This is a genomic window from Mesobacillus foraminis, assembly GCF_004340465.1.
GTDB classification, from domain to species: Bacteria; Bacillota; Bacilli; order Bacillales; family Cytobacillaceae; genus Mesobacillus_B; species Mesobacillus_B foraminis.
In genome coordinates, this window is the sequence record NZ_SLVV01000012.1 from 55,172 (window position 1) to 112,842 (window position 57,671).

The following is a 57,671-nucleotide window of genomic DNA, read 5'->3' on the forward strand; positions in this document are numbered from 1 at the left end:
TGATAGTAATGAGGAGGCTCACCGCCCTCCCCGCGGAAAGCGGAACGCCTGGACCGGAAGTCAACAGTTTGTCTACAGTCTGAGTGTTGAAACAAAAATGTTTCAACACTTTTTTTTATTTTGAATACCTTATTGTTGACGCTACAGTTTGCCAGTGTTTAAAATGTTTCCTAAAGGAAACTTTATTAGATTTGAGCATAAGTTAAAACATAGCGAAACAATATTTTTAAATTGACTGTAGGAGGAATGGTGATGAGCTCAGAGGTATTACTGGCCTTCGGGTTAACCCTAATGGCTGGTCTTGCAACCGGGATTGGCAGTATCCTTGCCTTTTTTACATCAAGGACCAATACCAAATTTCTATCGATAGCTCTCGGGTTTTCTGCTGGTGTCATGATTTATGTTTCCATGATTGAAATATTTGTAAAAGCAAAAGTGGCGCTGTCAGGATCCTTGGGAGATGAACTTGGAAGCTGGCTGACCGTGGGTGGCTTTTTTGGCGGCATGCTCTTAATTGCTCTAATAGACAAATTTATCCCAAAGCATGGGAACCCGCATGAGATTAAAACAGTTGAAGATATGAATCCTGCCAATAAGGCTCAGGACCCTGCATTGCTGAAGATGGGCACCTTTACTGCATTAGCGATTGGCATACACAACTTCCCAGAAGGAATTGCCACTTTTACATCGGCGCTGCAGGACCCGGCTCTTGGTGTGGCAATTGCCATTGCGATAGCGATTCATAATATTCCTGAAGGGATTGCGGTGTCCGTCCCTGTCTATTTTGCTACTGGGGACAGGAAAAGGGCTTTTAAATTATCATTCCTTTCCGGGCTGTCAGAGCCGGTCGGTGCGCTGGTGGCCTATCTTTTCTTAATGCCATTCTTGAACGATATCATGTTTGGGATCATCTTTGCAGCAGTTGCAGGAATCATGGTCTTTATTTCTCTGGATGAACTGCTGCCTGCTGCTAAAAAATACGATGAAGCCCATATGTCCATCTATGGACTTATTGGCGGAATGGCTGTCATGGCCCTGAGCCTCTTAATCATCATCTAAAAAAACGCTTGGAGTGTTCTCACCTCCAAGCGTTTTTATTTTATGTATGTTGGGCTACTGCCTGGATGAACACTGTACACATGTCATCACTCGCATTTGCCTGATGCTCCTTGGTAAGGAGGAGATCAATCGGCTCCTTAGGATCTTCCCAGTAGATGGACGCGGCTCTTTTTATCGTTGTTATGCCCTCTTTTCCATTTCTTTCAGCTGCTTCCTCCACGCCATCTGTAAAGAGGATGACTTGTATGGATTGATTGTAAGGAATCACGGATTTCTGAACCTCTATTTTATCGAAAAAACCCACAGCGCATGTCCGATTTGAGAGTTCGAGCAAATCTCCGCCGTCGACAAGGGCATACCCGGGAGGATGTCCGGCGTTTACGTACTCAAGTGTTTTTTTGCTTGTATCCAGTACTAAATAGATGGCCGTAAAATAGTAAGGAATTTGCCGGTTTCGGTGATTTAGGGAATTCATCCAGCGATTTAATTCGCCGATCACATATTCGGGATCAGAACAGCTGCGGATCGAGTCGCGGAGGACAGAGGAAATGAACATGCAAACAAGGGAAGCTGAGATGCCATGCCCCATCATATCAAGGAGAATGGCGGCATAGCGGTGCTCGTCCAGCCTGTACCAATAATACATATCTCCAGCCAGGGTATTGGCAGGCAAATAGGAAGCTTTGATGGTTAAGGATTTATCGCTGATGGGCTCGCTAAGCAGGCTTGATTGCACCTGCATCGAGAGCTCAAGTTCGTTGCGGATTTTTTCCTCCTGCTTTTTATGCCAGTCTTTTTCGTACTTTAACCTCAAGGCCACCCTGATCCGCGCTAGCAGCTCTGTTTTATTAATCGGCTTCATCACATAATCGGTTCCGCCGACATCGAGAGCTTCTGCTACCTTGTTTGAATCTTCCAGCGCCGTCACAAAAATGACTGGAATGTCTTTTAGATGCGGGATGGACTGCAGCACTTTGCAGGCTTCGATTCCGTCAATCTCCGGCATCATAATATCCATCAGGATTAAATCAACTGGTTTCTCCACAGGAGCAGGACTGTCAATTTGAAGGTAGGTAAACAGTTCCTGAGCAGAAGAAAAAGACTCATAATCTTTATAACCAGCTCGCTTTAATATTTTTTCAATGACAAACAGATTAGCCTGGTTGTCATCTACCACTAGAATCCCCATATTAACTTACCCCTTATAACGACAACAATTGGCGTTTATGTACTTATCTTGGTACCTATACCCTATAAATTATAAATAAAACATATTAAAAAGTATTTTATCAATATTATTTAATTAGCAGGGGCTGTTCCAAAAAAAAGTGTAAAATAGGTTCAGCTGTTTGAAAATAACGTAAAACTGTACAATAATAGAGTTACGTAAATGAAGTTTAATTAAGAGCTACAGAGGGAGAATTATGGCAAAAAAACAAGGAAAATCAAGGTACCTGGCCGGCACTTCACTTGCTGTAATGGGAGCAGGCTTTTTGTTGACCATTCCTCTTCAGGATTCTCTTTGGGGAAGACTGCTCCAAGGCGGGTTTGAAGCTGGACTTGTCGGCGGGCTCGCAGACTGGTTTGCAGTAACGGCACTGTTTCGCCATCCGCTTGGGCTTCCGATCCCCCATACTGCATTGCTGCCAAAAAACCGGGATAAAGTCACTAATTCCTTGATCCGCATGCTCGAGCAAGAGTGGCTGACAAAGGATAGTATTCAGGAAAAAATCAACCAGATTCAATTTACCGAAAAACTGCTGGACATGATTACCAGGGAGATGCAGTCCGAACATATAAAAAACGGCCTTCATTCCATCATCAGGGAAAGTGTTCAGAATGCCAAGATTGAAAAGCTTGCACCTTTTCTGGAAAAAGAACTTAAATCATATCTGTCCTCCATTGATTCTGCAAAACCTTTAAAGGCACTGACGGATGGAATCAGGGCTAATCAATACGATGAGGCGCTCTTCGACCATATTCTTGCTGAAACAGGAAAATGGGCTGCAAAGGCCGAGACCAAGCAAACTCTCGGTAAAATGGGGAAGCAGCTGATTGAAACCACAGAAGCTGACGGGTTATTGAAATTTGCCATCCAATCCTTCAGCCAGCTGGTCAATGAGGAAAAAATCGGCCAAATGGTGCAGACATTTATTTTGAATCGAATTATTAATGTCAGCAAACCGGATAATAAGTCCCGTCAAATGATCCTTCAGCGGATCCGTACAGAACTTGAGGAGCTTCACGAACGCGAGCATTTAATGAATGATATTAATGAATGGAAAAACAGACTTGTTAACCAGCTGGAGCTTGAAGGTCAGATACATTCCATTCTATTCCAGACTAAAGGGCGCATTCTTGATCTAGTCAATCAGGATGATTTTATCGACACCCATGTCTATCCTGTCATCTTCCGTTTCATTGCAGGATTGAAAGAGGATGACTCCAAAATGAAGGCAATCGAAAGCTGGATCCACAAACAAGTTGCCGGTGCAATCGAGAGAAATCACTCAAAGATAGGGACTCTTGTGAAAGAGAATCTAGATAAGCTGGATACAGATACGCTCATTGATATGATGGAAAATCATATCGGAAAGGATCTGCAATGGATTCGCGTTAACGGTGCTGTATGCGGTTTTATTATAGGAATCTTTCTGTCATTGTTTAAGCTGATTATTTAAATACAGTTAAGCTGGCGGTACACCGTACTGTCAGCTTTTTATTTACTCTCTCCACTCGACATTTCGTTCTGCCTGGATCTTAGGACCTGCTTTTCGGGAAGAAGGTAGGTATAAATATTTAAAATTCAGAAAAGTAGAGCAATTTACTTGAATTTCATTTGTCCTTTCCATAAGTTTGAAGTGAAACTTTAAAAATGGAGGGGAAGATATGAAACTGCTAACGAAATCAGGGCTGATGGCGTTTCTAAGTCTGATACTGGTCTTCAGTATGATGCCGGCAAACAGCCTGGCAAAGAAACCAGAGTTCAGCTATGACAGCTACAGCCAGGTAGACACTGGGAAAGACGGCATGGTCGCCACTGCCCATCCGCTCGCGTCCGAAATCGGAGCAGATGTTTTGCGCAAAGGAGGAAATGCGATTGATGCAGCGGTTGCCATTCAGTTTGCCTTGAATGTAGTCGAGCCAATGATGTCAGGCATTGGCGGTGGTGGATTTATGATGGTCTACGATGGGAAGACCAAGGAAACGACCATCATAAACAGTCGTGAACGGGCTCCTGACGGGGCTGCCCCTGACATGTTCCTTGATGAAAACGGAAATCCAATCCCTTTTTCGGAAAGGTCTACAGGAGGAAAAGCTGTTGGAGTTCCCGGAACTTTAAAGGGGCTTGAGGAAGCTTTGGATATATGGGGAACCCGTCCTATGGCTCAATTGATCAAACCAGCCATCAAGCTAGCTGATAAAGGGTTTCCTATTGATTCTGTCCTAGCCCAGGCAATCGCTGATAACCAGTTCACTCTTTCCAGGACAGCTGCGAAGAATGTGTTCCTGCCAGGTGGACAACCTTTAAAAGAGGGGGATACTCTCGTACAGGATGATTTGGCACGTACACTAAAATTGATACGTTCTAAAGGTACAGATGTATTTTATAATGGAGAGATTGGAAAAGCACTTGCAGAGGTCGTGCAGGATTTCGGAGGCTCAATGGAAACCGGGGACCTTGCCAAATATGATGTTACCATTGATGAGCCTATCTGGGGCGATTACCAGGGATATAAAATTGCCAGTATGCCTCCACCTAGCTCCGGTGGGGTCTTCCTGTTGCAAATGCTCAAGATCCTGGATGGTTTCAATCTTTCTCAATATGATGTGCGTTCTGCCGATAAATATCATTTGCTTGCGGAAGCGATGCACCTTGCCTATGCCGACAGGGCTGCTTATGCCGGAGATCCGGAGTTTGTTAAGGTTCCTCTAAAGGGTCTATTGCACCCTGATTATATTAAGGAACGCCAGGAGTTAATCAGTATCTCAAATGTCAACCAATCCCCGTCGGCCGGAGACCCTTGGAAATATGAGGAAGCCCAGCCGAATTACAAGGCTGCTGTCCAGCCAAATGACAGGAAGTATGGAGAAACAACCCATTTTACTGTCACCGATAAATGGGGAAATGTTGTCTCATACACTACTACGATTGAACAGCTTTTTGGGACAGGGATCATGGTTCCTGGTTACGGCATTATGCTTAATAATGAACTTACTGACTTTGACGCCGTGCCAGGAGGAGCAAATGAGGTTCAGCCGAATAAACGGCCTTTAAGCAGCATGACTCCTACAATCGTCTTCGAAGGGGATAAACCTGTACTTACTGTAGGCTCACCGGGAGGACCAACCATTATTACTTCCGTTTTGCAGACCATTCTCCATACAATTGAATATGACATGGAGCTGAAGCGTGCTGTTGAAGAGCCGAGGATTTACACAAACAACCTGACCTCTTATCGATACGAAGAAGGAATACCACAAGGTGTGTTAAGCACGCTAAATGGAATGGGACACCGCTTTGGTCCACAGCCCACCACGATTGGCAATGTACAAAGCATCTTAATTGATCATGAAAAGGGATTTTTTAAAGGAGTAGCAGACTCCAGCCGGAATGGTGCAGCCATAGGAGTCGACTTGAAAGGGAAAAAGAAGTAGGTGTTAGCGGGACCTGGATATATGTGGATAAAAAGATTGTGTTAAACATATTGCATAAAGGCTCTTACTCTCTTAAAATAAAGAAGGGACTTGGGAAAAAACGCTCAGGTCTTACATGACTGTTAAAAAAATTACTTTTAAATAAAATTCTTTTATTATAGGGCGGAAATGAGCCGGGCATGGAACCAGCCATAAGCCAGAAGGAAAGAAGTTTCTTTCCTTCTGGCTTTTTTTCATGCCTTTCCATTGGGCACAAAGGGAACTAGCAGGGGGGATCATGTGCAGGGGAAATCCATCGATATCCGTAATGAACAAGATATTAGCGCAGTACGAAACTTTGGGAGAAAAGCAGCGAAAGAAACAGGGTTTGGTCCTGTCGACCAATCCCGGATCATCACCGTGGTTTCTGAATTGGCACGGAACATATACAAGTATGCGGGACAGGGCAGCATTACTCTCCTGCCGCTTATAGATGGGGCAAGGAAGGGACTAAGTATCATTGCAGAAGACAATGGCCAGGGTATAGAAGACATTGATAACGCGATGGAACAAGGATTTTCAACCTCAGGAAGCCTGGGGGCAGGTCTTCCTGCTGTTAAAAGAATGGTGGATGAATTTCAGATTCAATCTGAAAAGGGTCAAGGTACATGTATAAAAGCCACGAAATGGATAAGATAGCAAAACCTCTTCGCAGATAGAGGTTTTTCATTCTTATCGTTGTTATTGGTCCGGTCTTAACGTCAAGGCAAAAACACTCTTATCGCGTGTAAAGTCCCAGTCAACAAATATATCCTCCACTTTTACACCAAGAATTTGTTCAACCTCATTATTGTGTAAATAAGACTTCTCCAATACTCTTTTCGTTGTTTTTAAGATCTTGCTATAGCCTTGTTTTATTAATTCTTTTTCTATTCTCACTAAAATTCCTTCTCTGATGATCAGCAGAACACGGTCGCTGATTCTACAGGAGAAAATTTTCTCCGGCACTTTCTGGACCTCGTGGCTGATCTCAACCACCTTTCGATGCAGCTCTTCTTGATGGGGATAATCTGACATAGCAGCCTGCTGCCCGGACAGGGACCCATTTGTCACAGCCGTAATAGCTCCCGATTTGTTATTCAAATTCCAATCATAATAGAATTCCTCGATCTCCATTCCCGTAATGATTTTCATATAAGCCCTTATCTCGCCAGCTAAAGTCTGCATGAGAATTTCCCTTGTATTCTGTACCGTATTTAATTCATCCTGTTTTAATAATGCCTCTTCAACGGGGGAAATAAAATTTTGTATAGATACAAAAATAAAGGGTGGGGAGATGGTTGTAAAAACAGACTCCGGCCCTTTTCCAAAGTTATCACGCAGAAGTTTTCCGATAAAGCCTGCCAGTTCGATTTGTTTTTTTTTCATGTCCATAAATACAATCACCCACAACATTTAACATTTTCCAACATCAGTCCTTGGTACATACCTTTTCCTGATCCAGAATAAAAACACTGGTATATTTTCTAGTTAAATCTCTACCCTTTGGCAATTTTGTTAAACTTTTCATGTAAAAGAGGGCTAGAATAGCAGCTAAATTTTTGGATATTCCCTTTTTTGTGTTTGAACTTGATGCTGTCAGGTTAAGTGGTAAGAAAAAGGTATCATAAAAAGGAGAACCGATATGGGAGAAGAAAAATATAACAAATTAGTCCGAGACCGTATACCTGAACTGTTGAGACAACAGGGGAAAATATGTGAAACTGTCGTATTATCCGACCGTGAATATATTGAAAAGCTAAAAGAGAAATTAAAGGAAGAGGTTGATGATTTTATCAAGGCTCAGCCCGATAAGCTGGCAAGTGAAATTGCCGATGTTCTAGAGGTGCTCTATGCCCTGGCTGAACATAAAGGAATCTCCGAGGCGGAACTGGACTTTACAAGGCAAATGAAGAAGAGGCAGCGGGGCAGCTTTAGGGGGAAGGTACTGCTTAAATCAGTCAATACCCTGCAATAAAGCTTGTCATAATCGGTAATAAACGGTCTTTTTTAGATTCAACCGGTCAGGTTCATCTGCGGGTATTATGGTCAGTAATCTGGTAAGATGTGTAATATAGATAATGACCGTTAGAGAGTAGGATTTTAATGAATGAACAGTTGATAAAAAAACGGGAGTCCGGTGACAGGGTTGAGAAAATTTGGTCAAGGGATTTTGTCCTCATTTGCTGTGCCAACTTTTTTATTTTCCTGGGTTTTCAAATGACTCTTCCAACGCTGCCGTTATTTGTCAAGCAACTGGGCGGGAACGATCAATTAATAGGATTGGTAGTTGGGATTTTTACCTTTTCAGCTCTGTTGATCCGCCCTTATGCAGGACATGCCCTCGAGTCAAAAGGGAGAGGGCTGGTATATCTGGTCGGTCTTCTGATATTTGTATTGTCGGTTGGATCATTCGGCTGGGCAATGGGAATGGCTTTTTTATTTGCCATGCGCATTATCCAGGGAATAGGCTGGGGACTTTCAACCACTGCATCAGGGACGATTGCCACCGACCTCATTCCTGCATCCAGGCGAGGTGAAGGAATGGGGTATTACGGCTTATCGGGCAATATTGCCCTGGCCCTGGGGCCCTCACTTGGACTTGCCCTTACAGGAGTTCTGTCATTCAAACAGCTGTTTCTATTATGTGCAGTACTTGGATTGGCCGCCTTGCTTATGGGATCCAGGATCCGGTATAAAAAAGTGGACCAGAATCCCAAGCAGGTAACCAATGTCAAATGGGATCTGTATGAAAAAAGCGCTTTGCAGCCCTCTGTCCTGCTGTTTTTCTTGACGGTGACGTTTGGCGGAATTGCTTCATTTCTGCCTTTGTACGCTGCTCAAAAGGGAGTTCCGGGCATTCAATGGTACTTCCTGATTTATGCTATATTCCTTATGCTCTCAAGGACTTTTGCGGGGCAGCTTTATGACAGAAAAGGTCATCAGGCTGTTTTTATTCCGGGGGCTCTCCTGATTTTCCTGGCAATGATCCTGCTTGCCTGGCTTCCAAACAGTGTGGTCCTTTATACGGCAGCTGCTTTGTATGGCCTAGGCTTCGGCTCTGTACAGCCTGCACTTCAGGCTTGGTCTGTCGCCAGGGCCCCACGTAACAGAAAAGGAATGGCCAATGCCACTTTTTTCTCTTTTTTTGATCTCGGGGTAGGTATCGGGGCGATCATCTTTGGCCAAATTGGCCATTTATTTGGCTATGACAGCATATACGAAACGGCAGCGGCTTCCGTGTTCATCTCCATCTTGCTTTATTTATACATACTTAGGAAAAACAAGCAAATGGCCTAGGAGCTGCTGCAGGCAAATCAACCACATCGAAATTGATGTGGTTTTATTTATGTGGAAATGTAGTGAGATGAAACCTTTTAAGCTCTCCAAACGTTTATAATGAAACAATAACAGGGACAGGTGGGGCAATATATGGAATCGAAGGCTCTTTTATTAAACGAATTGAGGGAAATTGAAAAGTGGGAAAAGGACCAAAAAGGCTTGTGGTTTTGGGAGCGCATTACCCGTCTGCCATTTAAAATGCTGGATAAACTGACTCCCAGGTTTATTCAGGAGAAAATTGGAACACTCTTAAATGAACTTGGCAGCTATATCCAGGACGGAGGAAAATATTTAACGAATGAAACGAAGGTTTTCCAGTTCATTCAGAAAAAGACCGGGAGGACCGTCAGTCAGCTTTCGGATATGAATGAGCTTCCTCTCCAGGTGATGAAACAAGCCTCGCTTGAACTGGGAAGCCAACGGAAAAAGGCAGCGACGATCCAGGGCGCTGGAACCGGGGTAGGGGGGATTTTTACCCTTGCAATTGATATTCCTGCCCTGCTGGCCATTTCCTTGAAGACTCTTCAGGAAATTGCGATTATCCATGGCTATAATCCCAATGATAAAAAGGAAAGGGTGTTTATCCTGAAATGCCTGCAATTCAGCTCTGCAGATATTGTTGGAAAGCAGGCAATTCTCGATGAACTCTCAGTTTATGATTCCGAAAGCCAGCAAACACAGCAGGTGATGTCCCAGCTTCAGGGCTGGAGGGAGGTTGCCTACACATACCGTGACCAGTTTGGGTGGAAAAAATTATTGCAGATGGTTCCCGTGGCGGGAATTATTTTCGGGGCTTTCAGCAATCGTTCCATGGTAAGCGACCTGTCCGAGGCCGCCACCATGCTGTACCAAAAGCGGAGAGTACTCCAAAGACTGGATAAGTTTCCGGACCCGGATCCGCCGCTCATTAAATAGAATGGAATCCAAAGCCAAAGGGCCATCTAACTTCCCTTTGGCTTTTATATTTAAACGTTCAAATTATGAACAAACTATTTCCAAACAGAGAAATAACCTGTAAATCTTCTTCTATAAGGTTGATAAATAGGTGAATTCATACTAACTTAAACATAACAATTAGATTGCTCAGGTGGGGATAAGATGAAAATTCTTGTTATAGAAGATAACCAAAGTGTTTGTGAGATGATCGAGATGTTTTTCCTGAAGGAAGGAATTGAGGGAAGGTTTGTCCATGATGGCCAGGAGGGCTTTAATCAATTTAAGGCAGGAACCTGGGATTTAATGATAGTCGACTGGATGCTGCCCGGGATGGATGGTGTCACGCTTTGCAGAAAAATCAGACAGGAAAACAGTGATATCCCGATTATTATGCTGACAGCAAAAGACAGTGAATCAGATCAGGTATTGGGATTGGAAATGGGTGCTGATGATTACGTGACTAAACCCTTCAGTCCGCTGGCCCTGATGGCGAGGATAAAAGCAGTGGCAAGACGCTATCAGAAAAACAGCCAGGAAGGTGAGACAAAAAACCTGCTTCAAACAAAGCATTTGAGCATAAATAAGGAAACCAGGGAAGTCATCCTTGATGGCAAGGCAGTGACAAACCTGACGCCGAAGGAATTCGACCTGCTGTCGTATTTGGCACAGCACCCGCGCCAGGTGTTTACTCGTGAGCAGCTCCTTGAGCGGGTATGGGGGTATCAATTTTATGGTGATGAGCGAACGGTTGATGTCCATGTCAAACGGCTGAGGAAAAAGATCGGATCAACTGCCCGGCCATTCCTTCATACGGTGTGGGGGGTAGGCTACAAGTTCGATGAGTCGGTGGAAAGCAATGAGAATTAAATACCTTTATCAGCAAATTTTCAGCCACATTGGCGTCCTGCTTGTGGCTTTTCTTGTCCTCAGCTTGATTTTTACCAACTTCGTCGAGAATCTTGTCTATGACAATAAGACGGAGGAATTGATCATCTACGGACGAAATATTCTTGATGAGCTTGAAAGAGGAGATGATCCCGCTGATCAGGTGATTAATCAGTATGCCAATGTTTTGTTTGGCCGGGACATCCAGTTCAGCGTTTTTGATGAACGTTTGAACCTGCTTAACCCAATCAGGTGGAGAGGACCGGCCGTTGAATTCACGGAAAAGGAGTGGCGCAAGCTGAAGATTGGGGAACCGGTTGTTTATAACTATGACCTTAAAAGGTTTGACGAGGATGTTACACTTGTCGCTCTCCCCTATCGTGAACACGGAAAATTTGTCGGAGGCATTCTTTTGACTTCCCCAATTAAAGGGACAAGGGAAATGGTAAGCGAAATCAGCCAATACCTGCTATTTACCGTCCTGATTGCCCTCGCTGTCTCTTTTATATTAAGCTGGTTTTTATCCAGGGTTCATGTAAACCGGATCAAAAAGCTTCAGGAGGCCACCTCGCTCGTGTCGTCAGGAAATTATTCAGTTAGTGTCCCTTCCTCCAATTTTGATGAAATCGGGGAACTGGCCAATGATTTTAACCAGATGGTGGATAAAATCAATTCTTCAATGGAGGAAATTGACAGCCTTGAAAACCGCAGGAGGCAATTCATGGCAGATGTTTCCCATGAAATGAGGACGCCCCTTACGACCATCAGCGGGGTGATCGAAGGGTTAAGGAATGATATGATTCCCGAGGCAGAAAAAGAAAAAGGGATCAATCTGGTCAGCAAGGAAACGAAAAGGCTGATCAGGCTGGTGAATGAAAACCTTGATTATGAAAAGATCAGGTCGAATCAGGTCAAGCTTAACATGGAAGAAATCGAGCTGCAGGAAATTCTGGAAATCCTAAAAGACCAGCTGGAATTGCAGGCTCGAGAAAGAGGCAATAAGATTGTCATTGAACCCCAGGAAAATGCCCATGTTTTTGGTGACTATGACCGGCTTTTGCAGATCTTAATCAATATAGCGAAAAACTCGATCCAGTTTACAAGCAATGGCAGCATTATCCTCAGAGGAAGAATGGAAGAAGACTATTCAGTATTGGAAATAGAGGATACAGGAATCGGAATGGATCCAGCTGAAATCGATAAAATATGGAGGCGTTTCTATAAAGCGGATCTATCAAGAACGAGCAATCCATATGGAGCGTTCGGACTCGGCCTGTCGATTGTCAAGCAGCTCGTGCAGCTGCATGATGGCGAGATTACGGTGGAAAGTGAAAAAGATCAAGGAACGAAATTTGTCATTAAAATTCCTATAAAAAAGAGTGAGTAACACTGAAAGCTGCAGACCTATATTCTGCCGCTTTTTTTTGTCAAAATAAGAAAAAAACCGGTTCTAAATACTTCCATGATTTTTAAAATTGCAGCCTCAGTTTGTTAATAATTTGTTCATAACTCCCAGGTAAGATAAAGGCATAGTAAGTGAACAAAAGGAGGAACAAACAATGAGTGATTTATATAAAGCCTTTGAAGAAGAGCCCAAGCCTGTTAAACAGGCCAGAAAAGCAGGTGGGATAAAAAGCTTGCTTTCGACCATTACAGCTGGTGTCATCGGATCGGCCCTTACGCTCGGAGCTGTGACCTATACGGATTACTTTGATTTTATAAAACCGCAAAATGACCAGCAGCAAACCAGCACGGCTGCGGCGACGCAGGTTCCGACAGAAGAAGCTGCTGCCAATATTGTTCAAACCTCAACAGCTGACACTGCATCATCCATTGCTGATATTGCGGAAAATGCCTCAAAGGCAATTGTCGGGATTGTGAACATTCAGGAACAGACCAATCCATTATCGGGAGAGCAGGGAAATCAGGAAAGCGGCTCTGGATCAGGAGTCATTTTCAAAAAAATGGATGGCAGTGCTTATATTGTGACAAACAATCACGTTATTGAGGGGGCGTCCAAGGTTGAAGTTTCCCTTTATGACGGACAGAAGGCGACAGCCGAGGTGGTCGGGGCGGATGCCTTAACCGACCTTGCTGTCATAAAAATAGATGAAAAGTATGCCTCCCATACCATGGAGTTCGGAGATTCTTCCAAGCTGCGGGCTGGAGACCAGGTCATCGCCATTGGGAATCCATTAGGACTTGACTTATCCAGGACAGTAACACAAGGAATTGTCAGCGCAGTCGACCGTGGAATAGAGGTTTCAACATCAGCCGGCGAGTGGGAGCTAAATGTAATCCAGACCGATGCTGCCATTAACCCCGGCAACAGCGGCGGAGCACTGATTGATGGTAATGGGAATGTGGTTGGTATCAACAGCCTGAAAATCACCGAAAGCGGTGTGGAAGGTCTTGGATTTGCCATCCCAAGCAATGATGCGGTGCCGATCATCAATGAATTGATTGAGACAGGGCAGATAACTCGCCCTTACCTTGGAGTTAATCTTGCCGATCTGGAGGAAATTCCTGGTGCCTATCTTCAAAGTCTCCCGGAAGATGTTCAGTCTGGAACGATGGTCACCTATGTGGATCCAAATTCTGCTGCAGCAAAAGCAGGGCTTAAACAGCAGGATGTCATCGTCTCCATTAATGGCGATAATGTGGATCATTCAAGTGACTTGCGGAAATACATGTATTCCAACATGAAGACAGGAGATAAAGCGGAGCTCAAAGTCTATCGTGAAGGCAAGGCAGTCACAATCAATGTGAGTCTAAGCTCCAATTCTGCTTCCAGCTGAAATCAACACCAAAGATAACGGAGCTTTCAAAAAAGAACCCTTGCAGTAGGAGGCATTGACCTGAAAATCACTGCAAATACACCACTCAGGTACATTGTGTGCTTTTAAGGCTCTGTTGATTGGGCGGGACTCCGTGAAGGAACGGACTAAGGGAGTTCTGTGGAGGAGCATCATTCGAAGAAGACCCGGACCGATAACAGAGCAGAAGAAAGCCGGGAAACAGGACAAACAATAACGATAAGGATGTGGCTGGAGATAAACAAACAGGAACCACTGGAATGCGTTTATATGAAAGGAGGTGAAGGAAGATGAAGAGCATGATGAAGTGGAGTTTCATTCTTATACCGGCTGTGCTTCTTGGACTGATTCTTTTCAACATGATTGGAGCGCATATTGGCGGAACTTCCGGGCTTTCTCTCCAGCAAGGCGGGCAGTTTGGCCATTATGGAGGCGGCCACCATTTTGAACGCGGGGCCAGATCGTATGGTTCTATTTATGGACAAGCCTCATTTTTTATCCCTGTGCTTTTACTAGTCGTGTTTAAAGCCGGACTGGCATTGGCGGGGTGGATGATTTGGAGGGTCTCTAAGGGTAAGGGCGGCAAGATTGCTGGTGCCGTATTGTTGAGTGCCGGAGTATTTTCTCTTCTTCCAAAAATCATTGGCGTGCCATTCCTGATTTTAATGGCTTATCTAGGGTATAAATTCTTTCAAAAAATAAACGAAGAAGAACTTGAGTTTGTCCCCGCAGCCGAGCTGGCAGGTAGCTATCAAATCGAAAATCAAATGAAAACAAGGGATTTTCTTGACGAATGGGAAAATTCCATCCGCAGGGAGGATAAATAACAATGAGTATTTTTAAAAGAATCAGAGACATTGCCACAGCCGATTTCCATGAGGCTTTGGACAGGCTTGAAGACCCGGTCAGCATGCTTAAACAGCATATGAGGGAACTGGAACAGCAGCTTCGAAAGGCACATGGTGCTTTGGCGAATCAACTTTACATCGAGAAGAAATATCAGTCAATCATCAATGAAACCAGGAATCTGGTCGAAAAGCGCTCCCGCCAGGCGGAACTGGCTGTTGAAAAAGAGAACGATGACATCGCGATGCTCGCCCTTGAGGACAAGCTTGTAAATGAAGCGAAGCTCAATGCCTGCAGGGAACAATACCAGCAGATTAAAAGCCAGACAGATCTTCTTTGCGGTCAGATTGATAAGTTAAGGGCAGCGTATGAAGAACTGCAGACCCGCAAGCTTGCCCTCATTTCTAGGCTGAATGTCGCCAAGGCTACAGCTGATATTGGCAAGGCGGCCGCTTCCTTCAATCCGGAGTTTACTGTCCAAGGGTTTAATAAGGCGGAAGACCAGGCATTGAGACTTGAAGCAAAAGCAGAGGCAAGCCAGTATGGATTGGTTAAGTCCAACTCTATCGACCATGTCCATTTGAATGACCAAGTGGAAGCAGAGTTATCAAAGATGAAGGAAAGAAAGTCAGTGACTGTATAAATAAGCAGGATAAGCTGTTAATTCCCCCTTTAGCAGCTTTTTCTGTTTTTTTTTATGCCCAGAGTGCCATTTTATGTTGTCGCAGCCATTTGAATTCCTTGTTATTACCCATGTCCCCCTGGGAACAGAAAAGGATTCGTCCAAAGCGGACGAGATCCTTTTACCTACCCCATTTAAGGAACATTGTCAGTGTACAGCATTGGGCGCCCTGTGCATTTCCGTGAATGGTCAGCAATATGCCGGTGGGAGTATATGTTGTGGTGATAGGAGTGCTGACTCCTATCGATTTCATTAAACGGTCTACCTCCTGTTTATTCCCCGCCTGTGCTGCTGACATTAACTTTACGGCAAAGCCTGGTTCGCCAAACTTTTTTAGGACAATGCCTGCTTCAGTCGAGATTTTCTGAAAAGCTGTAACAGAGTGAGTAAAAGTGGTGGGATCAACAACAGGAAATTGAGGCCGTCGATTTAAATACAGAGGAGGGCTGGGATAAAAATATGGGTCATGGAACATGACATAACCTCCCTATTATGATTGAATAATTATGTTTATTCATGTTTCGGTGTATTGGTGTTTTGTCAAAAGTATTCTATTATTAGAGTAGAGTCGTGGAATACAGATAGGGGCGGATGGAATGACTTCTAATAGATTCAATGGCTTGGACATACAGAACGTTAAAGTCAATAAGAGCCATACATTTGATGGACATATAATTAAATTTTCAGTGGGTGGCCAGAATTTTGTGCTTATGACGGGAAATTCAAAATCACCTTTCCCTATGAGCATCAAGCATGAGTTCATGGCTAAGGAAATCTGCAATCAATGCAGCAAACAGATTTATCCAGCTGATATTTCTATTCAGCTTTGTTCTTTTTTTCAGCAAAGACAGCACGATTTGCTTCGGTATATTTTGAGATTTTACCAAAAAGAGTTTCAATACAGCCGTTAAAAAACCAAAGTGCCAAATGGATATAAAACTTTTACAACTTTGGCGTAGACTATGATTAAAACTCGGTCGGCTAAAAAGATGTTGAGAACTTTCATGATGTTTTAGGGGGCGGCCATGTTAAGTGCACGTATGACAGCGATATTAAGGGAGCTTATGAGAGCGAAGACGTTTGTAACAGGTGAATATCTGGCCAATCTCATTCAAGTTTCTTCGCGAACGATCCGAAATGAATTTAAAGAGCTGGAAACCCTTTTAGCCTCGAATGGCGGTGTTTTAAAATCCATCAGGGGGACGGGTTACCAATTAGTCGTAACCGATGAAAACAAATTCAGAAGTTTTTTGCAGGCAAATTTGGATGAAACGGTTCCAGGTGAACAGGCAGCTCCGACCATGCCTGAAGAAAGAGTTCATTTCCTGATTAAACGCTTGCTTTTAGCGGAGGGCTACCTAAAGATTGACGAGTTGGCAGATGAAATGTTTGTCAGTAAATCAACAATCCAGAACGATTTGCGCGATGTAAAGAAGATACTTGAGAAGTATAAGATCATGTTGGATAAGCGTCCGAACTATGGCCAGAAATTAAAGGGGGACGAGCTTAACCTTCGATTCTGCATGTCTGAATATGTTTTTAACAGGATCGGTACCCATCCTGCAATCAACAATATTGGTGTCTCCATCCTGACTGAGGCAGAACTCGGGGACATTAGAGAAATCATACTGGCCCAAATCAATCCGGCAGGAATTGTGCTTTCAGATGTTGGACTGAATAATTTAGTCATTCATATTGCCATTGCCTATAAACGCATCCAAAATGGAAATTATGTCTCATTAAGCCAAAAGGAACTGGATGAAGTCACAAAACAAAAAGAGTATAGAGTAGCTGCCGCAATTATTGGAGAAATTGCTTCAAAACTTGATGTCGTTTTTCCTGTTTCGGAAATTGCCTATATTGCCATACATTTATTGGGAACAAGAATGACAGTCAGCCCGAGTCTGGAAGAGGAGAGTACGGAGAATGTTGTTGAGCCTCAGCTGCAGGATCTTACTCGCAAAATTCTTGATTTAGTAGATAAAAAGCTGAGCCTTGGCATCAGTCAAGACCTGGAATTAATAACGGCGTTGTGTCTGCATTTAAAACCAGCGATTAACCGGTTTAGATACGAGATGAACCTTAGGAACCCGATGCTTGCCGAAATAAAAGAAAACTATCCTATCGCATTTGAGGCCGGCGTTATTGCCGGCACAGTCATAAAGGATGAGTTGGAAATCGAGATCAATGAGCATGAAATAGGCTATATCGCCCTGCATAGTGGTGCTGCAATGGAAAGAAGGAAGATGGCCAACCAACCAAAAAACTGCCTGATTGTATGCGCCTCGGGGATGGGGAGTGCCCGGCTGCTATCATACAAGCTGCAGTCAGAATTTGGTTCGAAGCTCAATATCATAGGAACCAGTGAATATTATAAACTGAGGGAAACTCCGCTGCATAACATCGATTTGATTATCAGTACGATCCCGATCAGGGACAGCCTTCCAATCCCGGTAGTAAAAGTAAATACGTTCCTTGGCGGAAAAGACCTGAAGAAAATTGAGGAAGCCATTAGGGCAGTGAAAGACCAAAGGGCCGATTTTATAAGGGAAGATTTAGTCTTTCTTCAGAAAAACCTTGATACCCAGGAAGAGGTAATTACGTTCCTTGTCGGTAAGATGGAAGAATTGGAGTTGGTCAATGAGTCATTCGTTCACTCGGTGAAAGAGAGAGAGGCTTTGTCTCCGACTTCCTTTGGAAACCTGGTAGCCATTCCTCACCCAATGGCCCCTGTCACCGACTATACATTTTTAGCTATCTGTACACTTCAAAAGCCCGTAAAGTGGGGAGATAAACGAGTCCAGTTTATTTGTTTATTAAGTGTCGAAAAGGACAGTACCGGAGAATTTAAGGAATTGTATGATCTTCTTTGGAATGTGGTGGATGATGTCGACAAGGTTCACAGGCTGTTAAAATGTACAGATTACCTGGAATTTAGAAGTATCTTTTTGAAAGAGAAGATTTGAGCTGCAGGGGGATGTATATGAATATACTATTGTGCTGTTCTGCCGGAATGTCCACGAGCTTAATTGTAAGGAAAATGGAACAAGCAGCTGCAAGCGAAGGGCTGGATATGAATATCTGGGCAGTTCCCGGGGAAGCTGTAAGTCATCATATCGATAAAGCTGATGTTTTGCTGCTGGGGCCTCAGGTCCTGTATCTGCTGCCGCAGCTCCGGCAGCTTGGGAGCAAGAAAGGGGTGCCGGTTGAGGTAATCAACACGGTCCATTATGGTACATGTAATGGAAAAGAAGTGCTGAAATTTGCCCTCAGCCTTATTGAAGAACAGACATAAGAAAAGGCTGCTGAAAAGGAAGGACCCTTATCAGCAGCCTTTTTTACCTGAATGCCTGATGTCCGTTCTATAGATTTCGGCTTAATAATTTAAAAACTTAACACAAACTGGATCTGGAACTGTAATATCGGATTGAAGAAGCGTGAGTTTGCCTGTTTCCGAATCCCTGGAGTACAGGACAAGATTGCTGGATTCTTGGTTGGATGCTACAACGAACTTTTCGGATGGATCCAGAATAAAGTCACGCGGCCAGTCCCCTTCAGTAGAAACATGCTCAATAAAAGTCAGTTCAAAAGTTTGTGGATCGACACTGAAGACTGCAATGCTGTTATGCCCCCGATTTCCTGCATAGACAAATTTCCCGTCTGAAGAAAGATGGATCGCACTTCCCTGATTGTTTTCTGTGAATTCTGCCGGGAGTGTCGAAGCCGCCTGCTGCTGGGTAAAGCTTCCATCCTCCTGATTGTATTTTAACACAAGGACTTCTGAACTGAACTCTGTCATAACGTAGGCATATTCCTTGTTTGGATGGAACGCCAGGTGCCTTGGACCGCTTCCAGGCCTGGTATCCAGCTGTGACACTTTAATTAATTGATTTCCCTGTAATTTGTAGGTAATCACCTGGTCAATGCCAAGCTCCACTGCCACTACATATTTGCCATCAGGAGTAAAGCCTGCATAATGGGAATGCGCTTTTTCCTGCCTTGGATCCGGCCCGGAACCTTCATGCTTGGCAATAGAAGCTGCAGGCTGGATGGATCCATCCGGATTCAATTCATAAAAATCAATTGTTCCTTTGTGGTAGTTGGCCGAGAGAACCCCATAATCCGTGTTTACACTGACATGGCATGGAGGCGAACCCGCTTCTGCGGTTGAGTTTAACTTGCTCAGTTCACCGTTATCCCCGATGGAATACGCGGCAACTCCGCCCTCATCTCCTTCCTTGGCTACTGCATACAACTGTTTGTTGCTGTCAGTGACAGTCAAATATGTAGGATTGTCCAGTGTGGCAGCGACGCTTACATTCTTAATAATGCCTTCCTCTGCATCAAGGATAAAAGAGTAAATCCCTTCACTGTCCCCTTTTGTATAAGTGCCTATATACCCACGATATTGCTTCGCTTCTTTCATTCCAATTCTCCTCCTTTTCTAAATGGACTCCATATTATATTAAACCAGGGAAGCCACTGAATCAAAATATTACGGATGATCAAAAACAGGCTCCTTTTAATTTTAGTATCTTCCCGATAAATGAAAGCGCTTAATATTTTCCGTTGAGCAAAGGAAAAAACTTGGGTGTAGTTGAAAGCGCTTTACCGTTATGATAAAGGCATACCTCGACAAGAGGTTCACAAAAATACTAAACTACCAAATTAACTAAATGAATCTTTAGGAGGAACTAAAATGAATATTCTATTATGCTGTGCAGCGGGAATGTCTACTAGCCTATTGGTAACCAAAATGGAAAAAGCAGCCTCGGAGCAGGGGATTGAGTGCAAAATCTGGGCTGAAAGCGCAGATGCCGTCAAAAACCATATTGATCAGGCCGACGTCCTTTTGCTTGGGCCACAGGTTCGCTACCTGCTTCCGCAAATGAAGAAGCTGGGTGAAGAAAAGAACATCCCGGTTGATTCCATCAACCCGGTACATTACGGAATGTGCAACGGACCAGAAGTTCTGAAATCAGCTCTCGCTCTTATTACTAAAGGATAAAGGAGTGCAGGACCCATGAATAAATTCTTAAGCTTCCTGGAAAACCACTTTATGCCGTTCGCTGCTAAACTGGCAGCGCAGCGGCACCTGGGTGCTTTAAAAGACGGTATCATACTTACAATGCCATTAATCATCATCGGGTCATTCTTTCTCATTTTAGGGTTTATCCCCATTCCGGGCTATGCGGACTTCATGGCAGGCATTTTCGGGGACCAGTGGCTGGCGAAATTGCTTTATCCAACCGGAGCCACCTTTGACATGATGGGGCTTATCGCAGCCTGTGGGATCGCATACAGGCTGGCTGAAAGATACAATCTTGATGCTTTAACAGCCGGAGCTATCTCTCTATGTGCGTTCTTATTGGCTACTCCATTCCAGGTCATGTTCACACCTGAAGGGGCCGCAGAGGCAGTTGCAGTCGGCGGGGCCATCCCGACAGCATTAATGGGAAGCAAAGGCCTGTTCGTTGCCATGGTGATCGCGATGTTCTCTACGGAGGTTTATAACTGGGTGGTCAAGAAAAACATCGTCATTAAAATGCCGGACAGCGTTCCGCCTGCGGTATCAAAATCATTCGTAGCACTTATTCCCGGTTTCTTTGTCATCACCATTGTATGGCTTGTTCGTCTGATTCTCGAAAATACAAGCTTTGAAAGCATTCATAATGTCATCGGCGTTCTTCTGGGCGGTCCGCTCAGTGTACTTGGCGGAAGTTTAATCGGATCGATCATTGCCTACATGCTGATCATGCTTCTATGGTCTGCAGGCCTTCACGGGACCAATATTGTGGGTGGAGTCATGAGCCCGATCTGGCTGTCCAACACAGATGCCAACCGTATTGCCTTCCAGGCCGGCGAAGAGCTGCCTAATATCTTCACTTCCCAATTCTTTGAGGTATTCGTCAATATCGGCGGGACCGGTGCCACATTTGGCCTGATGATCCTCATGCTGTTCTGGGCAAGAAGTAAGCAAATGAAGGAGCTGGGCAAGCTGTCAGCAGGTCCGGGAACCTTCATGATCAACGAACCGATTATCTTTGGGACTCCGATTGTCATGAACCCATTGCTGATTGTCCCGTTCTTCCTGACACCGATCGTCCTGATCATCGTGACGTACTTTGCGATGAGCACCGGCCTGGTTGCCAAGCCGGCAGGCATTGCGATCCCTTGGACGACTCCTCCGCTCATTGGCGGATACCTGGCAACAGGAGGGAAAATTTCCGGCGCCGTTATGCAGGCAGTCAACATTGCGATTGCTTTCGCTGTCTATATGCCATTCTTCAAGATGTGGGACAAGATGAAGGTCCGTGAAGAAAACGGCAGTACAACCGAACAGCAGGCAAGCTAAGCATTTGATATAAAAACAGTTCAGCCCCATATTTCGAGTGGGGCTGCTCTTTTAGGAGGATAACGAATGGCTACCTTAGAGGAGACAATCTTTCAAATCATACTGCACGGCGGAAATGGTAAAAGTTCAGCAATGGAAGCAATTGCCGCGGCGAAGACAGGAGATATAGAAGGTGCAAGGGAAAAACTGCAGGAAGCAGTAAATGCCCTAAACGAAGCACACCATATCCAGACTTCTTTAATTCAAAGCGAGATTCGCGGGGAAAAAACGGAAATTTCATTATTGATGGTCCACGCTCAGGATCATCTGATGAATGCGATAACCATGAAAGATATTGCAGCAGAGTTTGTCGATCTCTACGAAACAATAAAACAATCGGGAGGAGTGCGATTATGAAACGTGGATTAAAGATTGCAACAATCGGTGGAGGATCAAGCTACACCCCTGAACTGGTTGAAGGATTTATTAAAAGATATGACGAACTTCCAGTACGTGAATTGTGGCTGGTAGATATTGAGGCAGGGAAGGAGAAGCTTGGAATCGTTGGCAATCTCGCTAAGCGAATGATAGAAAAAGCTGGTCTTCCAATCGAAGTTCATTTAACTCTGGACAGGCGGGAAGCCCTTCAGAATGCGGACTTTGTAACGACTCAATTCCGTGTGGGCCTGCTTGATGCACGTGCAAAGGATGAAAGAATACCATTGAAATATGGGGTTCTGGGCCAGGAAACCAATGGGCCGGGGGGGGGCTGTTCAAGGGTCTGCGCACGATTCCGGTCATTTTGGACATTTGCCGCGATATGGAAGAACTTTGCCCTGATGCATGGCTGATTAACTTCACAAACCCAGCCGGCATGGTGACCGAGGCAGTGCTGCGCTATTCCAATATTAATAAAGTAGTAGGTCTTTGCAATGTCCCAATCGGGATGGAAATGGGCGTCGCAAAGCTGCTTGATGTTGACCATTCCCGCATCCGCATTGACTTTGCTGGACTCAACCATATGGTATATGGACTCGAAGTGTATGTTGATGGTATAAGCGTCAAAGATAAAGTCATATCGCTGCTGACAGATCCGAACAACAGCAGCTTCGTCAAAAATATCCAGGGACTAGGATGGGAGCCTGAATTCATTCGGGCGATGGATGCTTTGACTTGCCCTTACCACATGTATTATTACAAAACGAGGGAAATGCTCGAGAAAGACCTTAAAAATGCAGAAACCGAAGGCACACGTGCGGAAGTGGTCCAAAGGCTGGAAACGGAATTGTTTAAACTTTACAAAGATCCGAATCTTGATATCAAGCCTCCGCAATTGGAAAAACGCGGCGGTGCCTATTATTCAGACGCAGCCGTACGCCTGATCAATTCCATTTACAATGACAAACGTGATATTCAGCCAGTCAATACGAGGAACAATGGCGCAATTGCGAGTATTCCTCATGAATCTGCGGTTGAAGTCAGCTGTGTCATCACAAAGGACGGTCCTAAGCCGATTGCCATGGGAGACCTTCCAGTCCAGGTGCGTGGCCTTGTGCAGCAAATAAAATCTTTTGAACGAGTGGCGGCGGAAGCGGCGGTAACAGGAGACTACAATAAAGCTGTCCTTGCTTTGACCATCAATCCATTAGTTGCGTCAGATAAGATTGCGAAGCAGATTGTCGATGAAATGCTTGAAGCTCATAAAGAGTATCTGCCTCAATTCTTTACAAAAGCAGAGGCTTAACTAGATAAGCCCCGGGGAATAGTTTTTTAAAGCGGAGTTTTAGCAGTCTTTTATGAGGTTCTGGCATGTATTTGCCAGAACCATCATCATGTTAACAATCGAATGGCAGGGAGTGATCAAGGTGTTATATAAAGAACTGAAACCATTTCCGGATAATTTCTTGTGGGGAGCAGCTTCCGCAGCGTATCAGGTCGAGGGAGCATGGAATGTTGATGGAAAAGGACCATCAAACTGGGACGAGTTTGTCCGGATTCCAGGGAAAACATTTAAAGGCACTACAGGTGACGTAGCCGTAGATCATTACCACCGTTATGAAGAAGACGTCCGGCTGATGGCCGAGATGGGGATGAAGACCTATCGTTTTTCCGTTGCGTGGTCGCGGATTTTCCCGAAAGGCAAGGGGGAAATCAACGAGAAAGGCCTGCAGTTTTATGATAATCTCATTAATGAATTAGTGAAAAACAACATTGAGCCCATCCTGACGATTTATCATTGGGACCTTCCGCAGGCTCTTCAAGAGTTGTATGGCGGCTGGGAATCAAGGCAAATAGTTGGGGATTTTACAAATTATGCAGTGGAATTGTTTAAGCGTTATGGTGACCGTGTGAAATACTGGGTCAGCTTAAATGAACAAAATATATTTACGGCTCTTGGTTATAAAATGGCTCTGCATCCGCCAGGTGTAAAAGATGAAAAGCTTTTTTATCAAGTGAACCATCATGCCAACCTCGCCAATGCCAGCGTCATTAAAGAGTTTCGGAAATACGTGCCGCATGGGAAAATAGGGCCAAGCTTTGCTTATTCACCAGCTTATGCAGCTACGGCAAAGCCCGAAGATATACTGGCAGCTGAAAATGCCGAGGAGTTAAACAGCCATTGGTGGATGGATATTTATGCCTGGGGAAAGTACCCGGAAGCGGCCTGGAAATACCTTGAAGAAAAAGGGCTCGCCCCTCACATGGAAGATGGAGATTTCGAGCTGCTGCGACAAGGCAAGCCTGACTTTATGGGAGTTAATTATTACAGGACGACAACTTATGAGAAAAATCCTCTGGATGGCGTTTCCGAGGGCCAATTCAATACTTCCGGCAAAAAAGGTTCTTCAGAGGACACTGGGATCCCCGGGGTGTTCAAGACCGTCAAAAACCCAAATCTTGAAGCAACAAACTGGGACTGGGAAATTGATCCGACGGGCTTGCGAATCGGGCTCCGACGAATTACAAGCCGGTACAGGCTGCCGATTTTAATCAGTGAAAATGGACTTGGGGAATACGATACACTCGAAGAAAATAATACAGTAAATGATGATTATCGAATCGACTATATCCGTACACATCTGGTCGCCGTGCAGGAAGCAATTACTGATGGTGTCGAAATGATCGGTTATTGTGTATGGTCCTTTACCGATCTATTAAGCTGGCTTAACGGCTTCCAAAAACGCTATGGGTTTGTCTATGTAAACCAGGATGAAGAAGGGGGAAAAGACTTAAGAAGAATTAAAAAGAAAAGCTATCACTGGTATAAGGAAGTAATAGATACAAATGGCGGGAATTTGAAATAAGTTTCATGAAGGCAGATTCGCTCATAAAGTGAATCTGCCTTCATTTTAAGATAATATGTGAATAGCTGCGCAAGGAGGGAAGAGCATTGAATCAAGATAAGTTATTTTTGATATTGACGGGATACTGCTCGACATGCAGTTTTGAAATGGCATAATCAGCCAGCTATTCCGATAAGGCCTCCGAAATGATTCTTATAAACCACTTTGCCGTTATGGACAACATATTGGCCATTAAAGCTGATATAAGTCCGGAGGTTATACATTAAATGGCACTCATGTGCATGAGAATCATAAAATAGTGAGGGGAAAGGTGGAAAATCATCATTATTAATGAAAGGCCTTTTGGAGATCACATTTAATGAATTTAAATGCTGACTTTTGTAAAGAAATAGCTGCGCCATGGGGCATGCTGAGGGCGAATATAAGCAGGCTGCAAGATTCGTGTGACGAAGGGTGTCGATGAAAATGGAATCTTCTACGGATTGGTCGACGCAGGACTGCTCGATAAAAAATTGCTTTATACCTAGATCTAGTCTGACCTAACAGACTGTTCTTTGCCAGATAACGTCGTGCTGTACATGACTTGGACTATCACCTCCCGTGTACCTTTTAAAAAAATTCAGCAGCTTCCGGTTTAGGAAGCTGTTTTCCATGGGAATAGAAAGCCAGTCCAACTGTTTTGTCCTGGAGGGAAGAGGTCTTACTTCAGGCTCTCCCATTCAGTATATGTCCCAGTGCCGTTGCATCCAGGGCAATCATGCGGATTGACATTATACACGAATTCGTTCGCCGGATAGATATAATAGCCTCTACCAAAACAATCGGGACATTTATCCTGTTCTTTCATGTCAGAAAGATGGCGTTGATATCTGGAGTTTTTCCATTCATTGTAAGCATCTAAAATCCCCACTGTGTTCACCTCGTTTCTTCCTATTATTTTTAGGATATGTAGAGCTTCTGTACTATGTTCTAAGTAAACAGGCCAAAATAGATATGGATTATTCTTAAGTGTTAATAAAGGCTGAAAGACTGTATATATATAGAAGTAAGTGGACAAGGCTAAAAGGCACCCTCCCTTTTCCCCTTTACAATTTAAGAAAAGAAGAGTATATTATTAATTTGTAGCAAGTAAATCATATTCATAAATTGCTCTGCGCTGACCCAGGATACAAAAACTAAATCCAAATTAAAAAGCGGGTGAAAAAATGAAAAGCTTCATTAAATTGGGGAAACTAAATATAGACAAATATATGGGCTTTTTCTTTTTAGCGGTTCTCCTACTTTGGTTAAAAACCTACGCTGTCCAACTAACACAATTCAAGCTGGGTGTTGAAAATTCCATACAGTCTTTTCTTTTGTTTTTAAATCCCCTGGCTTCAGCCATACTTTTCATGGGACTTGCCATGTTTAGAAAAGGGAAGAAGAAGTATTCTTCACTCCTGGCTATTTATTTTGTCCTAAGTTTCATATTATATGCGAATGTTTTGTACTACCGTTTCTTTAACGATTTCATTACACTTCCGACTTTAACTCAGACACAGAATTTCGGGGATGTAAGCGGCAGTGTCCTGTCCCTGCTCAAGCCATATGATATTCTCTTTTTTGTTGATTTTATACTGCTTGCTGTTCTTGTCTCAAAACGGTTCAACTTTATTCCGGTTGATACATCGAAGATCAGCCGCAGGAAAATTGCTGCAGTCATGCTTACTGCGCTTGCTATTTTCAGTGCCAACCTGGGGATGGCAGAAGCAGACCGCCCTCAGCTGTTAAAGAGGACATTTGACAGAAATTATATTGTTAAGTATCTGGGCATGTACAACTATACAATCTATGACGCCATCCAGAGCACAAAGGCTTCTGCACAGCGTGTTATGGCAGACAGCAATGATGTGACGGAAGTGGTTAACTACACGCAGTCACAGTTTGCCGAGCCAAACCCTGATTATTTCGGTGCTGCAAAAGGTAAAAATGTGATTTATCTGCACCTGGAATCCATGCAGAATTTCTTGATTGATTATAAGCTGAACGGAGAAGAAGTTACTCCATTCCTTAATTCCTTGACACGGGATTCAAACACTCTTTATTTTGATAATTTTTATCACCAGACGGCCCAGGGTAAAACAGCGGATGCTGAATTTATGCTGGAGAACTCTTTGTTTGGCCTTCCACAGGGCTCAGCCTTCTCGACAAAAGGGTTGAATACCTATCAGGCAGCCCCGGCTATTCTCGGCCAAAATGGCTATACATCTGCAGTTTTCCATGGGAACACCAAATCGTTCTGGAATCGTGACGAGATTTATAAATCATTTGGCTTTAACAAATTTTTTGACTCAAGCTACTACGATATGAGTCCTGAAAATGTATCGAATTATGGATTGAAGGATAAGCCTTTCTTTAAGGAATCCATTCCGTTATTACAGTCATTGCCACAGCCGTTTTATTCTAAATTCATCATGCTGACCAATCATTATCCATTCCCGATTGATGAGGAGGAAGCCACCATTGCTCCTCATACTACGGGTGACAAGTCGGTTGACACTTACTTTCAGACAGCCCGTTATTCAGATGAAGCCTTGCGTCAGTTCTTTGCTGACCTGAAAGCGTCCGGTCTATATGAAAATTCCATTATTGTCATGTACGGTGACCATTATGGAATTTCCCAAAATCATAACAAGGCAATGGAAAAGGTACTGGGGAAAGAAGTGACTCCACTGGTAAGTGCAGAGCTTCAGGAAGTGCCACTTTTCATCCATGCTCCTGGACTGGAAGGCGGAGTGAACCACCAATATGGCGGACAAATCGATTTGCTGCCAACACTGCTTCACCTTCTTGGAATTGAGTCTGACCAGTTCGTGCAGCTGGGGACTGATTTGCTATCTAAAGAGCATCGTGAGCTTGTAGCCTTCCGCAACGGCGACTTTGTAAGTCCTGAAGTTGTATCAATCGATGAAAAATACTTTGATCCAAAGACAGGAGAACTGTTGGAGGAAACGGAAGAGTTTGATCATCTGCGCAAGATTGTCAATCAGCAGCTGGACCTTTCTGATAAAGTTGTAAATGGTGACCTTCTGCGTTTCTACACACCAGAAAACTTTACACCAGTTGACCGTTCAAATTATAACTATAATTATGAAGAACCTGCTCTGAAGGAATAAAACAAAAAGAAACTGCCTGGGAATCCCAGGCAGTTTTTTTTTGTCTATATATTGTGTGCTTTTGGCTAAATTATAAAAAAGTTTTACACTGTCATAAAATTGTCATTGACATATGACATTGAAAATCATTATCATTTATATAGAGGCAATTAAAAAGGACCTTGAGACGCGATTGCCTGATAGTTTGAATATTGCTCAGGGCGCACCAGGAATTCATAGAAAGCTAAGGAATCTGTTATGAAACTCATATACTTGGTAATAAGCTTCATTGTTTTATCCATAACTTCATTATTTATCGGGGTCCAGAATATCTCCCCACTAGATTTGTTTAATTTATCTGAAGAACAGGCTCATATCCTGTTGGTCAGCAGATTCCCTCGGCTGGTCTCCATTATACTGGCAGGGGTCAGCATGAGTATCTGCGGCTTAATCATGCAGCAGCTGACAAGGAATAAATTTGTATCGCCTACAACAGCTGGTACAATGGATTCAGCAAGATTTGGGATCCTGGTTTCCCTAATGCTTTTCTCGACAGCCGGGCCGATTGTGAAGATGCTTGTGGCATTCGTCTTTGCCCTGTTGGGTACCTTCATTTTTATGAAACTGCTGGACAAGGTGAAATTTAAGGATGCGATTTTTATTCCTCTCGTCGGAATGATGTTTGGTAATATAGTTGGCTCAATCACAACGTTTTTTGCCTACAAAAATGATCTGATTCAAAATATGTCCTCCTGGTTGCAGGGAAATTTCTCAATGATGATTCAGGGGCGCTATGAACTCCTGTACATAAGTATCCCGCTGGTTCTTATTGCTTATCTATATGCCAATAAATTCACCATTGCTGGAATGGGAGAAGAGTTTGCGGTTAACCTGGGTTTAAACCACAAACAGATAGTAAATATTGGTTTGACCATTGTCGCATTAATCACAACTGTCGTGGTTTTAACCGTTGGAATGATTCCATTCCTTGGCCTGATTGTGCCAAATATTGTTACAATGTACAGGGGAGATCATTTACAGAAAAGCCTTTCTCATACAGCGCTGCTTGGGGCCGTCTTTGTCCTGGCCTGTGACATTTTAGGCAGAATTGTGATCTATCCATATGAGATCCCAATCGGTCTGACTGTCGGGGTAATTGGAAGCGGGATTTTTCTTTACTTGATCATGAGGAGAAAGGCATATGAGTAATAAAACAAAGCTTATTCTTTTGGCAGTGGCATCACTTGCCTTTGCCCTTGCATTTATATTTATAGATTTGGGGAGAAATTGGGACTACGCTTTGCCGAGAAGGCTGGAAAAAGTGTACGCAATCGTCCTTACAGGTGGAGTAATTGCTTTTTCCACAATGATCTTTCAAACCATAACAAATAATCGAATCTTAACCCCGAGTATTATCGGTCTCGATTCCTTATACTTGCTGATTCAGACCTTTCTCATTTTTGTTTTTGGTTCGATGAATATGGCTGTTACAAATGAAAATATTAACTTCGTTATTTCAATCGGATTCATGGTACTCTTTGCTAGTTTGCTATACAAGCTGCTCTTTAAGGGAGAGGGACAGAATATTTACTTCCTTCTGCTTGTCGGGATTATCTTTGGAACCTTCTTTGGGAGCATTACAGAATTCATGCAGGTATTGATTGACCCCAACGAGTTTTTAATCGTTCAGGACAGGATGTTTGCAAGCTTCAACAACGTTAAAACAGACCTCTTACTGATTGCAACAGTATTGGTTGTAATTGTAGCCGTATATTCTTTAAGATTCATTAAATATCTCGATGTTCTCTCATTGGGGAAAGATCAGGCAGTGAATCTGGGAGTTGATTATGATTATGTAGTAAAGAGGCTGCTGATTATCATTGCAATTCTGGTTTCCATATCAACGGCGCTGGTTGGCCCGATCACGTTTTTAGGATTGTTGGTCGCCAATGTTGCGCATCAGCTCTTTAATACGTATCAGCATAAATATTTGATTATAGGTTCTGTGTTTATCTCAATCATTGCTTTGGTAGGCGGACAGCTGATTGTTGAAAGGGTGTTTACTTTTTCGACAACATTAAGTGTCATCATTAATTTCATTGGCGGAGTATACTTTATTTATCTGCTGTTAAAGGAGAGTAAATCATGGTAGATGTTAAAAACGTTTCTAAAGGCTATGGCAACAAGAATGTTATTAGTGAAGTCTCTGTGAAAATTGCAAAAGGGAAAATTACCTCTTTTATCGGGCCGAACGGGGCAGGTAAAAGTACGCTGCTGTCGATGATCAGCCGTCTGATAGCGAAGGATGCCGGAGAAATTTATATTGACGGCATGGACCTTACTCGCTGCAAAAACAACGATTTAGCCAAAAAAATATCCATTCTAAAACAGTCCAACCATATTAATATTAGACTTACCGTTAAAGAACTCGTTTCCTTCGGCAGATTTCCATATTCACAAGGGAGATTGACAAAAGAAGACCGGAAATTCATCAATGAAGCGATTCGATATATGGAGCTGGAAGAAATTCAAGACAAGTTCCTTGATCAGCTAAGCGGCGGACAAAGGCAGAGAGCATACATCGCGATGGTCATTGCACAGGATACAGAATATGTCCTCCTCGATGAGCCGTTAAACAATCTTGATATGAAGCATTCCGTACAAATTATGAAGGTTTTAAGGAAACTTGCCGATGAACTGGGTAAGACAGTGATTATTGTCATCCACGATATCAACTTTGCATCCTGCTATTCCGATTATATTGTGGCATTGAAGGATGGAAGAGTGATAAAAGAGGGAACGACGGATGAAATTATTACACCTTCTGTACTGAATGAGGTTTATGAGATGGATTTCAAAATTGAAGAAATCAATAGAGAAAAGATTTGTGTTTTTTATTCATAATAAAGGAGAAACGTCCGCAATATTGCGGACGTTTTTTTATGCGTGCGTTTAATAGCAAAAACAAAGAAAGCAGAAGCCTGCGAGGGCCCCTGCTTTTTTGTTTTATGCCTGTACGGGAACGGGCAATCCTAGTCCTTCGGCAACACGTGTGCCATAATCCTGGTCGGCCTTGAGGAAGTGGCCAATCTGGCGAAGCTTGATTTCGTCGCTCTCAACAGGCTTCATCGCAGCTACGACATTGGCAACCAGGCGGGATTTCTCCTCTTCACTCATCAGGCGGTATAAATCTCCTGCCTGTGTATAATTGTCATCATGGTCATAGCCGACACTGCTTGCAACACCAGAAACAGGGAAAGCAGTTGTACGATCCTCTGGAGATTCTTTAGCGCCGCCAAAGCTGTTTGGCTCATAATACACTCCGCTTCCTCCATTGTTGTCAGGGCGCATAAATCCATCGCGCTGATTATTGTTTACTTCTGCCCTAGGACGGTTGATTGGCAGGGCGTTATGGTTGGCACCAACGCGGTAACGATGTGCATCAGAGTAGGCAAACAGGCGTCCCTGGAGCATTTTATCCGGTGAAGCTTCAATTCCCGGCACAAAATTGCCTGGAGACAAGGTAACTTGTTCAACTTCTGCAAAATAGTTCTCAGGGTTTTTGTTCAGAACCATACGGCCTACTTCAATCAAAGGATAATCCTTCTGTGACCACACTTTTGTTACATCGAACGGATCCCAGCGGTATGTATCCGCATCTTCGAGTGGCATGATTTGAACATAAAGTTTCCATGCAGGGAAATCTCCCTTTTCAATTGCGTTGAAAAGGTCTTCCGTATGGTAATCAGGGTTTTCCCCTGCAATCTTGGCCGCAACATCTGGAGCGAGATTCTTGATCCCCTGTTCAGTTTTGAAGTGGTATTTTACCCAAACTGCTTCGCCTTCCTTGTTGACCCATTTAAAGGTGTGGCTTCCAAAACCATGCATATGGCGCAGCGTTGCAGGGATCCCGCGGTCAGACATCAAGATGGTTACCTGATGCAATGATTCAGGGGACAAGGACCAGAAGTCCCAGACAGCATTTGGGTTTTTCAAATGGGTCTGAGGATGTCTTTTTTGAGTATGAATGAAGTCTGGGAACTTGATGGCATCACGGATAAAGAATACTGGTGTGTTGTTCCCGACTAAGTCATAGTTCCCCTCTTCAGTATAGAATTTCACTGCAAAACCGCGTGGGTCCCGAACAGTATCAGCAGACCCAAGCTCGCCAGCAACCGTTGAAAAACGGATGAACATAGGGGTCCGCTTTCCAACTTCTGATAGAAAGTCAGCCTTTGTATATTTGGAAACGTCATTAGTTACTTCGAAGTAGCCGTGTGCTCCTGCACCCTTAGCGTGAACGACACGTTCAGGAACACGCTCACGATTGAAGTGCGCCAATTTTTCAAGCAAATGGACGTCCTGGATTAAAGTTGGGCCGCGAGATCCGGCGGTCATTGAGTTTTGGTTGTCTCCTACTGGGGCTCCCCAGCTAGTCGTAAGCTTCTTGCTCATGTTATGTCCTCCCTTAATTACATTTTTATTGTTTGAATAGTGAATATCTTCTTAAAGATTTAATTTGAAAATAAATCTTAATTTATAATTACTATAATATAAGTTTTTGATATACGTCAAGATTCTAATTCTATTAATCGAGAAAAAATATAGAAAAGAAGAATATAGGTGCAATGTATATAGGATATTTATATTGTTAGAATAGTGTTAAGAACGGCGTTTTTTAGCATTTTATAAGGGGTAGCAAGCTATTTCATATATATATTTATAATCTTTCCATTTGGATCACAGAGATAGAGGGAAAAATACCCATGTCAAAATTAATCGAAAAAACACGACTCTTAATTGAGAATGGCTATAGCGGCATAATGAAAATATTTGTTTAAAGGCAAGAGCCTCTGCCGTGGAAAGGAATTTAGGATGAGGTAGATGGGTTGAATATGCCCAAAACGGAGCCAAAGGAAAGTAGATGGGTCCTGCGTGCCCGCTGTGAAGGAGAAGTGAATCGTAAGGTATTGTAGATAGGTTATACGTACCCGCGGTCGAGGAGAAACGAAGCCAAAGGAAAAGTAGAAGGGGTGTAAGTGCTCGCTGTGAAGGAGAAGTGAGTCGTAAGGTAACGTATAAAGGTTCTACGTTACCGCCACGTAGAAGAATCGAAGCCAAAGGGAAAGTAGAAGGCTCCAACGTGCCGCCATGATGGAGAAATTAAACATAGGGTAATGTAGAAATGCCCTGCCAGCCTTCGTCAAGGATCAACAAATCATAAGGCAGTGCAGCAAAGTTTAACGAAGCTTTTGAATGCAGATGGATTCTAGTTCACTTCTGCAGAAAATAACCGAGGATTTTGTCCATCTAAGTGTAAGATTCTTTATTACCGTGCAAAGCATCATAAAGGCAAATAAAAGGGAGCCCCATACAATTGGGACTCCCTTTTATTAAGGAGATGATGAGATTCGAACTCACGCAACGGTCACCCGTCCTAGCGCATTTCGAGTGCGCCCCCTTGAACCACTTGGGTACATCTCCATACTGGAGCGGGTGAGGGGAATCGAACCCCCGCCGGCAGCTTGGGAAGCTGGAATTCTACCATTAAACTACACCCGCACTCTGTTTGATCTGTAAGTCTAATATACCATAAATAACGGTGTTCATTAAGTGAAAATTATTTTAAAAAAAGGGGAAAATTCCCTGCGGGAGGAGGATCAAAAGTATTACAGGGAGGTAACAATCTGTAATGAAACATCCAGTTAGTGCTAGAGGGTCCTTGAAATGGAAGCTGCTAAAAACTGGGTGACTTTCCCATGTTTACGAGGAGGCCAGGCAGGCCAATGGATCTCTTATTCTAGTATATGATGCCATTTTTTGGCCAATGAATCACTATGTTACAACTGATAGTCTAGTAGTAGGGAAAGCAAGACTACTAGGAGGTACGATAATGAAAACACTAAAGAAAATGGGTCTAGCCATAACATTGATTACATCTTTATCCTTATCGGCATTACTGCCAACAGCCGAGGCGGCTGGAAGCTATCAGGTAAAATCGGGAGATACGTATTGGAAGATTGCTTCTAAGTTTGGCGTAAGGGTGAATGCTCTTAAAAAAGAAAATAACGGCACGTCCAATTTAATCTATCCGGGACAACAGCTGACCATTCCAAATTCCGTTTACTCTGCAGCGGAGAAGGACTTAATGGCACGCCTTGTTCATGCTGAGGCTAAAGGAGAACCGTATGCCGGCAAGGTAGCGGTTGCAACTGTGATTTTAAACAGGGTAGCCAGCGAGGACTTCCCTGATACTGTAAAAGGCGTAGTCTACGAGATTGCAAATGGCCATTATGCGTTTACACCTGTCCAAAATGGTGAAATTAATAACTCTGCTGATGCAGAATCAAAAAGAGCTGTAAATGAAGCTTTGGCATATGAGGGTCAGGGGAACGGCTCCCTGTTTTTCTATAACCCAAGAACAGCCAAAAGTGACTGGATCTTTTCACGTCAGGTTAATGTCACAATTGGAAACCACCGTTTTGCAAAATAATTGAAAGGAATCAGCCCAATGCATGGGTTGGTTTCTTTTTTTCTTTGATAAGACATGAATTTATCCTCCTCAAGCCCGCACGAGGGATCGTGTTAATCCGAACCCAGTCCGAGGTGTTTCAGGATGCATTCAGTCAAGAAAAGAGCTGACACTGAAAACAGGCCATTGCCGAGCCACTTCCGCCTTCCTCCTAAACCAAAAAACCTAATCAATATCGTGGATAAATCAGGCTGGGTAAGGAACATAGCATTTTCTTTCAGCTGTTCGAATTTCAAGCAACCTACTTCCTCTAGCAAAAATTCCATTTCACTGATTTTCTTGGGGGACAAGGTCGTAAAAAGCCGTCCGTCCCGGGAGATCTTCCTCTCACTAGTTAACTGTAGATTTAAAGATGAGTAATAAATTTAGATTTTTTTATAAATTCCAAATATTTATTGAAATTTATCCATGCAGATGCTTTAATAGGGGTAAAGAAACGACTTGTCAGATATGTGATATCTGAAAGGGGGGGCGAACCAACTGTGAAGGTGGAAAGAATAACAACCAAAAAAGTCTCGGATTCTGTTGTAGAGCAAATTGAATCAATGATTGAATCGGGTGCATTCAGTATTGGCGAAAAGCTTCCCTCTGTCAGGGAACTGTGTGACATGTTCGGGGTTGGACGGTCGGCTGTCAGGGATGCAATCACGACACTCAAGGGAAAAGGTACTGTGACTGTCAAACAGGGTGAGGGGACTTATATCTGTGGCTTTGATTCTGCGAGTTTATTTAAGAGCCAAGTGATGCTGCCAAGTTCAAAGGATATTAAAGAGTTGTTCCAGGTGAGGAAAATGCTGGAAACCGGGATGGCAGAAATGGCGTCTCTCAATTGCACGGATGCCATGATTGTTGAGATGGAGGAAATACTTGCGAAGGAAACCACCAGGGGGTGGGGCTCTGACTATAGTTTTCATATGACCATTGCAAAAGCTTCAGGGAATGAAATTCTGATTCAAATGGTTGAATTTATTTCTTCTGCAATGAAAAAAGTGCTGATTGAGTTTCATAAGCAAATCGAAGAAGACAGGGAAATGATCCATACAATCAGTTCCCAGCACCATTGTATTCTTGAGGCAATTAAAGCAAGGGACCCAAAATTGGCAGGCCAGGCGATGATAGAACATTTAACAATGGTAGAAGAGCTTTTACAAAACAACATCTTGGAAAATTCACAGTTAAATAACTGAATTTCAGAAAGCAGGTGGTGTTTGGTTTGTTGACCTTGGAAGGTTTTGCAGAACTGCAGGCAGTAATGCCAGAGGTAGAAATCAGGGAGGATTCTTCCCTGGAAGGAACAGTCGCCATTTTCCCAAAAACAGAGGAGGATATAGCAAGCATCCTAAAATACTGCAACGAAAAAATGAAAACGGTGTCAATTTCAGGCGGAGGCACAAAACGGTTAAAGGCTGGAGAAGAAAAGGCGGATATCAAGCTTTCTCTGGCCAAATATACAGGAATTGTCGAACATATTCCTGGTGACATGACCGTTACAGTAAAAGCAGGTACCAGGTATCAGGAATTGCAGGACTATCTTGCAGGCTATAATCAAAAGGTCGCGCTTGATCCGTCCTGGCCGGAATTTGCAAGTGTTGGCGGAGTGGTTGCGGCCAATGATAGCGGTCCAAAACGGCTTGGGTTTGGAACAGCAAGGGACGCTGTGATTGGATTGCGTACAGTTTACCCGGATGGCCGGGTCATCCGTTCAGGCGGCAAGGTTGTTAAGAACGTGGCTGGATATGATATGAACAAATTGTTTATTGGATCAATGGGGACACTTGGGGTCATATCTGAAATAACATTGAAACTGCGGCCTTTGCCAAAAGCCGAAAGCCTTGTCCTGCTATCCTTCCCCAGGGAAAGGCTGGGTGATTTACGTTCATTTGTGTGTCAGCTTTTGGATTCAATGATGGAGCCTGCCGCCCTGGAGCTGCTGAATCCCGCTCTTTCCCAAAAACTGACTGGGGCGGATTCCTATACATTGGCCATCTCTTTCGAGGACGTGGAAAGTTCAGTGGCCTACCAGGAAGAATTCGTAAAAAGGAATAAACCCGAAAATAGCCGGCTAACCATTCAAAAAAACAAGGAAGCACAGCTTTTTTGGAAGAAAGTATACAGCATCGCACCGATGGGGACACCAGTGGTGGAACCTCCGTTAGGTACATCCTCCCTGGCGGCAGCCGCTCTTAAAATTGGAGTTGTAAACCTTAATGTCATAGAGGTTGCAAAAGAATGTCAGCTGATTACTGAAGCAAACTCCGTCATTGCGGAGGCCCATGGAGGAATGGGGACCGGAGTGTGCCAGGTAGTCCTCCGCGGAGCAAGTGAAGATATCAGCAAAAGCATCAGCTATCTGAGGGATTTTGCCTTGAAGCTGGGCGGCTATGCAACAGTTAAGCAGCTCCCTCATGATCTTCAGGGGGAAATCGACGTCTGGGGTGAAAAGCCCTCCTACTTCTTCCTGCTGGAAGGGATTAAAAAGAAGATAGACCCAAATAAGATCTTGAACCCTAATCGATTTGTGGGAGGGATATAGGAGTGGGAATAAATGAATTGGATTTAAAACAAGATCCTGCCTGTTCGGAAAAAGGGTTAAGCAATTATTTATGGCGCGATCATCCCGATGAAAATAAATGGGCAGACTGCGTCCATTGCGGCATGTGTCTTGAGTCATGCCCGACTTATGAACAAACCGGACAGGAACAGCATTCCCCAAGAGGACGTGTCCACCTGATCAAATCGGTTGCCGAAGGAAAACTGGAAGTTAATGAATTCTTTTCAGACCCTGTCTTTGCCTGCCTTGATTGCCGGGCCTGTACCACTGCCTGCCCTGCCAATGTCGATGTAGGAGGACTTATTGAAGAAGCCAGGGGTCAAATTCGCCAGGCGATGCCGTTGAAGGGCTGGCAGGGAGCGGTGAGCAAGTTTGTCCTAAAGGGGATCTTTCCCCATCCAAACCGGCTGAATGCTGCAGGCAGCCTATTGAAGTTTTATCAAAAAAGCGGTATGCAAAAGGCTGTTCGGCAAACGGGACTGATTAAAATCATGCCTGACCACCTGGTTCAAATGGAGGCGGTCATGCCCGAAGTTCAAGAGCCTGTCCGCAAAAAATATAAAAATGAACAGGTCCTCAAAGCAAAAGGCAAGTCCAAAGCTGAAGTGGCACTCCTGACAGGCTGTGTAATGGACGTAATGTTCAGCGATATTAATGAGGCTACCATTAATGTACTGAGGAGGAATGGGAATGACGTCATCATTCCACAAAATCAGACCTGCTGCGGAGCCCTTCATGTGCATGCCGGAGACCGGGAAACAGGAAGGATGCTTGCCAAGCAAAACATCGAGGCCTTCAGGGATGCTGATAAAGTCATTGTAAATGCTGCAGGCTGCGGCTGCATGCTGAAGGAGTATTCCGAGCTATTCCGGGAAGAACCGGAAATGCATGATAAAGCGGTGGAGTTTTCGAAAAAGGTTGAGGATATTTCAAAGTACTTGCATGAGACTGGCTATGAAAAGCCTAAAGGGGAAATAAAGACCCGCATTACATACCACGATGCCTGTCATCTTGCACATGGCCAGAACGTGCGCCAGGAACCTCGTGATATTCTCCAGGACATACCGGGTGTGGAGATGGTCCATATGCCAAATTCCGACCGTTGCTGTGGAAGTGCAGGAATCTATAATATTACGAATCCTGAAATGGCCGATGCCGTACTTGAAAGCAAAATGCAAAATGTTCCCGGGGATGTAGAAATGATCTCGATGGGAAACCCGGGATGCATGCTGCAAATGGCAATGGGTGTCCAAAAATACGGCCGGAACCAAAAAATCGTCCATACCGTTCAACTGCTTGACTGGGCCTATCAAAAAGAAGATGGGAAGGAGCGGGTTTAGGTGGCATTTAAAAAGGTGAAATCCAGTGACAGGCATATCAATCAGCTGGCAAGGATCGTTGGCGGCAGCTCTTCCATCCTTTATCGAAAAGAAGATCTGCTCGCTTATGACTGTGATGGTTTTACGATTCATAAAGCATTGCCAAAAGCAGTTGTATTTCCTAAAAATACTATTGAAGTTTCAGAAGTCGTAAGATATTGCCACGAACACAATTTGCCGTTCCTTGCCCGTGGAGCAGGTACAGGCCTAAGCGGCGGAGCTATTCCGTTAAATGAAGAAGTGATTATTTCCATGGTCAGAATGAAGCGGCTTTTGAGTGTCGACCTGGAAAATAGAAGAGCTGTAGTGGAGCCTGGATTTGTAAATCTTAAACTGACAAACTCGATTTCGGACAGAGGTTATTATTATGCTCCGGATCCTTCAAGCCAGTATTGCTGTACCATCGGCGGAAATGTCGCTGAAAATGCCGGAGGTGCTCACTGTCTGAAATACGGGGTTACTACGAACCATATTTTAGGGCTTGAGGTGGTCATGCCGAATGGAGAGGTTATTGAAATCGGAAAAAATGGGATTCCGGATGAACCGGGTTATGATTTGCTGGGATTGATCACTGGATCCGAAGGAACTCTTGGTATTGTTACCAAAATAACCGTCCGTATATTAAAAAATCCGGAAGCTAAACAAACTGTGCTTGCTTATTTTAATCATGTTTCTGACGGAAGCCAGGCGGTATCCGATATTGTTTCTGCAGGGATTGTTCCTGCCGCTCTTGAAATGATGGATAAGGTGGCCATCGAAGGAGTGGAAGCAGCTGCATACCCAGTTGGACATCCAAAAGACATAGAAGCTGTCCTGCTGATTGAAGTGGACGGAATTTCAGCAGGCATAGATGAGCAAATCCGCCAAATACTCGATGTGTGCAGGAACAGGAATGTCAAAGAGGTGAAGGTTGCACGGGACGAAGCGGAACGCGGGCGCTGGTGGGCCAACAGGAAAACAGGCTTTGGGGCAATGGGTGCCATTTCCCCGGATTACCTCGTTCAGGACGGCGTCATTCCCCGGAGCAAGCTTCCTGAAGTGTTGAGCAGAATTAACCAGATTAGCAATGAGTCGGGTTTAAGGATTGCAAATATCTTTCATGCGGGTGATGGGAACCTTCATCCCCTGGTGCTGTTTGACGCCAGAAAGCCTGGAGAAACTCAAAAAGCGCTTGAGGCAGGGAGCGCCTGTCTGAAGGTCTGTGCAGATGTTGGTGGTACGATTACTGGTGAGCATGGTGTCGGGATTGAAAAAAAGGAAGAAATGCGTTTTGTGTTCAGTGATGAGGAAATAAAAGCGCAAACGGATATCAGGGAAGTGTTTAATCCAAAGAATCTGTTGAATGCCGGCAAGCTGTTTCCTGCTCCTGGCCGTTGTGCCGAGGTCAAAAAAGAAATAAAAGCCGCGGCGTCTTCCTGAATAAATAATATTGTGAAAACAAATTGGAGGCACTTACATTTCTATGATATCATGTCGATGTATTGATTTTATGCTTATTTGTCCATAGCAGACTAGTAAAAATGAAGACTGGTTTTCACTGGCTGCTGCTAGACGTTTTTTTATTTTACTATTATTAATGAGACTTAGGATTGGGAGGAACGAGAAATGACAGAGTATGTAAAAACGGGCAGTATCCAAGTGGCAAAGGAATTGTTTGATTTTATCAATTCGGAGGTTATTCCCGGAACCCATGTAGAACCTGATACGTTTTGGAGAGGGCTCGGGCAGCTCATTCAGGATTTTGCTCCCAAAAATAAAGAGCTGATTTCAAAAAGGGATGAGCTTCAGGCCCAAATTAATGACTGGCACCAGGAAAATGGAGGAGAGTTTAAGTTTGAAAGCTATAAAGCTTTTTTAAAGGAAATTGGTTATCTGGAGCCCGAGGTTGATGATTATGAGGTTCAAACTGAAAACGTGGATGAAGAAATTGCCGTAAAAGCGGGGCCTCAGCTCGTTGTTCCCGGTGATAACGCCCGCTACGCGATAAATGCCGCCAATGCCCGCTGGGGGAGCCTTTATGATGCTTTGTATGGCACGGATGCCCTCAGTGAAGAAGACGGAGCCGACCGTGGTCTTGGCTATAATCCTGTCCGGGGCAACAAAGTCATTCAGTACGCAAAGACCTTTCTTGACCAGACAGTCCCGCTAAAAGATGCCTCCCATGACGATGTCGTTAAATATCAAATAGTTAACCGCGAATTAGCGGCAGTCCTGCAGAATGGTGAAACTGCCACCCTTATTGAAGGTGAAAAGCTTGAAGGGTATCGTGGCAGGCCGGAGGAGCCAGCAGCAGTACTTCTGAAAAACAATGACCTATATCTTGAGATTCAAATTGATCCCTCGCACCCAATTGGGAAAAGTGATAGAGCTGGTGTAAAAGATATCGTTCTGGAAGCAGCGATTACAACGATTATTGATTGTGAAGACTCGGTCGCCGCCGTGGATGCAGAAGATAAAGTCTTAATTTACCGGAACTGGCTAGGATTGATGAAAGGAGACCTGTCTGCGACCTTCAGGAAAAATGCGAAAACCATGACCCGGACGCTCAATCCTGACAGGAGCTATATATCCTTGACGGGGGAAGACTTTACTTTGCGCGGACGCTCCCTCCTGTTTATTCGAAATGTGGGCCATTTAATGACAAATGATGCCATCCTTGATCAAAACGGCCAGGAAGTTCCAGAAGGCATACTTGATGGAGTGTTCACCAGCCTGATTGCCAAACATACCATTCTGGGAAATGGCACCTACCAAAATTCCGTTAAAGATTCTATCTATATTGTCAAGCCGAAAATGCACGGATCTGAGGAAGTGGCTTTTGCGAATGAACTTTTTGACAGGATAGAAGATTTGATTGGGGTGAAACGGAATACCTTAAAAATAGGCGTGATGGATGAGGAACGCCGAACCTCACTTAATCTGAAGGCATGCATCAAACAGGTTAAAAATCGGGTTGTCTTTATCAACACAGGATTTTTGGATCGTACCGGAGACGAAATGCATACTTCCATGGAAGCTGGCCCAATGGTCAGAAAAAATGATATGAAATCCTCCCGGTGGCTTCAGGGGTATGAGAAGTCCAATGTATATACTGGCCTGAATGCTGGATTGCAGGGCCGTGCGCAAATTGGCAAGGGAATGTGGGCTATGCCTGATTTAATGGCTGAAATGCTGAAGCAAAAAATTGGCCATTTAAATGCTGGTGCCAATACAGCATGGGTGCCATCACCGACTGCGGCGACCCTCCATGCCCTTCATTACCATCAGGTTGATGTAAAGGTTGTACAGGATGAACTGAAGCTGGAAGTAAAGGACTTACGAGATGAAATCCTTCAAATACCGGTAGCGAAAGATGCTCAGTGGAGTCCTGAAGAAATTCAGGAGGAGCTTGATAATAATGCACAGGGAATCCTCGGTTATGTTGTCCGCTGGGTAGAGCAGGGAATCGGCTGCTCAAAGGTCCCGGATATAAATAATGTCGGCTTGATGGAAGACCGCGCTACATTAAGGATTTCAAGCCAGCATATTGCTAATTGGCTCCGCCATGGCGTGTGCTCGGAAACACAGGTAATGGATACGCTTAAAAAGATGGCTAAAGTCGTTGATAAACAGAATGAGGGTGATCCAGCTTACCGTCCAATGGCGGAAAACTATGAACATTCTGTTGCTTACCAGGCAGCCTGTGACCTTGTGTTTAATGGCCGTGAACAGCCTAATGGCTATACTGAGCCAATCCTGCACCGCCGGCGTCGGGAGGCAAAGGCGAAGTTTGCCCTAAAGTCTTGATGAGTGCCTGAAGCAGGGGGCATTCTGCTAGTGCAGAATGCCCTGTAGTACATAAAACCAATTCCTAATAAAGGAGGAAATATTAGTGAAGTTTGCAAGGTTTACGGTTGAATCAGCACACCATACAGGAATCCTTGAAGGGGATACAATCAGGGAAATAAAAGGGGATCCATTTACAAATTGGACTTATACGGGAAACGTATTTCTATCCAGTCAGGTCAAGTTTCTAGCTCCTCTTGAACCGAACCAGATCGTCGGCATTGGCGCCAACTATGTAGCAAAAGTGGAGGAAATCCCCGAGGAATTGCCTGCCATCCCAGTCTTTTTCTTCAAGCCAGTCTCTTCTGTCATTGGTCCTGAAGAAGATATCATCATCCCAGAGGGCATTGAACAGGTTAAATTTGAATCAGAATTGGCAATCGTCATTGGCAGGGAAGCGAAAAATGTTCCTGAATCGGAAGTGCTCGATTATGTATTTGGCTATACTGTGGGGAATGATGTGACAGCACCCCAATTTTTCCGCCAGGATGGTCATTGGACAATCGGTAAGGCATTTGATACATTTACGCCCCTGGGGCCGGTTATTGAAACGGAATTGGACCCTTTTGCAGTAAAAGTGGAAGCGAGGCTTAATGGAACAGAAAAACAAAATAGCGCGACTGATTTGATGATCATTCCAATTCGAAAGATGATCTCGTATTTATCGAGTGTCATGACGTTAAAGCCTGGGGATGTGATTTTAACTGGAAGTCCTCTAGGCGCTGAAATGGTTCATGCAGGTGATGTCATTGAATGTGATATTAAGGAAATTGGTACTTTAAAAAATACATTCGTAACAGCAAGAGAGAGCGCGAGTGTTGTATAAATGAATAAATATGCACCACCATATCTTATGTTGGTATAGTGGAATATTAAAATATCTGCGACCTATATATATAGGAAACAGATATTTTTTTATTTGTATAAAATATTCAAAAAATTATTGTAATTCTGTTAATACCTCCGTATAATCTTATAATATAAGGATGTCGTGTTATATAACACCTCTAACAGGGAATAACAGGAGTCCTTCTTTTTGACCCGATAAAAAATAAGGAGGTAGATGTTTTGAGCACAGGTTTACTGGCATTTTTATCATTATTGCCGATCATTGCGGTGGGGGTCTTTCTGGTTGGTTTAAGATGGCCTGCAAGCAAGGCGATGCCAATCTCCTATTTAGTAGCAATAGGGCTGGCATTGTTCATTTGGAAAGTGCCTGGGGTTAATGTTGCAGCAGCTTCCATTAATGGCCTCGTGGTAGCGGGTACACTTCTTTACATAATATTTGGGGCTATTCTTTTATTAAACACACTGCAAGAAAGCGGTGGTTTAAGAACGATTCGTCAACGTTTCACAGATATTACAGAAGACCGCCGCATTCAGGTGATTATTGTTGCCTGGCTGTTTGGATCCTTTATTGAAGGGTCAGCAGGATTTGGTACACCTGCGGCAGTTGCGGTGCCCCTTCTAGTGGGTCTTGGGTTTCCAGCAATGGCAGCAGTTGTAGCCGGGATGGTGATCCAAAGTACCCCAGTATCATTTGGTGCTGTTGGCACGCCAATGCTGGTGGGGGTCGGTACAGGTTTATCGGCAGACCCGAGCATCACCAATAATGTGACAGAACTTGTCTCCTTTATTGCGGCAAAAGTGGCACTTCTCCATATGGCAGCGGGGACACTTATCCCATTATTCGTTGTAGCGCTGATGACCAGGTACTTTGGTAAAAACAAGTCGTTTACCGACGGAATCAAAATCTGGAAATTCGCTTTGTTTTCATCCTTCGCAATGACCATTCCGTATGTAATAGTGGCTAATGTGCTTGGTCCTGAGTTCCCGTCCATGATTGGAGGTCTGGTCGGCTTGGCCATTGTCGTATTTGCAGCAAAAAAAGGCTTCCTCATGCCCCCTAAGGAAGAAGTTTGGGATTTTGAAGAAAAGTCAAAATGGGATCCAGAATGGAACGGCAGGCTGGAGATTAGAGATATTGTTCATAAAAGCGGAAGCATGAGTATGTTCCGTGCCTGGATGCCATATGTTTTAGTGGGCTTGTTATTAGTATTGTCAAGGTTGAAAACGTTTCCATTCTTAGGCTGGCTCCAGTCCTGGACATTGGCAGCAGAAGATATTTTCGGTTCTGGCATAACAGCAAGCTTTCAGCCGCTTTACTCACCGGGGACTATTTTTATCCTTGTATCTTTAATCACATTTTTAATGCATGGTATGAATAGAAGTGCATACAAGAGGGCGGTTAAGCAATCTGCCAAAACCATGGTTGCGGCTTCGACTGCATTAGTATTTACAGTTCCAATGGTTCAAGTGTTCCTGAACTCTGGCGGTGGTGCTGCAGGCTTTGAACGGATGCCGATTGAACTGGCAAATGGAATCGCCTCACTGGCGGGGGAATACTGGCCAGTCTTTGCAACCTTCATTGGCGGAATTGGGGCATTCATAGCCGGAAGCAATACGGTCAGCAATATGATGTTCGCCTTGTTCCAATATGATGTCGGTGCACAGATCGGTGTCGACCCAACCTGGATTGTTGCTTTGCAGGCTGTTGGCGGTGCAGCAGGAAATATGATTTGCGTCCATAACGTGGTCGCTGCATCAGCGGTGGTTGGACTGGTAGGCAAAGAGGGAATTGTAATCAGGAAGACGCTGCTTCCGTTCGTCTATTATGCACTTCTGCTTGGAGCACTCGGTTATTCCATTGTCTGGTATGCAGAAAAGGGGCTATTGAATCTTGGTACATTTATAGTGGCGCTGATTGTGATGGCAGCCGTCTATATTATTGCCGGTAATAAGAGGCGGGCTAACCGGCTGACCATCCCTGCTCCGCCCGGCGGGAAGTCTTTTTAATGAGCTTTTAAAAGACAAAGAAGGCCGAAGTACTCAGTAAGAGTATAAGGCTCTTCTTTTTTTATATGATAGAGCCATTCATTAGCCAGAAAGCCTTAATCGATTATAGAAAAGGAGTCACTTTGCGAATCTTCTTCTGTGCTGAACCCGGTGCATGACAATCCTGGATGTTAATGGTTTCTTTCGGGATTGATTCATTCTATAATATTGGTAGTAATCAAAAGGATAGAGAGTTGAGAGTAATGACAACCATCGCCGATATAGCGAAAATAGCAGGTGTTGCAAAAAGCACGGTTTCCAGGTACCTCAATGGCGGTTCTATTAGTGAACCGACCAAAAGGAAGATTGAAAAAGTAATCGATGAAACTGGTTATTCGCCTAATACATTTGCCCAAAGTTTAAAAGCAAAGAAGACAAACATTATTGGGGTGATTGTCCCCCGCCTTGATTCCTATGCCGCATCCCGCACCATGATTGGAATCGACCAACAGTTAAGAGATCTGAATTGCCAAATGCTTATATCGAATTCAGGCCAGGAAATAGAACGGGAAATTGAGAATATATATACCTTGTCAAAGCAGAAGGTTGCAGGAATGATCCTTTTAGCTACGGAGATTACCGATAAACACATTGAAGCTTTCGAAGCCGCAGGAATCCCGGTCATGCTGGTAGGGCAGCAGCATGAGAAACATTATAGCCTCATCCATAATGATTTTGACGCTGCATTCGAGATAGGAAGGCATGTGCTGGAAAAGGGGCATAAGAGAATAGCGTATTTAGGTGTAACTGAAAAGGATATTGCTGTCGGGGTTAAAAGGAAAGAAGGATTTCAGGCAGCCATAGAACACAGGAATGTGAACGTGAAATTTTTTAAAACAAAATTCTCGATCAATGATGCCGTAGACAAGGCCTCAGAAATCATTGACCTGTTTAAGCCGACCGTCATTGTATGTGCTACAGACAATATTGCCATCGGTGCGCTCAAAGCAGCATACAACAAGGGGATGAAAGTGCCTGAAGACCTTTCGATAACGGGATTCGGCGGCTACGAGATAACCGAAATGATGAATCCAGGCCTGACAACTGCAAAATTCTTTTACAAGGAAGCAGGCGAAATCGCAGCCACAAATATTGTTAAGGCAGTAATGGGAGAAGAAATTCCACTCCTCCATGTATCAAATTTTAAAATTATTGAGAGAGAAAGCGTTGACAATCTTGAATAGCGTGTTATACTTCAATTAAATTCATATGGAACCGTTTTTATTTTATTTAGATAAAAAAGGAACCGGTTCCGAAATCATTTTTTTTGTTTTCCATTGGAACCGGTTCTATTTTATGTATATTTGGAACCGGTTCCCAAAACAGGTTCACTAATAGCAAAAGGTTTAAAAAGACAATAATAAAACAAGGGGGATCACGATGGACTATAAAGGAATAGCGCAGGAAACACTTGCTGCATTAGGCGGGAAGGAAAATGTGGCAGCTGCTGCACACTGTGCCACAAGACTGCGACTGGTGTTAAACGATGAAAGTATTGTTGACCAGGCGAAATTGGACAGCATGGAAGCTGTAAAAGGAACGTTTTCGACAGGAGGACAATTCCAGATTATCTTCGGATCAGGAACCGTTAATAGTGTATATAAAGAATTCGCTCAGCTGTCCGAACTTTCAGAAATGTCGACAAAGGATGTTAAGGATGCAGGGACAAAAAAGTTGAACCCTCTGCAGCGATTTGTAAAGCTGTTATCTGATATCTTTGTCCCGATTATCCCTGCGATTGTAGCAGGCGGTTTACTGATGGGACTCAATAATCTCTTGACTGCCGAGGACTTGTTTATAAGTGGAAAATCCGTTATTGAAGCCTATCCTGGCATGGCTGACCTTGCTGCTTTGATTAATACATTTGCAAACGCTGCATTTGTATTCCTTCCCATCCTGATCGGGTTTTCAGCGACCCAAAGATTTGGCGGCAACCCATATTTGGGTGCAGCTCTTGGAATGCTAATGGTTCACCCGGATCTGCTGAATGGCTGGGGATACGGGGGAGCCCTCGTTAATGGCGAGATACCGGTATGGAAAATATTTGGCTATGAGATTGAGAAAATTGGCTATCAGGGAACAGTCCTTCCTGTTCTGGCCGCTTCCTACATCCTTGCTAAAATTGAAACCTCTTTAAGGAAGGTTGTTCCTTCAGCACTTGATAATTTATTGACACCATTGCTGACAATCTTTGTTACAGGCATCTTGACTTTTACACTTGTTGGACCGGTGACTCGCGCGGCCGGAAACCTGCTTTCAGACGGAATTATCTGGCTGTATGATACAACTGGATTCATCGGAGGGGCTGTTTTTGGTTTACTTTACGCACCGGTCGTTATAACCGGGATGCATCACAGCTTAATCGCGGTAGAAACACAACTGTTGGCAGACATTGCAAAAACAGGAGGTTCCTTCATCTTTGCAATTGCTGCTATGTCCAATATTGCCCAGGGTGCAGCAACTCTTGCCGTCCTTGCTACGACGAAAGATTCTAAATTAAAGGGAACTTCTTCTGCAGCAGGAATTTCGGCACTTTTAGGAATCACTGAACCTGCCATGTTTGGAATTAATCTGAAAATGAGATATCCATTTATAGGAGCCATTATTGGGGCAGGTGCAGCATCAGCTTTCGTGACATTCTTTAAAGTGAAGGCTGTGGCCCTGGGGGCGGCCGGTCTCCCTGGAATCATATCCATCAAGCCTGGAGCTATTGTTTCTTATATTATCGGCATGGCTATTGCATTTGCAGTCGCATTCATAACAACGATTATACTGGCAAAGAGAGAGGCAAAGAAAGAAGGCCGTTCAGCCGGCAAAAGTGCAGCGGCTTAAATAAACCTGCAAAAAGTGGAGAATCTTTTTGATTCTCCTTCTTATTTTAAGGAGTGACAACTTATGGCGTGGACAAAAGAACAGCGTTACAGAAAAATTGAAGATGTTCCTGAACAGGAGATGTCGGAGCTTTCCAAGAGGGTAAATGGCTCTCCATGGAGGCAGCTATTTCATATCCAGCCCGTAACTGGCCTTCTGAATGACCCAAATGGCTTTTCTTTTTATAACGGTGAATATCACTTATTTTACCAATGGTTCCCGCTTGGACCTGTACACGGTTTAAAGTATTGGTATCATACGAAATCAAGGAATCTTGTTCACTGGGAAAATGCCGGGATAGCCCTGGCGCCGGATGACTATTTTGACAGTCATGGAGCATATTCGGGAAGTGCAATTGAACACGAAAACCAGCTCTACCTGATGTATACAGGGAATACTCGGGATAAAGATTGGAATCGGCATCCCTATCAGTGTCTGGCCGTTATGGATGAAACTGGTGAAATTGAGAAGCTTGGCCCGGTCATCCCCGAAGTTCCCGAGGGATATACAGATCATTTTCGGGATCCCAAGGTATGGAAGGAGAATGGCTTTTTCTATGCCGTGATCGGTGCACAGAGAGAGAATGAAACAGGCTGCGTCTTGTTATTCAAATCTAGCAATCTTAAAGATTGGGATTTTGAGGGGGAAATCCAGACTAGTCTGAAGAACTTCGGCTATATGTGGGAATGTCCTGATTATTTTACGATGGAAGGTCACGGGATTCTTTTATTTTCTCCGCAAGGATTGGCCCCCGATGATGATCATTACAATAATATTTATCAGTCGGGTTATTTGATTGGCGAGACCTTGAATCTTGAAAATCATGAATTCATGCACGGGCCGTTTATCGAGCTCGATAGAGGATTTGATTTTTATGCTCCGCAATCCACGAAGGACTCTAGCGGGCGAAGAATTTTGGTTGGCTGGATGGGTCTGCCGGAGATTAATTACCCGACTGATCAGGATGGCTGGGCTCATTGCTTGACGATTCCAAGAGAATTAACCATTAAAGAAGGAAAACTCCTCCAAACTCCTGTGGACGAACTAAAGGTTCTGCGCGGGGACAGAATCGATGTGGAAGCCCGGCTGTGTAATGAAGGGAAAGGGTTCGATGGGTTTCAGGGAACAGCCTATGAAATGAAGGCGGAATTTTCTAACTGGACAGCTTCCGAAGCTGGGATCGAGCTGAGGACGAGTGAAAAGGAAAAGACGGTCATAAAATATGATTCAGTAAATAAAAAAGTGGTGTTTGACCGTTCATTGTCAGGTCAGCTTCCGGGTGAGGAGTTCGGAACAACTAGGTCCTGTCAAATCGATGACACAGGCAAGCTGTCTTTCCGTATCTTTGTTGATACCTCATCTGTGGAGATTTTTGTAAATGAAGGGGAAGCGGTTTTTACAGGGCGTATTTTTCCTGGCAAAGACAGCAAGGGTATCCGGTTCTTTGCCAGAGATGGGCATGTTCAATTGAAAGCTGTTAAATGGGATATTATCAAATAAATATAATTGAGGTGATCACATGGGAAAACTATATTCAATTGGGGAAGTGCTGATTGACTTCATCCCGTTGCAAAAAGGAGTTCCGTTAAGGGACGTTTTATCATTTGAACGTGCCCCGGGAGGAGCGCCCGCAAATGTAGCGGCCGCAGCGGCGAAATTTGGAGGGGAATCTTCGATCATCACCAAGCTGGGAAAAGATGCGTTTGGGGATTTTCTTGTAGAACAATTGAAAAATGCAGGTGTAAAAACAGACAAGATCCTCCGTACAGCCGAGGCAAATACAGGATTGGCTTTTGTTTCTTTAAAGGAAGATGGCGAACGGGATTTTTCATTTTATAGAAAACCTTCTGCAGATTTATTATTCAAGGATTCGGAGATTCATCCAGAGTGGTTTGTTAAAGGAGACGTGCTCCATTTCTGCTCGGTAGATCTTGTCGAAAGCCCAATGAAATTTGCCCATAAAAAAGCTATTGATGCAATGAAGAAAAACGGTGGATTAATCAGCTTCGATCCCAATGTCAGGCTGCCTCTCTGGGAATCTAAAGAACAGTGCCGAACTGCTATCCTGGAATTTCTGCCGGAAGCTCACCTCATTAAGGTGTCTGATGAAGAACTGGAATTTATTACAGGTATTAAAGATGCGGAAGCTGCAATCCAGTCGCTGTTTAGAGGAGATGTACGTGCTGTAGTATACACAAAGGGGGCACAAGGTGCAGACCTTTATGTTAAAGGCAATAAATTCACTTCAAAAGGCTACAGCGTTCAGGTCCAGGATACCACTGGAGCCGGCGATGCATTTATAGGAGGGTTCCTTTACAAATTGCTCATGACTGAAGCTGTGCCTGAAAATATTGAGGAGATATTGTCGCAAAATTACAGAGAAATTCTCTCCTTTGCCAATGCTAGCGGTGCTTTGACTACAAAAGGGAAAGGTGCCATTTCTGCGCTTCCGACAAAAGAACAGGTTGAGGAATTAACTAAATAGAATCTCATGGGCCCGTCTTGGGCCTTTTTATTATGGTTCAGGAGGACCTTCATTTACCTCTCCAAAGAAAAGAAACAAATGCTGCTGTGTAATAAATCGACATTTTCCGGGAAATAAACCGAAAAGTGATCATGATAATCAGGGTGGAACGGCAATTAGTAAGGTATACTGTTATTTGGAGTTTATTATGATCTATTGTTAATAAGGAGTTGTGATGTAATGTCCATATTGGTTACAGGTGGCGCCGGGTATATTGGCAGCCATACGGTTATGTATCTAAAGGAACGCGGAGAGGATGTCATTGTTCTTGATAACCTTCAAAAGGGGCATCGTGCTGCCTTGTCAGATGTAAAATTGTATCAGGGAAACCTGCAGGATGAATCGCTGCTGGATGAGATCTTTACTTCCAATCATGTGGATTCCGTCATTCATTTTGCGGCCAATTCACTTGTTGGCGAAAGTGTTGAAAAACCCCTTGAATATTATGAAAACAATGTCATAGGTTCCTACCATCTCATCAAAAAAATGGTTGAACATAAGGTACTGAAAATCGTTTTTTCTTCTACTGCTGCTACATACGGAAATCCTGTCCGTGTTCCAATAATGGAGGAGGATCCTACCGTACCTACAAATCCTTACGGAGATACAAAGCTTGCAATTGAAAAGATGCTTCAGTGGGCCGATGGAGCATACGGCTTAAAGTCTGTATGCCTTCGCTATTTTAATGCGGCAGGTGCAGATCCGGAAGGGAAAATTGGGGAAGATCATACACCTGAATCCCATCTGATTCCAATTATTCTTCAGGCAGCACTTGGCCAGCGGGATAAGGTCTCCATTTTCGGGGATGATTATCCCACTGAGGATGGCACGTGCATTCGTGATTATATTCATGTTCTGGACCTTGCGGATGCCCATTATCTGGCATTGAAAAAAATAAGTGAAACAGGTGAAAGTGGTATTTATAATCTTGGGAACGGTACTGGTTTTTCGGTAAAACAAGTCATCGACACATGCCGCATTGTTACAGGCAATGAAATTCGCGCAGAGGTTGCACCAAGGCGTGCGGGAGATCCGGCGGTCCTGATTGCATCAGCTGAAAAAGCAAAAACAGAGCTTGGCTGGAAACCTCAATACTCCGCTCTTGAGGAAATTGTTTCTCATGCCTGGAACTGGCACCAGCATCATCCAAATGGATATCAAGAATAAAAAAGTTCAAATGACAGCCTCTACCAAATCGGTAGAGGCTAATTTGCAGAGTTCACTGAAAAAGATCAACGATAAAACGCTATGTCCCTCACAATCCTGCAGGATAAATCTATTATTCTTATCAATGATCTGACAAGCAAAAAAGTACTACAGACGAAAAGCCCAGAATATGGGGAATGATTCAGTGTTTAATTTTAGATGAAAGAAAAGTATTTTTAATCGACTGTTTTTTAAACAAAAATATCTGTTTTTTTACTAGGAATTAAATGTCTTATGGTACTAAGATAAAACTTGAAAGTGCTTACATGTATTTTGAAGGGGGGAAATGGACAAACATCACAGACTAGTCAGAATCAATAAGAATGACAGAAGGGAAGGAAACTTATTGATTACGAAGAGGAAGCGGAGAGCAAGAGGCATTATTTCTTTATTTCTTTGTTTAGCTTTAATAATTTGCAGCATTCCGATTACCCAGCAGGAAGCAAGTGCCGCAGAGAATGATGTACTCAAGAAATTCGATTTTGGAACTTCCGACAGTGCCGTTATGGATGGATATACACAGGTAACACCGGACACAGCCTATACAAAAGAATTAGGCTACGGATTTGGTGATTCTGCAAAAGTAACAGCAGAAGATCGTAAAACTTCAGATAAAATTAAAACGGATTTTATTACAGCAACTGAAACCTCCTTCAACGTGGACCTTGAGCCAGGTGATTATTCGATTACCGTGGTGGCTGGAGATACAGAAGAGGCAACAAGTGTAGGGGTTAGCGCCCAAAATATTCAGAAGATTCAGGATACATCTGTCTTAAAAGGTGAATTCATTGAGCGTACATTCGACTTTGCCCTTGTGGATAACCAGCTGCAAATTACATTGACAGGCAGTACGCCAAAAATAAATTCTCTGGTTATCACTAAGCTCCCAGAACGGACAGCAGGCGAGTTTCCTTCAGTTTACATTGCTGGAGACTCCACAGTTCAGACCTATGATGAGTATTGGAAGCCTGAAGCAGGATGGGGACAGATGATTTCCCGTTTTTTTAATACGGATATCACATTTGAAAACCATTCAATTGGAGGAAGAAGCACAAAGTCGTTTATCAACCAGGGACGGCTGGATGCCATTTTGCGCGAAATCAAACCTGATGATTACTTCCTCATTCAATTTGGCCACAATGATGCTACCGTTTCAAACCCGGAACGATATGCCTCGGTGCCGGATTATAAAAATTATTTAAAAACCTATATCAATGGTGCCCGCCAGCGAGGAGCGACGCCAATTCTCGTTACGCCAGTAGGGCGGCGCGACTTTAATTCGGAAACAGGAAAATTCAATATCTCATTCCCGGAATATGTTCAGGGGATGAAGGAAGTAGCCGAAGAATTAAAGGTTGATTTAGTAGATTTAAGTGCGCTTAGCGTGGCTTACTATGACACGATCGGTCCAGAAGGGACCCTTTCTGTTTTCCTCCATACTGAACCAGGAATCTATCAGGCTTTCCCGAACGGATCGCAGGATAATACACATTTCCAGGAGTATGGAGCCATTCAAATTGCCCGTTTGCTTTCAGGCGGAATTAAAGAGCTGGATATTCCGCTCTCAGAGTATGTGAGGGATATTGAGCCTCCAGCGAAGCTTCCTGAACGGCCGGAAGGTGTTACAGCCAGCAGCATCAGCAATGCGGGTGCCCAAATAAACTGGGAAGCATCGGAAGGCGCTGATATTTACAAGATTTACAGAAAACTTTCTGCAGACAGCACGTACAGCCTGATTGGGACTTCTACCATTCCACGGCTCAATATCACCGGCATGGAAGAAGGAAAGAGATATGATGTTGTTGTAACAGCCGTCAATGGCAAAGGAGAATCAGCCCAATCTGAACCTGTCTCATTTACGACTAAGGAGGCTACCCTGAAATTTGACTTTGGGCTGGCAGGAAACCCAATTGCCGAGGGTTATACAGGGGTGAACCTGTCTACTTTGTATACTCCTGAAAGAGGCTACGGAATTGTCGACGCCGCAGGAATGATTGGCCGTGACCGCGGAACTGGCGGAGATCTTCTGCGTGACTGGCTTGGATATTTTAATGTCGGCTGGAAATTCAATGTTGACCTGCCAAACGGACTTTATGCAGTAAAAGTGCATGTGGGAGATTTCTTGGGAAGCGCAAGAACCACCTTGCAGGTAGAGGGAAAAGACTACGGCAGTATTTCTGCTCCTAGCCGGAACGCGACTTCAAAGGTAGTACCAGATGTTTCGGTAACAGACGGCCAAATGAACTTTGCCTTTGGCGGATCAACAGGAATTGTAAACGGTCTTGAAATTACACCAATTCTGGCTGCACCGGCAGGACTGAAGGTGAGTGAGCAGTCCTTAAACGCTGAAGAGCCATTTGTGAAACTGGACTGGAATGCTGTTGAAGAGGCAGTGAAATACAATGTTTACAGGAAAACGGCAGGTGCAGCTGACTTTGTTAAAGTCGGCAGTGCAGAAGCCAATTCTTTCACTGATAAATCTGTGGATGTGGGAATGGAGTATGAGTACACAGTAACTACTGTGGATAATGCAAAAGTAGAAACAGTGCCTTCTGCTCCGCTTAAAGTATCCATGATCAATCCTGAGCTGCCAGCACCATCGGCTCCGGCAAACCTCCAGGTTGGAAAGGTAAACAAAAATGACCTTACCATCAGCTGGGATAAAACTGAAGGTGCAGTAACCTACAGCATTTACCGCTCCAAGAAGAAGGACGGCAAATATGAGTTTATTGGCAAAACAAAACAAACCGTCTACAAGGATGATACCGTTTTGACCACGATACCGTATTTTTACAAGGTAGCTGCTGTTAATGCAGGGGGAGTCTCGCCGCTGTCCGACAGTCTTGAAACTCCAGCGGTAACTGTGTTGAAAAAGCAAATGGAGGAGCTTGACCGCGCTCCAGTGGCAGTGAAAACGGAAAACGGTGTGCTTGTCAGCTGGAGGATGCTTGGAACCGATTCAGAAGACATCCGATTTAATGTGTATCGTGATGGAGAAAAGGTGAATAAGGAGCCGATTGCGAACAGCACTAATTTTGAAGATAAGGACGGAAAAGCAGACTCTAGCTACGAAATCCGTACTTTGATTGACGGGAAAGAAAGGAAAGCAGAAGGGAATATCAAGGTGCTGAGCAATAACTATTTCGATATTCCGCTGCAAAAGCCTGAGAATGGCGTAACACCGCTTGGAGATCCATACTCCTACCGTGCCAATGATGCGAGCGTCGGGGATTTGGACGGCGATGGACAATATGAACTTGTATTAAAATGGGATCCGACTAACTCAAAAGACAATTCTCAGGCAGGCTATACAGGAAATGTCTTTGTTGATGCCTACGAAATGGATGGGACCCGATTATGGCGCATCGACCTTGGCAAGAACATTCGCGCAGGTGCCCATTATTCGCCTTTCCTGGTCTATGATTTTAATGGGGACAGCAAAGCCGAAGTTGTTTTTAAAACGGCAGACGGGACTGTTGATGGAAAAGGGAATGTTATTGGCCGGGCAGACGCGGACCACCGGAACAGCACGGGTTATGTGCTGCAAGGGTCAGAATATCTGACTGTATTTGATGGCCTTACAGGAAAGGCTTTAGAAACTACGGATTATGAACCGCCGCGCGGAGATGTTTCTTCCTGGGGTGACTCCTATGGAAACCGTGTTGACCGCTTCCTTGCGGCTGTTGCGTACCTTGATGGTGAACAGCCAAGCATTGTGATGGCGAGAGGCTATTATACTCGTACGGTTTTGACGGCGTACACCTTTAAGGATGGCAAGCTGACAAAACAGTGGACGTTTGATACAAATGAGGAAGAGTACAGAGATTATGCAGGACAGGGATACCACAATCTCAGTGTAGGCGATGTAGACAAGGACGGAAAAGATGAAATTGTCTATGGGCAAATAGTGATTGATGATGATGGAAAAGGTCTCTATAATACGGGCTTGGGGCACGGCGATGCCCAGCATTTGAGCGACCATATTCCGGACCGGCCGGGACTTGAAGTCTTTGCTGTCCAGGAACACAAGGATGGCCCGTATGGATACGATATGCGTGATGCTGAGACAGGCGAGATTATCTGGGGAGTTAAAACGGGCCAGGATACAGGCCGCGGCCTTGCTGCGGATGTGGATCCAAGATACAGCGGATCTGAGGCCTGGGCAATAGACGGTGCCTGGAACAGCAAGTCCGGCGGAATGTATACAGCAAAAGGAGAGAAGATTTCGGAGTCGATTCCATCTTCGAACTTTGCGATCTGGTGGGATGGTGACCTGCTGCGAGAGTTAGTCGATCATAATTGGAACGATGAAAAATCAACCGGTGTAGGCACCATTGATAAATGGGATTATGAAAACAGCAAGCTCGTTAATCTGCTGACAGCCGATGGAACACAATCTAATAACAGCACCAAAGGAAACCCTGTCCTTCAGGCAGACCTGTTTGGAGACTGGCGTGAGGAAATCATCTGGCGGACAGATGACAGCTCTGCGCTTAGGGTCTATATGACTCCGGAAGCGACTGATAAACGCATCTTTACATTGATGCATGATCCGCAATACCGTTTATCCATTGCCTGGCAGAATGTCGGCTACAACCAGCCGCCGCATACCAGCTTCTTCCTGGGGGAAGGCATGTCCCAGCCGGCTTCCCCAAGTATAGATGTAGTGGAAATCGAGGATAAAAAAGCTCCAGAAACCACACATGAAATTACAGGGGAAGCAGTTAATGGATGGTATCGCGAACCTGTCAAGATCAGCTTTGCAGCTTTTGACAAATCAGGGGTTGAAGCCACCTATTATTCGCTGAATGATGAGGAAGCCCAAACAGGCGATTCTGTCACCATCAAGGAAGATGGCAAGTATGTACTAAGCTATTGGAGCTCGGATAAAGCTGGAAATATGGAGAAAAAGAATACTGTAGAGATCAAAGTCGATCAGACTGCACCTGAAATCACGTTCAATGTTGAAGACGGAACAGAATTCGGAGTGAACGAAACAGTAGAAATTTCATCAAAAGCAGAGGATACCTTATCAGGAATTGAATCCTTTACCGAAGCAGCCGTTTCAAAACCTGCTTATCAGCTTGGCCTTGGATCTCATTCCTTCACGGCAGAGGCGTCTGACAAAGCGGGAAATAAAGGGAGCCAAACTATCAAAATTATTGTGACTGTGAATTATGACAGCCTCGGAACGTTAACCTCACAATTTTTTGAAAATAAAGGGGCCGAGCCATATGCTGCGAAGCTGAAGTCTGCAAAGGCATCAGCAGAGGCAGGAAACACCAAAGCCAGGGATGGACAGCTGAATGCCTTTATGAATCAGGTGAATGCCCAGAGCGGAAAATCAATATCAAAGGAACAGGCAGAGATTCTGATTCAGTTAACTCAGTCTCTGATGAAACAGTAAGAATCATAGCTGGAGGAGATGGACACCACCGTCTCCCCAGCTTTTTTTTACTAATAAGAGGCGAGATTTGTGACAATATAAAGGCGGAAAAACCATTTGACCTGTTATGAAAATAAAGATAAGATGATTTATCAGGGAGTCCCCTCCATTTAAAATAAATGAACAGCTGTAACTAGCAGCTCCCAAACAGGCACTTGTCATTCTGACAAGAGTAAAGGCTTTCTTAAAGAGAGGTGAACAGCATGAAGATCCATAAAGTGATAAACAATAATGTCATTAGTGTCATAAATGAGCACAACAAAGAATTGGTCATTATGGGCAGAGGGATTGCTTTTAAGAAAAAGCCCGGTGATCCTGTCGATGAAGATAGTATTGAAAAGATTTTCACTTTGGAAAATAAAGATCTTTCCGAAAGATTTAAGACACTTTTATATGAAATTCCTGTTGAGTATATGGAAATATCCG

Annotated in this window: 46 protein-coding genes, 2 tRNA genes and 1 pseudogene (1 of these 49 cut by a window edge); 40 read left to right on the forward strand and 9 right to left on the reverse strand. The window is 44.0% G+C overall.

Annotation, left to right across the window (positions count from 1 at the left end; translation table 11 throughout):
- Positions 1-252 precede the first annotated feature (252 nt).
- Positions 253-1,059 carry a zinc transporter ZupT gene (zupT, locus tag EV146_RS21060; RefSeq protein ID WP_121611219.1) on the forward strand — a complete coding sequence of 269 codons (807 nt, stop codon included), beginning with the start codon at positions 253-255 and terminating at the stop codon, positions 1,057-1,059.
- Between the two features lie 40 nt (positions 1,060-1,099).
- Here zupT and EV146_RS21065 read toward each other — a convergent pair whose 3' ends face one another.
- Complete coding sequence (locus tag EV146_RS21065) at positions 1,100-2,248, reverse strand: PP2C family protein-serine/threonine phosphatase (RefSeq protein WP_121611220.1); 1,149 nt, start codon at positions 2,246-2,248, stop codon at positions 1,100-1,102.
- A 235-nt stretch (positions 2,249-2,483) separates the two neighbouring features.
- Here EV146_RS21065 and EV146_RS21070 point away from each other — a divergent pair, with 235 nt between their 5' ends.
- From EV146_RS21070 to EV146_RS21080, 3 genes are all read left to right on the forward strand, one after another.
- Positions 2,484-3,740 (forward strand): DUF445 domain-containing protein, encoded by a 1,257-nt coding sequence (locus EV146_RS21070; protein WP_132010459.1) that lies wholly within the window; start codon positions 2,484-2,486, stop codon positions 3,738-3,740.
- A 208-nt stretch (positions 3,741-3,948) separates the two neighbouring features.
- Entirely contained in the window at positions 3,949-5,718 is a 1,770-nt protein-coding gene (gene ggt / locus EV146_RS21075; RefSeq protein ID WP_132010461.1) for a gamma-glutamyltransferase, read from the forward strand.
- 279 nt (positions 5,719-5,997) lie between these two features.
- Positions 5,998-6,396 carry an anti-sigma regulatory factor gene (locus tag EV146_RS21080; protein ID WP_132010463.1) on the forward strand — a complete coding sequence of 133 codons (399 nt, stop codon included), beginning with the start codon at positions 5,998-6,000 and terminating at the stop codon, positions 6,394-6,396.
- A 42-nt stretch (positions 6,397-6,438) separates the two neighbouring features.
- Here EV146_RS21080 and EV146_RS21085 read toward each other — a convergent pair whose 3' ends face one another.
- Entirely contained in the window at positions 6,439-7,131 is a 693-nt protein-coding gene (locus EV146_RS21085) for a Na-translocating system protein MpsC family protein (protein ID WP_241993999.1), read from the reverse strand.
- A 250-nt stretch (positions 7,132-7,381) separates the two neighbouring features.
- Here EV146_RS21085 and EV146_RS21090 point away from each other — a divergent pair, with 250 nt between their 5' ends.
- The 9 genes from EV146_RS21090 (at position 7,382) to EV146_RS21125 (ending at position 15,204) form a co-directional block, all read left to right on the forward strand.
- Complete coding sequence (locus tag EV146_RS21090) at positions 7,382-7,714, forward strand: nucleoside triphosphate pyrophosphohydrolase (protein WP_132010465.1); 333 nt, start codon at positions 7,382-7,384, stop codon at positions 7,712-7,714.
- 128 nt (positions 7,715-7,842) lie between these two features.
- Positions 7,843-9,036, forward strand: a complete 1,194-nt coding sequence (locus tag EV146_RS21095; protein ID WP_132010467.1) for an MFS transporter — start codon at positions 7,843-7,845, stop codon at positions 9,034-9,036.
- A gap of 132 nt (positions 9,037-9,168) precedes the next feature.
- On the forward strand, positions 9,169-9,993 hold the full coding sequence (locus tag EV146_RS21100; protein ID WP_132010469.1) for an EcsC family protein: 825 nt from the start codon (positions 9,169-9,171) through the stop codon (positions 9,991-9,993).
- 183 nt (positions 9,994-10,176) lie between these two features.
- Positions 10,177-10,881: a response regulator transcription factor gene (locus EV146_RS21105; protein ID WP_121611228.1), complete on the forward strand. Its 705-nt coding sequence runs from the start codon at positions 10,177-10,179 to the stop codon at positions 10,879-10,881.
- A complete protein-coding gene (locus EV146_RS21110; RefSeq protein WP_132010471.1) occupies positions 10,871-12,286 on the forward strand; it encodes a sensor histidine kinase in 1,416 nt (471 codons plus the stop codon). Before EV146_RS21105 ends, EV146_RS21110 begins: the two co-directional genes overlap by 11 nt.
- Before the next feature lie 172 nt (positions 12,287-12,458).
- Complete coding sequence (locus tag EV146_RS21115) at positions 12,459-13,697, forward strand: S1C family serine protease (RefSeq protein ID WP_132010473.1); 1,239 nt, start codon at positions 12,459-12,461, stop codon at positions 13,695-13,697.
- A gap of 159 nt (positions 13,698-13,856) precedes the next feature.
- Positions 13,857-14,009, forward strand: coding sequence for a hypothetical protein (locus EV146_RS27680; RefSeq protein ID WP_199232700.1), 153 nt, complete (start codon positions 13,857-13,859; stop codon positions 14,007-14,009).
- Positions 14,006-14,542 carry a hypothetical protein gene (locus tag EV146_RS21120; protein ID WP_132010475.1) on the forward strand — a complete coding sequence of 179 codons (537 nt, stop codon included), beginning with the start codon at positions 14,006-14,008 and terminating at the stop codon, positions 14,540-14,542. The genes EV146_RS27680 and EV146_RS21120 overlap by 4 nt, the downstream gene beginning before the upstream one ends.
- 2 nt (positions 14,543-14,544) lie before the next feature.
- Positions 14,545-15,204 carry a PspA/IM30 family protein gene (locus EV146_RS21125; protein ID WP_132010477.1) on the forward strand — a complete coding sequence of 220 codons (660 nt, stop codon included), beginning with the start codon at positions 14,545-14,547 and terminating at the stop codon, positions 15,202-15,204.
- 160 nt (positions 15,205-15,364) lie between these two features.
- On the opposite strand, the gene EV146_RS21130 is transcribed toward EV146_RS21125, so the two are convergent.
- Positions 15,365-15,718 (reverse strand): YuzC family spore coat inner layer protein, encoded by a 354-nt coding sequence (locus tag EV146_RS21130; RefSeq protein ID WP_132010479.1) that lies wholly within the window; start codon positions 15,716-15,718, stop codon positions 15,365-15,367.
- Positions 15,719-15,839: 121 nt separating this feature from the next.
- Here EV146_RS21130 and EV146_RS27210 point away from each other — a divergent pair, with 121 nt between their 5' ends.
- From EV146_RS27210 to EV146_RS21140, 3 genes are all read left to right on the forward strand, one after another.
- Positions 15,840-16,154, forward strand: a complete 315-nt coding sequence (locus tag EV146_RS27210) for a hypothetical protein (protein ID WP_121611234.1) — start codon at positions 15,840-15,842, stop codon at positions 16,152-16,154.
- Positions 16,155-16,268: 114 nt separating this feature from the next.
- Positions 16,269-18,209, forward strand: coding sequence for a BglG family transcription antiterminator (locus EV146_RS21135; RefSeq protein ID WP_132010481.1), 1,941 nt, complete (start codon positions 16,269-16,271; stop codon positions 18,207-18,209).
- Positions 18,210-18,226: 17 nt separating this feature from the next.
- On the forward strand, positions 18,227-18,538 hold the full coding sequence (locus tag EV146_RS21140; protein ID WP_132010483.1) for a PTS sugar transporter subunit IIB: 312 nt from the start codon (positions 18,227-18,229) through the stop codon (positions 18,536-18,538).
- A gap of 81 nt (positions 18,539-18,619) precedes the next feature.
- Here EV146_RS21140 and EV146_RS21145 read toward each other — a convergent pair whose 3' ends face one another.
- Positions 18,620-19,669, reverse strand: a complete 1,050-nt coding sequence (locus EV146_RS21145) for a lactonase family protein (RefSeq protein WP_132010485.1) — start codon at positions 19,667-19,669, stop codon at positions 18,620-18,622.
- A gap of 273 nt (positions 19,670-19,942) precedes the next feature.
- Here EV146_RS21145 and EV146_RS21150 point away from each other — a divergent pair, with 273 nt between their 5' ends.
- The 5 genes and pseudogenes from EV146_RS21150 (at position 19,943) to EV146_RS21170 (ending at position 24,882) form a co-directional block, all read left to right on the forward strand.
- On the forward strand, positions 19,943-20,251 hold the full coding sequence (locus EV146_RS21150) for a PTS sugar transporter subunit IIB (RefSeq protein WP_132010487.1): 309 nt from the start codon (positions 19,943-19,945) through the stop codon (positions 20,249-20,251).
- 15 nt (positions 20,252-20,266) lie between these two features.
- Positions 20,267-21,598, forward strand: a complete 1,332-nt coding sequence (celB, locus tag EV146_RS21155; protein ID WP_132010489.1) for a PTS cellobiose transporter subunit IIC — start codon at positions 20,267-20,269, stop codon at positions 21,596-21,598.
- A gap of 66 nt (positions 21,599-21,664) precedes the next feature.
- Positions 21,665-21,994 (forward strand): PTS lactose/cellobiose transporter subunit IIA, encoded by a 330-nt coding sequence (locus EV146_RS21160; RefSeq protein ID WP_132010491.1) that lies wholly within the window; start codon positions 21,665-21,667, stop codon positions 21,992-21,994.
- Positions 21,991-23,321: pseudogene (locus tag EV146_RS21165) on the forward strand (6-phospho-beta-glucosidase). The gene EV146_RS21160 and the pseudogene EV146_RS21165 overlap by 4 nt, the downstream one beginning before the upstream one ends.
- Before the next feature lie 88 nt (positions 23,322-23,409).
- Positions 23,410-24,882: a glycoside hydrolase family 1 protein gene (locus tag EV146_RS21170; protein ID WP_219916440.1), complete on the forward strand. Its 1,473-nt coding sequence runs from the start codon at positions 23,410-23,412 to the stop codon at positions 24,880-24,882.
- A gap of 700 nt (positions 24,883-25,582) precedes the next feature.
- Here EV146_RS21170 and EV146_RS21175 read toward each other — a convergent pair.
- A complete protein-coding gene (locus EV146_RS21175) occupies positions 25,583-25,801 on the reverse strand; it encodes a methionine aminopeptidase (protein ID WP_241994000.1) in 219 nt (72 codons plus the stop codon).
- Between the two features lie 286 nt (positions 25,802-26,087).
- Here EV146_RS21175 and ltaS point away from each other — a divergent pair, with 286 nt between their 5' ends.
- The 4 genes from ltaS to EV146_RS21195 all read left to right on the forward strand — a co-directional run bounded on the left by ltaS (position 26,088) and on the right by EV146_RS21195 (position 30,920).
- Positions 26,088-28,037, forward strand: coding sequence for a lipoteichoic acid synthase (gene ltaS / locus EV146_RS21180; RefSeq protein ID WP_132010503.1), 1,950 nt, complete (start codon positions 26,088-26,090; stop codon positions 28,035-28,037).
- A gap of 237 nt (positions 28,038-28,274) precedes the next feature.
- Entirely contained in the window at positions 28,275-29,225 is a 951-nt protein-coding gene (locus EV146_RS21185; RefSeq protein WP_132010505.1) for an ABC transporter permease, read from the forward strand.
- Positions 29,218-30,168 carry an iron chelate uptake ABC transporter family permease subunit gene (locus tag EV146_RS21190; RefSeq protein WP_132010507.1) on the forward strand — a complete coding sequence of 317 codons (951 nt, stop codon included), beginning with the start codon at positions 29,218-29,220 and terminating at the stop codon, positions 30,166-30,168. The genes EV146_RS21185 and EV146_RS21190 overlap by 8 nt, the downstream gene beginning before the upstream one ends.
- On the forward strand, positions 30,162-30,920 hold the full coding sequence (locus tag EV146_RS21195; RefSeq protein WP_121611245.1) for an iron ABC transporter ATP-binding protein: 759 nt from the start codon (positions 30,162-30,164) through the stop codon (positions 30,918-30,920). Before EV146_RS21190 ends, EV146_RS21195 begins: the two co-directional genes overlap by 7 nt.
- A 102-nt stretch (positions 30,921-31,022) precedes the next feature.
- On the opposite strand, the gene katA is transcribed toward EV146_RS21195, so the two are convergent.
- The 3 genes from katA to EV146_RS21210 form a co-directional block, all read right to left on the reverse strand.
- Positions 31,023-32,471, reverse strand: a complete 1,449-nt coding sequence (gene katA / locus EV146_RS21200; RefSeq protein WP_132010509.1) for a catalase KatA — start codon at positions 32,469-32,471, stop codon at positions 31,023-31,025.
- 941 nt (positions 32,472-33,412) lie between these two features.
- Positions 33,413-33,500 (reverse strand) — tRNA-Ser (locus tag EV146_RS21205).
- A gap of 4 nt (positions 33,501-33,504) precedes the next feature.
- Positions 33,505-33,578, reverse strand: a tRNA-Gly gene (locus tag EV146_RS21210).
- A 331-nt stretch (positions 33,579-33,909) separates the two neighbouring features.
- Here EV146_RS21210 and EV146_RS21215 point away from each other — a divergent pair.
- Entirely contained in the window at positions 33,910-34,509 is a 600-nt protein-coding gene (locus tag EV146_RS21215) for a cell wall hydrolase (RefSeq protein WP_132010511.1), read from the forward strand.
- A 92-nt stretch (positions 34,510-34,601) separates the two neighbouring features.
- Here EV146_RS21215 and EV146_RS21220 read toward each other — a convergent pair whose 3' ends face one another.
- Positions 34,602-34,814 carry a hypothetical protein gene (locus EV146_RS21220; RefSeq protein ID WP_199232701.1) on the reverse strand — a complete coding sequence of 71 codons (213 nt, stop codon included), beginning with the start codon at positions 34,812-34,814 and terminating at the stop codon, positions 34,602-34,604.
- 216 nt (positions 34,815-35,030) lie between these two features.
- Between EV146_RS21220 and EV146_RS21225 the strand changes: the two genes are divergently transcribed.
- The 14 genes from EV146_RS21225 to licT all read left to right on the forward strand — a co-directional run.
- Entirely contained in the window at positions 35,031-35,735 is a 705-nt protein-coding gene (locus tag EV146_RS21225; RefSeq protein WP_132010515.1) for a FadR/GntR family transcriptional regulator, read from the forward strand.
- 26 nt (positions 35,736-35,761) lie between these two features.
- Positions 35,762-37,081 carry an FAD-binding oxidoreductase gene (locus tag EV146_RS21230; RefSeq protein ID WP_181215957.1) on the forward strand — a complete coding sequence of 440 codons (1,320 nt, stop codon included), beginning with the start codon at positions 35,762-35,764 and terminating at the stop codon, positions 37,079-37,081.
- A gap of 2 nt (positions 37,082-37,083) precedes the next feature.
- Complete coding sequence (locus EV146_RS21235; RefSeq protein WP_132010517.1) at positions 37,084-38,439, forward strand: (Fe-S)-binding protein; 1,356 nt, start codon at positions 37,084-37,086, stop codon at positions 38,437-38,439.
- A gap of 15 nt (positions 38,440-38,454) precedes the next feature.
- Positions 38,455-39,897, forward strand: coding sequence for an FAD-linked oxidase C-terminal domain-containing protein (locus tag EV146_RS21240; RefSeq protein WP_373566090.1), 1,443 nt, complete (start codon positions 38,455-38,457; stop codon positions 39,895-39,897).
- 186 nt (positions 39,898-40,083) lie between these two features.
- Positions 40,084-42,264 carry a malate synthase G gene (locus tag EV146_RS21245; protein ID WP_132010521.1) on the forward strand — a complete coding sequence of 727 codons (2,181 nt, stop codon included), beginning with the start codon at positions 40,084-40,086 and terminating at the stop codon, positions 42,262-42,264.
- 85 nt (positions 42,265-42,349) lie between these two features.
- Positions 42,350-43,129 (forward strand): fumarylacetoacetate hydrolase family protein, encoded by a 780-nt coding sequence (locus EV146_RS21250; RefSeq protein ID WP_132010523.1) that lies wholly within the window; start codon positions 42,350-42,352, stop codon positions 43,127-43,129.
- Between the two features lie 242 nt (positions 43,130-43,371).
- The gene (locus EV146_RS21255) at positions 43,372-45,159 is read left to right on the forward strand and encodes an L-lactate permease (RefSeq protein ID WP_132010525.1); all 1,788 of its coding nucleotides are present in this window, start codon (positions 43,372-43,374) and stop codon (positions 45,157-45,159) included.
- A 173-nt stretch (positions 45,160-45,332) separates the two neighbouring features.
- Complete coding sequence (locus EV146_RS21260; RefSeq protein ID WP_277873238.1) at positions 45,333-46,382, forward strand: LacI family DNA-binding transcriptional regulator; 1,050 nt, start codon at positions 45,333-45,335, stop codon at positions 46,380-46,382.
- 196 nt (positions 46,383-46,578) lie between these two features.
- On the forward strand, positions 46,579-48,030 hold the full coding sequence (locus EV146_RS21265) for a sucrose-specific PTS transporter subunit IIBC (RefSeq protein WP_132010527.1): 1,452 nt from the start codon (positions 46,579-46,581) through the stop codon (positions 48,028-48,030).
- Positions 48,031-48,093: 63 nt separating this feature from the next.
- Positions 48,094-49,569, forward strand: a complete 1,476-nt coding sequence (locus EV146_RS21270; RefSeq protein WP_132010529.1) for a glycoside hydrolase family 32 protein — start codon at positions 48,094-48,096, stop codon at positions 49,567-49,569.
- Between the two features lie 19 nt (positions 49,570-49,588).
- Positions 49,589-50,554 carry a carbohydrate kinase family protein gene (locus tag EV146_RS21275; protein WP_132010531.1) on the forward strand — a complete coding sequence of 322 codons (966 nt, stop codon included), beginning with the start codon at positions 49,589-49,591 and terminating at the stop codon, positions 50,552-50,554.
- A gap of 219 nt (positions 50,555-50,773) precedes the next feature.
- Positions 50,774-51,760 carry a UDP-glucose 4-epimerase GalE gene (gene galE / locus EV146_RS21280; protein ID WP_132010533.1) on the forward strand — a complete coding sequence of 329 codons (987 nt, stop codon included), beginning with the start codon at positions 50,774-50,776 and terminating at the stop codon, positions 51,758-51,760.
- A gap of 325 nt (positions 51,761-52,085) precedes the next feature.
- Positions 52,086-57,206 (forward strand): rhamnogalacturonan lyase family protein, encoded by a 5,121-nt coding sequence (locus EV146_RS28240; protein ID WP_132010535.1) that lies wholly within the window; start codon positions 52,086-52,088, stop codon positions 57,204-57,206.
- A gap of 242 nt (positions 57,207-57,448) precedes the next feature.
- On the forward strand, positions 57,449-57,671 hold the 5' end (the start) of the coding sequence (gene licT, locus EV146_RS21290; RefSeq protein WP_132010537.1) for a BglG family transcription antiterminator LicT. 611 nt of this gene lie beyond the right edge of the window; only the first 223 of its 834 coding nucleotides appear in the window; its start codon is at positions 57,449-57,451; its stop codon lies off the right edge, out of view.

Coding starts and splice junctions, on each gene's coding strand:
- EV146_RS21190 (WP_132010507.1), top strand. CDS start 29,218: ATGAGTAATAAAACAAAGCTTATTCTTTTGGCAGTGGCATCACTTGCC.
- EV146_RS21150 (WP_132010487.1), top strand. CDS start 19,943: ATGAATATTCTATTATGCTGTGCAGCGGGAATGTCTACTAGCCTATTG.
- EV146_RS21090 (WP_132010465.1), top strand. CDS start 7,382: ATGGGAGAAGAAAAATATAACAAATTAGTCCGAGACCGTATACCTGAA.
- EV146_RS21110 (WP_132010471.1), top strand. CDS start 10,871: ATGAGAATTAAATACCTTTATCAGCAAATTTTCAGCCACATTGGCGTC.
- EV146_RS21270 (WP_132010529.1), top strand. CDS start 48,094: ATGGCGTGGACAAAAGAACAGCGTTACAGAAAAATTGAAGATGTTCCT.
- EV146_RS21195 (WP_121611245.1), top strand. CDS start 30,162: ATGGTAGATGTTAAAAACGTTTCTAAAGGCTATGGCAACAAGAATGTT.
- EV146_RS21105 (WP_121611228.1), top strand. CDS start 10,177: ATGAAAATTCTTGTTATAGAAGATAACCAAAGTGTTTGTGAGATGATC.
- EV146_RS21065 (WP_121611220.1), bottom strand. CDS start 2,248: ATGGGGATTCTAGTGGTAGATGACAACCAGGCTAATCTGTTTGTCATT.
- EV146_RS21130 (WP_132010479.1), bottom strand. CDS start 15,718: ATGTTCCATGACCCATATTTTTATCCCAGCCCTCCTCTGTATTTAAAT.
- zupT (WP_121611219.1), top strand. CDS start 253: ATGAGCTCAGAGGTATTACTGGCCTTCGGGTTAACCCTAATGGCTGGT.
- EV146_RS21260 (WP_277873238.1), top strand. CDS start 45,333: ATGGTTTCTTTCGGGATTGATTCATTCTATAATATTGGTAGTAATCAA.
- celB (WP_132010489.1), top strand. CDS start 20,267: ATGAATAAATTCTTAAGCTTCCTGGAAAACCACTTTATGCCGTTCGCT.
- ltaS (WP_132010503.1), top strand. CDS start 26,088: ATGAAAAGCTTCATTAAATTGGGGAAACTAAATATAGACAAATATATG.
- ggt (WP_132010461.1), top strand. CDS start 3,949: ATGAAACTGCTAACGAAATCAGGGCTGATGGCGTTTCTAAGTCTGATA.
- EV146_RS21125 (WP_132010477.1), top strand. CDS start 14,545: ATGAGTATTTTTAAAAGAATCAGAGACATTGCCACAGCCGATTTCCAT.
- EV146_RS21220 (WP_199232701.1), bottom strand. CDS start 34,814: ATGGAATTTTTGCTAGAGGAAGTAGGTTGCTTGAAATTCGAACAGCTG.
- EV146_RS21145 (WP_132010485.1), bottom strand. CDS start 19,669: ATGAAAGAAGCGAAGCAATATCGTGGGTATATAGGCACTTATACAAAA.
- EV146_RS21275 (WP_132010531.1), top strand. CDS start 49,589: ATGGGAAAACTATATTCAATTGGGGAAGTGCTGATTGACTTCATCCCG.
- EV146_RS21100 (WP_132010469.1), top strand. CDS start 9,169: ATGGAATCGAAGGCTCTTTTATTAAACGAATTGAGGGAAATTGAAAAG.
- EV146_RS21265 (WP_132010527.1), top strand. CDS start 46,579: ATGGACTATAAAGGAATAGCGCAGGAAACACTTGCTGCATTAGGCGGG.
- EV146_RS28240 (WP_132010535.1), top strand. CDS start 52,086: ATGGACAAACATCACAGACTAGTCAGAATCAATAAGAATGACAGAAGG.
- EV146_RS21095 (WP_132010467.1), top strand. CDS start 7,843: ATGAATGAACAGTTGATAAAAAAACGGGAGTCCGGTGACAGGGTTGAG.
- EV146_RS21185 (WP_132010505.1), top strand. CDS start 28,275: ATGAAACTCATATACTTGGTAATAAGCTTCATTGTTTTATCCATAACT.
- EV146_RS21135 (WP_132010481.1), top strand. CDS start 16,269: ATGTTAAGTGCACGTATGACAGCGATATTAAGGGAGCTTATGAGAGCG.
- katA (WP_132010509.1), bottom strand. CDS start 32,471: ATGAGCAAGAAGCTTACGACTAGCTGGGGAGCCCCAGTAGGAGACAAC.
- EV146_RS21070 (WP_132010459.1), top strand. CDS start 2,484: ATGGCAAAAAAACAAGGAAAATCAAGGTACCTGGCCGGCACTTCACTT.
- EV146_RS21215 (WP_132010511.1), top strand. CDS start 33,910: ATGAAAACACTAAAGAAAATGGGTCTAGCCATAACATTGATTACATCT.
- EV146_RS27210 (WP_121611234.1), top strand. CDS start 15,840: ATGACTTCTAATAGATTCAATGGCTTGGACATACAGAACGTTAAAGTC.
- galE (WP_132010533.1), top strand. CDS start 50,774: ATGTCCATATTGGTTACAGGTGGCGCCGGGTATATTGGCAGCCATACG.
- EV146_RS21115 (WP_132010473.1), top strand. CDS start 12,459: ATGAGTGATTTATATAAAGCCTTTGAAGAAGAGCCCAAGCCTGTTAAA.
- EV146_RS21120 (WP_132010475.1), top strand. CDS start 14,006: ATGAAGAGCATGATGAAGTGGAGTTTCATTCTTATACCGGCTGTGCTT.
- EV146_RS21160 (WP_132010491.1), top strand. CDS start 21,665: ATGGCTACCTTAGAGGAGACAATCTTTCAAATCATACTGCACGGCGGA.
- EV146_RS21085 (WP_241993999.1), bottom strand. CDS start 7,131: ATGGACATGAAAAAAAAACAAATCGAACTGGCAGGCTTTATCGGAAAA.
- EV146_RS21170 (WP_219916440.1), top strand. CDS start 23,410: ATGTTAACAATCGAATGGCAGGGAGTGATCAAGGTGTTATATAAAGAA.
- EV146_RS21140 (WP_132010483.1), top strand. CDS start 18,227: ATGAATATACTATTGTGCTGTTCTGCCGGAATGTCCACGAGCTTAATT.
- EV146_RS21245 (WP_132010521.1), top strand. CDS start 40,084: ATGACAGAGTATGTAAAAACGGGCAGTATCCAAGTGGCAAAGGAATTG.